This window comes from Cellvibrio sp. BR (assembly GCF_000263355.1).
In the GTDB taxonomy this organism is placed as follows: domain Bacteria; phylum Pseudomonadota; class Gammaproteobacteria; order Pseudomonadales; family Cellvibrionaceae; genus Cellvibrio.
The window spans coordinates 288358-346028 of sequence record NZ_JH668200.1 but is presented as its reverse complement, the minus strand read 5'-3'; the positions used below and the strand labels follow the sequence as shown (position 1 = coordinate 346028).

Annotated in this window: 42 protein-coding genes (1 of these 42 running past the window's edge); 19 read left to right on the top strand and 23 right to left on the bottom strand. The window is 49.4% G+C overall.

Annotated elements, in window-relative coordinates; genetic code table 11:
- Window positions 1-76 precede the first annotated feature (76 nt).
- The 7 genes from O59_RS01420 (at window position 77) to O59_RS01390 (ending at window position 7789) form a co-directional block, all read left to right on the top strand.
- Window positions 77-967: a response regulator gene (locus O59_RS01420; RefSeq protein WP_007638763.1), complete on the top strand. Its 891-nt coding sequence runs from the start codon at window positions 77-79 to the stop codon at window positions 965-967.
- A gap of 100 nt (window positions 968-1067) precedes the next feature.
- Window positions 1068-2342, top strand: a complete 1275-nt coding sequence (locus O59_RS01415) for a hypothetical protein (RefSeq protein WP_151055514.1) — start codon at window positions 1068-1070, stop codon at window positions 2340-2342.
- Window positions 2342-2767, top strand: coding sequence for a hypothetical protein (locus tag O59_RS01410; protein ID WP_040391016.1), 426 nt, complete (start codon window positions 2342-2344; stop codon window positions 2765-2767). Before O59_RS01415 ends, O59_RS01410 begins: the two co-directional genes overlap by 1 nt.
- The gene (locus O59_RS01405) at window positions 2764-4374 is read left to right on the top strand and encodes a diguanylate cyclase domain-containing protein (RefSeq protein ID WP_007638760.1); all 1611 of its coding nucleotides are present in this window, start codon (window positions 2764-2766) and stop codon (window positions 4372-4374) included. Before O59_RS01410 ends, O59_RS01405 begins: the two co-directional genes overlap by 4 nt.
- 239 nt (window positions 4375-4613) lie before the next feature.
- Window positions 4614-5384 carry a triose-phosphate isomerase gene (gene tpiA / locus O59_RS01400; RefSeq protein ID WP_007638758.1) on the top strand — a complete coding sequence of 257 codons (771 nt, stop codon included), beginning with the start codon at window positions 4614-4616 and terminating at the stop codon, window positions 5382-5384.
- 174 nt (window positions 5385-5558) lie between these two features.
- Window positions 5559-6638 carry a class II fructose-bisphosphate aldolase gene (gene fbaA / locus O59_RS01395; RefSeq protein ID WP_198284733.1) on the top strand — a complete coding sequence of 360 codons (1080 nt, stop codon included), beginning with the start codon at window positions 5559-5561 and terminating at the stop codon, window positions 6636-6638.
- Between the two features lie 179 nt (window positions 6639-6817).
- Complete coding sequence (locus O59_RS01390) at window positions 6818-7789, top strand: class 1 fructose-bisphosphatase (protein WP_007638752.1); 972 nt, start codon at window positions 6818-6820, stop codon at window positions 7787-7789.
- On the opposite strand, the gene O59_RS01385 is transcribed toward O59_RS01390, so the two are convergent.
- From O59_RS01385 to O59_RS01375, 3 genes are all read right to left on the bottom strand, one after another.
- On the bottom strand, window positions 7790-10135 hold the full coding sequence (locus O59_RS01385) for a methyl-accepting chemotaxis protein (protein ID WP_007638743.1): 2346 nt from the start codon (window positions 10133-10135) through the stop codon (window positions 7790-7792).
- Between the two features lie 160 nt (window positions 10136-10295).
- A complete protein-coding gene (locus O59_RS01380) occupies window positions 10296-11669 on the bottom strand; it encodes a PAS domain-containing sensor histidine kinase (protein WP_007638737.1) in 1374 nt (457 codons plus the stop codon).
- Complete coding sequence (locus O59_RS01375; protein ID WP_007638735.1) at window positions 11659-13056, bottom strand: sigma-54 dependent transcriptional regulator; 1398 nt, start codon at window positions 13054-13056, stop codon at window positions 11659-11661. Before O59_RS01375 ends, O59_RS01380 begins: the two co-directional genes overlap by 11 nt.
- A 281-nt stretch (window positions 13057-13337) precedes the next feature.
- On the opposite strand from O59_RS01375, the gene O59_RS01370 reads away from it, so the two are divergent.
- The 3 genes from O59_RS01370 to O59_RS01360 are packed head-to-tail and all read left to right on the top strand — an operon-like array spanning window position 13338 to window position 17845.
- The gene (locus tag O59_RS01370; protein WP_040391015.1) at window positions 13338-14594 is read left to right on the top strand and encodes an efflux RND transporter periplasmic adaptor subunit; all 1257 of its coding nucleotides are present in this window, start codon (window positions 13338-13340) and stop codon (window positions 14592-14594) included.
- Between the two features lie 44 nt (window positions 14595-14638).
- On the top strand, window positions 14639-15322 hold the full coding sequence (locus O59_RS01365; RefSeq protein WP_007638732.1) for an ABC transporter ATP-binding protein: 684 nt from the start codon (window positions 14639-14641) through the stop codon (window positions 15320-15322).
- A gap of 24 nt (window positions 15323-15346) precedes the next feature.
- Entirely contained in the window at window positions 15347-17845 is a 2499-nt protein-coding gene (locus O59_RS01360) for an ABC transporter permease (protein ID WP_007638731.1), read from the top strand.
- Window positions 17846-17853: 8 nt separating this feature from the next.
- Here the strand turns inward: O59_RS01360 and O59_RS01355 are convergent, their stop codons facing one another.
- Both O59_RS01355 and O59_RS01350 read right to left on the bottom strand, forming a co-directional pair.
- Window positions 17854-18969: a pectinesterase family protein gene (locus O59_RS01355; RefSeq protein WP_007638730.1), complete on the bottom strand. Its 1116-nt coding sequence runs from the start codon at window positions 18967-18969 to the stop codon at window positions 17854-17856.
- Between the two features lie 87 nt (window positions 18970-19056).
- Window positions 19057-20532 (bottom strand): mannitol dehydrogenase family protein, encoded by a 1476-nt coding sequence (locus tag O59_RS01350; RefSeq protein WP_007638729.1) that lies wholly within the window; start codon window positions 20530-20532, stop codon window positions 19057-19059.
- 326 nt (window positions 20533-20858) lie between these two features.
- Here O59_RS01350 and O59_RS01345 point away from each other — a divergent pair, with 326 nt between their 5' ends.
- A complete protein-coding gene (locus O59_RS01345; RefSeq protein ID WP_151055536.1) occupies window positions 20859-21800 on the top strand; it encodes a sugar kinase in 942 nt (313 codons plus the stop codon).
- 51 nt (window positions 21801-21851) lie between these two features.
- Here the strand turns inward: O59_RS01345 and O59_RS01340 are convergent, their stop codons facing one another.
- The 5 genes from O59_RS01340 to O59_RS01320 form a co-directional block, all read right to left on the bottom strand.
- Window positions 21852-22247 (bottom strand): VOC family protein, encoded by a 396-nt coding sequence (locus O59_RS01340; RefSeq protein ID WP_007638725.1) that lies wholly within the window; start codon window positions 22245-22247, stop codon window positions 21852-21854.
- A 116-nt stretch (window positions 22248-22363) separates the two neighbouring features.
- The gene (locus O59_RS01335) at window positions 22364-23770 is read right to left on the bottom strand and encodes an NAD(P)(+) transhydrogenase (Re/Si-specific) subunit beta (RefSeq protein WP_007638724.1); all 1407 of its coding nucleotides are present in this window, start codon (window positions 23768-23770) and stop codon (window positions 22364-22366) included.
- 2 nt (window positions 23771-23772) lie between these two features.
- Entirely contained in the window at window positions 23773-24072 is a 300-nt protein-coding gene (locus O59_RS01330) for a proton-translocating transhydrogenase family protein (RefSeq protein WP_007638723.1), read from the bottom strand.
- Window positions 24073-24084: 12 nt separating this feature from the next.
- Entirely contained in the window at window positions 24085-25257 is a 1173-nt protein-coding gene (locus O59_RS01325; RefSeq protein ID WP_007638722.1) for a Re/Si-specific NAD(P)(+) transhydrogenase subunit alpha, read from the bottom strand.
- A 190-nt stretch (window positions 25258-25447) separates the two neighbouring features.
- Entirely contained in the window at window positions 25448-26968 is a 1521-nt protein-coding gene (locus O59_RS01320; RefSeq protein WP_007638720.1) for a UxaA family hydrolase, read from the bottom strand.
- A 668-nt stretch (window positions 26969-27636) separates the two neighbouring features.
- Between O59_RS01320 and O59_RS01315 the strand changes: the two genes are divergently transcribed.
- From O59_RS01315 to O59_RS01290, 6 genes are all read left to right on the top strand, one after another.
- Window positions 27637-29154: a glycoside hydrolase family 28 protein gene (locus O59_RS01315; RefSeq protein WP_007638716.1), complete on the top strand. Its 1518-nt coding sequence runs from the start codon at window positions 27637-27639 to the stop codon at window positions 29152-29154.
- Window positions 29155-29432: 278 nt separating this feature from the next.
- Window positions 29433-32153 carry a TonB-dependent receptor gene (locus O59_RS01310; protein WP_007638714.1) on the top strand — a complete coding sequence of 907 codons (2721 nt, stop codon included), beginning with the start codon at window positions 29433-29435 and terminating at the stop codon, window positions 32151-32153.
- Between the two features lie 160 nt (window positions 32154-32313).
- Window positions 32314-34842: a glycoside hydrolase family 88 protein gene (locus O59_RS01305; protein WP_232283019.1), complete on the top strand. Its 2529-nt coding sequence runs from the start codon at window positions 32314-32316 to the stop codon at window positions 34840-34842.
- Between the two features lie 118 nt (window positions 34843-34960).
- A complete protein-coding gene (gene kduI, locus O59_RS01300; protein ID WP_007638710.1) occupies window positions 34961-35800 on the top strand; it encodes a 5-dehydro-4-deoxy-D-glucuronate isomerase in 840 nt (279 codons plus the stop codon).
- A 17-nt stretch (window positions 35801-35817) separates the two neighbouring features.
- Window positions 35818-36612, top strand: coding sequence for a gluconate 5-dehydrogenase (locus O59_RS01295; protein WP_007638709.1), 795 nt, complete (start codon window positions 35818-35820; stop codon window positions 36610-36612).
- Window positions 36613-37059: 447 nt separating this feature from the next.
- Window positions 37060-38166: a Wzz/FepE/Etk N-terminal domain-containing protein gene (locus O59_RS01290; RefSeq protein ID WP_007638707.1), complete on the top strand. Its 1107-nt coding sequence runs from the start codon at window positions 37060-37062 to the stop codon at window positions 38164-38166.
- A 22-nt stretch (window positions 38167-38188) separates the two neighbouring features.
- Here the strand turns inward: O59_RS01290 and O59_RS01285 are convergent, their stop codons facing one another.
- From O59_RS01285 to O59_RS01260, 6 genes are read right to left on the bottom strand one after another with little or no spacing between them, the layout of a single operon-like run.
- On the bottom strand, window positions 38189-39061 hold the full coding sequence (locus O59_RS01285) for a dienelactone hydrolase family protein (RefSeq protein ID WP_007638705.1): 873 nt from the start codon (window positions 39059-39061) through the stop codon (window positions 38189-38191).
- A gap of 27 nt (window positions 39062-39088) precedes the next feature.
- On the bottom strand, window positions 39089-39751 hold the full coding sequence (locus tag O59_RS01280; RefSeq protein ID WP_007638703.1) for a cytochrome b/b6 domain-containing protein: 663 nt from the start codon (window positions 39749-39751) through the stop codon (window positions 39089-39091).
- Window positions 39752-39757: 6 nt separating this feature from the next.
- A complete protein-coding gene (locus tag O59_RS01275) occupies window positions 39758-40249 on the bottom strand; it encodes a cytochrome c (RefSeq protein WP_007638701.1) in 492 nt (163 codons plus the stop codon).
- On the bottom strand, window positions 40246-41595 hold the full coding sequence (locus O59_RS01270; RefSeq protein WP_232283018.1) for an ankyrin repeat domain-containing protein: 1350 nt from the start codon (window positions 41593-41595) through the stop codon (window positions 40246-40248). Before O59_RS01270 ends, O59_RS01275 begins: the two co-directional genes overlap by 4 nt.
- Window positions 41596-41616: 21 nt before the next feature.
- Window positions 41617-42972: a DUF1552 domain-containing protein gene (locus O59_RS01265; RefSeq protein WP_007638697.1), complete on the bottom strand. Its 1356-nt coding sequence runs from the start codon at window positions 42970-42972 to the stop codon at window positions 41617-41619.
- Entirely contained in the window at window positions 42944-45373 is a 2430-nt protein-coding gene (locus tag O59_RS01260; protein WP_007638696.1) for a DUF1592 domain-containing protein, read from the bottom strand. Before O59_RS01260 ends, O59_RS01265 begins: the two co-directional genes overlap by 29 nt.
- A 505-nt stretch (window positions 45374-45878) precedes the next feature.
- Between O59_RS01260 and O59_RS01255 the strand changes: the two genes are divergently transcribed.
- Window positions 45879-48464 (top strand): exo 1,3/1,4-beta-D-glucan glucohydrolase, encoded by a 2586-nt coding sequence (locus O59_RS01255; protein ID WP_007638691.1) that lies wholly within the window; start codon window positions 45879-45881, stop codon window positions 48462-48464.
- An 83-nt stretch (window positions 48465-48547) separates the two neighbouring features.
- Here the strand turns inward: O59_RS01255 and O59_RS01250 are convergent, their stop codons facing one another.
- Window positions 48548-48703, bottom strand: a complete 156-nt coding sequence (locus O59_RS01250; RefSeq protein WP_198284732.1) for a hypothetical protein — start codon at window positions 48701-48703, stop codon at window positions 48548-48550.
- A 203-nt stretch (window positions 48704-48906) separates the two neighbouring features.
- On the opposite strand from O59_RS01250, the gene O59_RS01245 reads away from it, so the two are divergent.
- Entirely contained in the window at window positions 48907-49971 is a 1065-nt protein-coding gene (locus O59_RS01245; RefSeq protein WP_040391014.1) for a hypothetical protein, read from the top strand.
- Between the two features lie 276 nt (window positions 49972-50247).
- On the opposite strand, the gene O59_RS01240 is transcribed toward O59_RS01245, so the two are convergent.
- The 6 genes from O59_RS01240 to O59_RS01215 form a co-directional block, all read right to left on the bottom strand.
- Complete coding sequence (locus tag O59_RS01240) at window positions 50248-50853, bottom strand: TonB-dependent receptor plug domain-containing protein (RefSeq protein ID WP_007638675.1); 606 nt, start codon at window positions 50851-50853, stop codon at window positions 50248-50250.
- Between the two features lie 224 nt (window positions 50854-51077).
- The gene (locus O59_RS01235) at window positions 51078-51776 is read right to left on the bottom strand and encodes a DUF6445 family protein (RefSeq protein ID WP_007638673.1); all 699 of its coding nucleotides are present in this window, start codon (window positions 51774-51776) and stop codon (window positions 51078-51080) included.
- Window positions 51777-51793: 17 nt separating this feature from the next.
- Window positions 51794-53275, bottom strand: coding sequence for a tryptophan halogenase family protein (locus tag O59_RS01230; protein ID WP_007638670.1), 1482 nt, complete (start codon window positions 53273-53275; stop codon window positions 51794-51796).
- 11 nt (window positions 53276-53286) lie between these two features.
- Entirely contained in the window at window positions 53287-54357 is a 1071-nt protein-coding gene (locus O59_RS01225; protein WP_232283017.1) for a cupin-like domain-containing protein, read from the bottom strand.
- The gene (locus tag O59_RS01220; protein WP_040391286.1) at window positions 54323-55078 is read right to left on the bottom strand and encodes a SapC family protein; all 756 of its coding nucleotides are present in this window, start codon (window positions 55076-55078) and stop codon (window positions 54323-54325) included. Before O59_RS01220 ends, O59_RS01225 begins: the two co-directional genes overlap by 35 nt.
- 97 nt (window positions 55079-55175) lie before the next feature.
- Window positions 55176-57671 carry the 3' portion of a TonB-dependent receptor gene (locus O59_RS01215; protein WP_007638664.1) on the bottom strand. It continues 585 nt past the right edge of the window, so the window shows 2496 of its 3081 coding nt (coding positions 586-3081); its start codon lies beyond the right edge, outside the window — the gene reads right to left on this strand; its stop codon occupies window positions 55176-55178.

Sequence of the window (57671 nt, the reverse complement as noted above, 5' to 3'; positions counted from 1 at the left end):
GGCAAAGCGTTATTAAGCCTGCACAGGCGCCAAACTTGGGCTAGGCTCTAGGGATATACAGCCTGGGAGCCGTGCAATGGCAATACGTATTCTGGTGGTGGACGATGCCACTTTCATCCGCGACATGATCAAAAAACAGTTGCGGGACAAGATTCCCGGTGTGGAAGTGTTGGATGCACCCGACGGCAATCGCGCTCTGGCGCAGATGAAAAATCAAAGTGTGGATTTGATTCTCTCGGACTGGGAAATGCCCAATATGACGGGCGCTGAACTGCTTACGGCGGTGCGCGCTATGCCCAATGCCGGCACAGTGCCGTTTATCATGATTTCCAGTCGCGGTGATCGCAATCACATAGTCAAAGCGATTGAATTGGGCGTCTCCGATTACCTCTCCAAACCCTTTTCGGCCGATGAGTTGCTGAAAAAAGTCTTCAAACAGCTCAAATTGGCGGGTAAAACGCCCGTCGCCAGCGCGCGCAGTGCCACCACTCAGGGCATAGCCTTTGCTTCGGTGGATGTACTGACCGGTGGCGCCAAACCCGCTCCCAAGCCCGCGGCGCCAGTAGTTAACCCCTTCGCCAGCCCTTTTACAAATAACAGTGCAGGCGCACTGGGCGCCAAACCGGCGGTGCAGGCGGTTGCGGCGCCGGCCAAAACCGTTAAAGGCAAGGCGCAGCTACGCTTTGCCAATAATCGCACCTTTGGCGTCGTGATCCGTGAAATGTCGCTGCAATTGATGAGTGGTTTAATGCAGCGCAGCGACGACCTGCCCGGCCTGTTTGAACAGGCGGTAGTGGACATAGAAACCGGCGATGGCAGCAGCTTGGCGCGGGTGAACGGTTATGTCCACAGTATTCAGGCCGGTGAAGGCCGGCCGGATACCAATGTGGTGAAAATCGTGGTGCGTTTTGTCGATAACGATGCTGAAAAATTTGAGACCCTGTCCAAATATATCGCCCAGATGTAGCCTGATTATCACCCCGGTCTGCGGCAAATGCGGCCTGGGTGACTATACTCAGACCATTCTTTTGTGCACACGCCAGGCATGGCTTAACAGGTTGTTGTTCATGTTTTGCTTCGTTATTTCTCCTCGTGTTGTTGCGTCCACCCTGCTTTGTACCGCTGCTTTGCTGGTATCCCCCCTGTCACAAGCGATTAACGAGCACCGCTTTTCCGGCTTTGCCACCCTGGGGCTCGTTACCAGTAGCAACGATCAATTGGTGTTCCGTCGCGATGTCTCCCAGGATGACGGTTCCTACGACGGTTCATTGGAATGGCAAACTGATAGCCTTGTCGGTGCCCAATGGCATGGGCGCTGGAGTCATCAGCTAGACGCAACCGTGCAGCTGGTCGCCAAGGAGCGTTTTAACAGTGGCCTGGAGGAGGCGGTGGAGTGGGCTTTTATCGGCTATCGCCCGGTGGATGGCGTCGATCTGCGCGTTGGGCGCATGGGTGCGGATATTTTTACCCTGTCCGATTATCGCCAGGTGGGTTACGCCTACCCCTGGGCCCGCCCGCCCCATGACTTTTATGGCTTGCTATCGATTTTCCACCTCGACGGTATCGACCTTGCCAAGCAGTTTGAATTCAACGGCAACACCCTCCGCCTCAAAGCCTTTTACGGCAACCATGACCAGAAGTTTCCCGTTGGTCTGCGCTCCGAGGGGCACAGCCGTTTGGATTTTGATGCGGGCGGCTTCAGCCTGGCTGCCGAGCGCGCTCACTGGAAGCTGCGTTATACCTACGCCGATATAAAAATCAACAACAACGCCACCCGCTCGCTGGTAAATGCACTCAATAGTGTCAGCCCCTACTGGCCGCAAGCGACCGAGCTGGCAGACATGACGGCTACCTATGAACGCCGTTTTAGCTATCACGCCCTGGGGTTGAACTACGACAACAATGACTGGTTGTTGCAGGGCGAATTCAGCCGTCTGCAAAGCCAGGTGGGGGTGGTGCCCCAGAGTGATCGCGCCTACCTGAGCCTCGGTCGCCGCCTGAACCAGTTTACGGTTTATGCGCTCACTGGCCGCTCCAAACCGCGCCGTGAGTTGATTCATGTAAGCGCCCCGGCCGGTCTGCCCAGCCCGTTGGCGGAACAGGTGGCGCAATTGGCCCAGATTACCCGGGTAAGCCTAAACGGCGTGCGAATTAATCAGTCCAGCGCGGGGGCGGGAGTCCGCTGGGATTTTGCGGCCAAAATGGCACTTAAACTGCAGGTGGAGGAGTTCCGTATCGATGCCGATGGCACCAATCTGTGGCTGCGTACCGACTCGAGCCAAGCCATTCAAACCGACCAGCGCAGTACGGTCACCAGCCTTACTTTGGATATGTTGTTTTGATGAGCAGACTATTGCTGATACTGCTGTTGTGGCTACCCGCCAGTGCCTTCGGTACTGACATTGTGGTGGTGGTCCATGCCAGCAATCCGCTCACCCAGCTGCAGCAAAAGCAGGTGGTAGATCTGTTTATGGGGCGCGCATCATCCTTTCCCAATGGCGCCCCTGCGCGCACTTTTGACTGGAATGCCGGGCTGCCGCTGCGCGAGCTTTTTTATAAATCCCTGACTGGCAAAAGTGAGGCGCAGGTGGATGCCTACTGGGCCACCCTGGTATTTGCCGGACGTATGTCGCCTCCCCAGCAATTTCCCAGTGACCAGGCGATTATCGATGCGGTCGCCAAAGACCCCAGCGCCATAGCCTACGTGCCTGCACAACCGCTACCCAAGGGGGTTAAAGTGGTGATGGAGCTGTCCCCCACACCATGAATATCAGAAGCCTGCACATCAAAGTTTCCCTGAGTGTCGCTACCGCTGCGCTGTTGGTGGTGGCGCTGTCGTCACAATATTTCTATCAGCACAGTTACCAGCAATCCTTCGCCGACAGCGAGCGCTCGGTGCAGCAATTATTGGAGACGGTGCGCGCTACTGCCGCCATCGCCGCCTATGTAGGCAATCGCGAGCTGGCGCAGCAAGTGGTGGATGGCCTCGCCCAGAACGACATAGTTACTGGTGCGCGCATTACGGTAGGCAATGAGGTGATTGGCCAGCAGGGTAAGGCGCCGCCAAACCCGCGTCGTGCGCCGGTCACCCTGGCACTTTACGGCCCCTTTGATGAAGAAGAAATTGTGGGCGAGCTGGCGGTAATGCCCAATAGTTCGCTGATTGAATTGCGCGCGCGCGACTCGGCCATGGCCACCGCCATCGGGCTTGCTGCCCAAGCGGCGGTGGTGGCGCTGCTGGTATTGATTCTGGTGTATTGGATGATGACCCGCCCGCTGGTAAACCTGTCCGGGCGGCTACACCGGATTACCCCCGGCGATGGCGGGCGAATCCCGGTTACCGGCTTGCATCGCGGGGATGAAATCGGCCAGCTCAGTGGCGATATCAACGCGCTTCTGCACACGGTGGAGGCAATGCTGGAGGAGGAGCGCCAGCTGCGCCATCGCGTCGAACTGTTGGAAACCCGGTTTCGCGGTATTTTTGAGGACAGCAGCGCCGGCATTTTCCTCGTGCGCGAGGGTGGTTTGCTGATCACTGCCAACCCCGCTTTTTTCCGCCTCACCGGCCTGAGTGAACAACAACCCGCTGGCAGCGGCCATGAAAACCTCGCTAACAGCGTATTTCTGGATAGCCTCGAAGCGGGTTCGCTGATTCAATTGGCCGCCGTCACCGGGCGCCCCCATTCGGCCGATTTACGCCTGCGCCAGAGCATGGCCGACGGCCGCGAACGCTGGGTGCACTGTATTTTTTCACCGGCAGGTAGCAGGCAACAGACCGCTACTATTGAAGGTGTGATGTACGACGTGACCGAGCGCAAACACGCCGAGCGACGCTCCCGCGAGCTGGCGGAGACCGACACCCTGACCGGGTTGAGCAACCGCCAATCGGTAGAGGACGCCCTGCATACCCTGATTAACCAGCGTGGCCCAGGCGATAATCGTTTTGCGGTGCTGCTGATTGACCTGGATCGCTTCAAGTTTATTAATGACACCTACGGTCACGACGCTGGCGACCGGGTGCTGGTCGCCATCGCCCAGCGGCTGCGCAAGCTGGTGCGCGACTCCGATGTGGTGGCACGTATCGGTGGCGATGAATTTCTGCTGCTGCTCAATCACGCCGGCAACCTGCAAATGGTGCAGCGTATCGCACAGAAAATTCTCGATGCCCAACAAGTGCCCATCGCGGTGCAGCCGGGCGTTCTTGAGGTGGTTGGAATGAGTATCGGCATCGCCCTCTACCCCGAGCATGGCGACAATCCGCTCAGCTTGCGCAAACATGCGGATCAGGCCATGTATCAGGTCAAACGCAGCGGTAAAAACCGCTTTGCGATTTACGATCCCAGCCATGATCACAGCCTTAGTAAGGGCGAATAAATACGACAAAATGTAAACGATTACATTTTTAATTGCCCTCTATTTGAAACGTTTACACACAAAAAATGCAATAAATTAGGATTAAAAAACCAAATAAATGCAGTTTTGAACAAAATATCTCCTTTTGTTGCTTGCTCGATTTCACGCGCCTGTGTAGCATTTTCCCTATCAACTGCGCCCACCCAAACAGGGTGACCGGCTATAGCCCGGACGCTCCTGGTCTTTTTTGAGTCATAACCATGAAACAGCGTAAACCCATAGTGATTGCCAACTGGAAGCTCAATGGCGGCCTTGACCTGATCTGCACTTCCGTGGCCTCGTTTATTGGCAAGCACTTTGCTGCGCAAATTGCTATCTGCCCACCCTATTTGTACATGCGCGATATGCTCACCTTTTTGCAGTACTCGGAATTGCAAATTGGTAGCCAGAATGTGAGCCGTTACGAATCGGGTGCTTATACCGGCGAGACCTCGGCACAAATGCTCAAGCAGGCTGGCTGCTCGCTCTGCCTGATCGGCCACTCGGAGCGCCGCGCCATGTTTGCCGAGAACAACGAAGGCTGCAAAATCAAAGTGAATACCGCGCTCAATCACGGTCTGTTGCCGGTGTTGTGTGTGGGTGAAAACCGCGAAGAGCGCGAAGCCAATATCACTGAGCAGGTGTTGTTTAAACAGTTGAGTGAAGGTTTGGGCGGGTTGGATCTGGCCGGTAAAGATCTGTGCATCGCCTATGAACCCGTATGGGCGATTGGCACCGGCCTCGCCGCGACCCCGGCCATTGCCCAGCATGTGCATCAATACATTCGCGCGGAAGTTGTTCGTCTGTTTGACGAAGACACCGCCAATCGCGTGCGCATTTTGTACGGCGGCAGTGTGACCAAAGCCAACGCCAGTGAACTGCTGCGCCAGCCGGATATCGACGGTTTATTAGTTGGTGGCGCGAGCCTGGATCCAGGTCACTTTGTGGCGATTTGTGAGCAGGCTTCGGAACTGGCGGAAATTAATGACTAAATTTTTTACCGTCATGGCGGTGTGATAAAGATGACAAGGGCGCGGCAAGCAGCGCCCCTATCGTAAAAAATGTGCACATAAATTTATATTCGACATAAAAAAGAAAAACTAAAAAATCCAATCGGCGAACAACTCGGTCATCACAAAAAATCAACCACAGCTCAGGATTTGATGATGAACAGTCTCGCGAACCTCGTTGCCCCCGGTGTTGCTACCGGCGATGCCCTTAATCAATTATTCGCTGCCGCCAAAGCGGGCGGTTTCGCTTACCCGGCCGTCAATATCTGCAATACCAATACGATTAACGCCACCCTGGAAGCGGCGCGCCGGGTAAATTCCCCGGTCATTGTGCAGCTGTCGCAGGGCGGTTCGGCATTTTTCCTGGGCAAAAGTATCAAGCTTGAAGGTCAGGGCAGTTCGATTTTAGGTTCTATCGCCGCCGCCAAATATGTACACGCGGTCGCGGAAGCTTATGGCGTTCCGGTGATTTTGCACACTGATCACGCCGCCAAAAAATTATTGCCCTGGATCGATGGATTATTAGCGGCGAGCGAAACCCATTTTGCGCAGACCGGTAAACCCCTATTCAGTTCGCATATGATCGATCTGTCGGAAGAATCGCTGCAAGAAAATATCGAAATTTCAGCCGAGTATTTGGTGCGCATGAAAAAAATCGATGTCACCCTGGAAATTGAATTGGGCTGCACCGGTGGCGAAGAGGATGGCGTAGACAATACCAATCTGGATAATTCCGCGCTTTACACCCAGCCGGAAGATGTCGCTTACGCTTATGAAAAACTTAGCGCGATTAGCGAAAAATTCACCATCGCTGCTTCTTTTGGCAATGTGCATGGGGTGTATAAACCCGGCAACGTGCAACTCACACCGTCTATTTTGAAAAATTCACAAACCTACGTGAGTGAAAAATTTGGTTTGCCTGCCAACAGTTTGAATTTTGTATTCCACGGCGGTTCGGGTTCCGCCGCAGAAGAAATTGCGGAAGCCATCCGCTACGGTGTGATTAAAATGAATATCGATACCGATACCCAATGGGCTTTCTGGCAGGGCACTATGGATTATTACAAAACCAATGAAGCCTATTTGCAGGGGCAAATTGGCAACCCCGAGGGCGATGACAAACCCAACAAAAAATTCTACGACCCACGGGTATGGTTGCGTCACAGTGAAGAAGTGATGGTAAAGCGTTTGGAACAATCCTTTGCCGATTTAAATTGCATTAATCGCTACATTTAATTTATTCGTCGCGCCTAAAAATTTATTTTTCGTTCTTGAAAAGTTATTTGTCACCCCTGCAGATTCGTTCGTCACTCCTGCGAACGCAGGAGTCCAGTAGTTGTTATGGATACCCGCGTGCGCGGGTATGACAAAAAACGCAGATTGTTTTGGATTTAAACGTTACTACAGGTAAGTGCATGAAAAATTTATTCAGTGTATTGCGCAGTGACGATGTCAGCGACGACCTGATTCAGGTTATCGAAACCATCGTCGATGCGAGTAAAGAAATTGCCTTTCGCGTGCGCCAAGGCGCACTGGCGGGCGTGTTGGGTTCAACGCAGGATGAAAATATCCAAGGCGAAACCCAAAAGCATTTGGATATTATTTCCAATCAATTGCTGAAGGATTTATTACTCGCCTGCCCCTTGGTTGCGGCCATCGCTTCGGAAGAGGAAGACACCGCAGTTGCAGGAAATGATGCCGGTAAATATCTGGTCGCTTTTGATCCGCTCGACGGTTCTTCGAACATTGATATCAACGGTCAGATAGGTACTATTTTCAGTATCTATCGCGCGCTGGATTTAATTCCACACAGCAGTGAACTGCAATTCCAGCAGCAGGGCACACACCAGGTTTGCGCGGGTTACGTGCTCTATGGCCCGTCCACGTTATTGGCTATTACCACCGGTAAAGGCACGCGCTGTTTTACTTTGGATTCAACCCAAGGCAATTTTTTGCTCACTGCCGACCTGATTCAACTCGCTGCGCAGACGCAAGAATTTGCCATCAACATGAGCAACGCGCGTTTCTGGAACGAGGACATGCGCGCTTACATTGATGATTTGGTGCTGGGGGAAATAGGTCCGCGTGGAAAACGTTTTAACATGCGTTGGAATGCGGCGATGGTAGGTGATGTGCATCGCGTACTCACGCGCAGTGGGATTTTTCTCTACCCTTCAGATTCGCGCAATGCCAAACAACCTGCCAAATTACGCTTGTTGTATGAAGCCAATCCCATGGCCATGTTAATTGAAAATGCGGGCGGTAAAGCCTTTAGTGAAAGCCAGCGGATTTTAGACATTCAACCGCAACAATTGCATGAACGCGTGGCAGTGATTCTCGGCTCCGCCGACGAAGTGGATGAATGTTTGAGTTATCTGCTTCGCTAATCAACGACGCTGTTCAAACCGCAATACTTTAGCGGCGCTCATTACGCGATTCGCCAGCGCATTTTGCTGCTCGGCGCTTTCGGCAAGGCGGGTGATGGCGATATCGGTTTCGTTAATGCCGGTGATCAACTGGATCAAGCGGCCGCGCATGGATTGCGCACGCTGACTTTCATCTTGTGCGCTGTTATTAACGCTATGGGTAATTGCGCTTGCTTCGGCAACGGCGGCCTCAATATTTTTGAGCGAGTCCTGGGTCGCGCGGGTTTCTAGTAAACAATTCTGTGCACTTTCCTGTTCGGCATTTAGGCCCGTCGAAATTTGCGTGACTGAGTTACGCAGTTGATCAATCATTTTTTTAATTTCACCCGTCGCGCTTTGGGTATCAAATGACAGGCGGCGCACCTCTTCGGCGACTACCGCAAAGCCGCGCCCATGCTCACCGGCACGCGCCGCTTCAATCGCCGCATTCAAGGCCAATAAATTGGTTTGCTCCGCCACGCTTTGAATAGTGTCCAAGACCGAGCCTATATTGTCCGTTGCGCTGCGCAGCTCAGCCAGGGTTGAGCAGGAGTGAGTAACTTGCTGCGCAAGAATTTGCATTTGTTGGTCAACACTCTGCACTCGCAGGCGCCCTTCACCCGCCACCTGGGCGGCGTGATTCACTTTCTGCGTGACGATATTTAAACGCTCGGTCATCTGCGCAAGGGATTTCACGACTACTTCAGTTTCGGCGCCTACGTGATTCATTTCATGGCGTTGGCGTGCAGTTTCATCGCGACACTGGCGGGTGGTAGTGACATTATCCAGCGCGCCCTGCAAACTTTGTTCACTGGAACTGTTCACCTGCATCATCACCGAATTTAATTCGCTGAATAAATAATTGAGTGATTGTCCGATATCGCCCAGTTCGTCCTTGCGCTGTGCAGGAAAGCTACTGAGCAGATTTTTATCCTGCGCCGATTTTTTAATCGCTGCGGCTAATTGTTTGAGCGGTTCGCCAATGTGTTGCGCAAATAAAAAGGCGACTAACGCGGCAAGCCCGGTCAATACCACAATGGCAATCGCGACACTGCGCCACAAGGTGCTGCGCAGGCTTGCCAGCGGTGCAAATATTTCGTCAGGGTCTTGTTGCGCCACCAGCGCAAATTGTTGGCCGCCAAAACCAAGGGGTTGCCAGCTGCTCAATACGCGCTGTGCCAAATAATCCTCAGTCATTCCGCTGCCGGTTTCACCCGCGAGGGCATTTTTTACCGCCTGGGTATTTGGTGAAAAATAACCACTGATTTGCTGCAGGCGATTCATTTTCTCAAATTGCTCACCGCTGGTAACGGCTTGTAGCTGCGATAGAAAATGTTCCGGTGCTTCCAGCATAGGCCGCAGTTCCGTCAGCAATTGTCCATCCTGATCGGTGATATACACATCGCCACTGCTGCCCAAACCCAATGCCTGCCAGTTGCGTGTTGCGTTAATAATGTGTGTCAGTTGTGTTGCAGGAATTTCGACGACTAAAAAGCCAACGGCTTTATCGGGGCTTTGCACATCATGAAATACCGGCAAACCCATATAAGCCACCTGCTGATTAAACCGTGCGGGGTTCAGATAAAACCGCGAGAGCAAAACCTGATCGGCGCGTGCACTCTGTAACTGTGCACTCAATTGGGCAAGCGGTGACTGACTAAATGGCCCGTCTTTGAGCGAGGTGCCTAACAGTGGGCTTTTGGCGACGGAATAAATAACGGTTTGACTTTGGGCATCAATCAACAGCAAATCGCTAAAACCAAAACGTTGGCTTAAATCGCGAAAGCTGCTGTGGTAACGCCGATGTTGTTGGCCATAAATGGTCGCGTCACTGGCATCGTCCATCAGCGCGAATTGAGTAATTTCCTGCGGATTCTGTTGCAGATAATAATGCTGAATCAGTAACGCCTCTTGCGAGAATTTATCCAGCCACCTACGGCTATCCAGTGGGTCACCTTGCGTTTGTTGGCGATGATATGGTTGATAGCTATTGTTGTACCACTGCATTAATTCGCTGCGTAATTCCTCCGTCGCCCGGCTGGGAACCTCATAGCGATAGGATGCAAAGGGGCGTACAAAGCCGTACACCGCTTCTTGAGTCATGCGCCCATGTGAGAGCGATAAAAGCAATTCCTGATAATTGGAAAACTGCGCAGTAACGGCATGTGCGCGCCCGGCGGCGAGTGCTTGAAATTGTTGTTCAAGATTGTGCGATAAAGCGCGGTTGGATTCCTTTAACGCCAGCCAACCGGTAGTACCAGCGGCCAGTAATACCGCAACACCGGTGAGTAACATGGCGCCGAGCATCAAACGGGAGGAGATTTTCATAAGCATACGCAGATTGGTTAATACCCGACGCAATCTAGGCAGTGTTTATGACAATTTGATTACAGACTGAAGACAGTGGTCAAGGCGCTTGATTTTTACACCATCGCTATGATTTTTGATTATAAAAAATCCAAAAAAATAATTTTTTAGGTTAAGTAAGTCAAAACATCAAGCGCAAAACACTTCCGCCATTCTCACCCTGCAAAGCACAAACTGATCCGCGATGTGCTTGCATAATTTGCTTCACCAAAAATAAACCTACGCCAGTACCTTCGCGTTTTGATGTGTAAAAGGGCACAAAAATTTGCTCCAATTTGTCCGCCGGGATTCCTGCTCCATTATCAATCACATCAATTAATATATTGCCACCATGACCAATATAAGCCTTTAAGACAATGTGACCATGGGGTTTTTCTGCGAGGGCATCAACCGCATTTTTTACCAGATTAATTAATGCCTGCTCCACATGCGCGGGGTCAGCATGTAGCCTGAGATGTTCAGGAATGGTTGTGCATTCTAATGTGATCGCCCGTTCGCCTGCCTGTACCTGAAACAAGCGGCACACATCCATTAGTAAATCCTGCACCACTATATCCACGCACTTTAGTTGCGGTGGATTGGCAATACGTCGATAAGCCTGCACAAATTGCATTAAATGTTCAGCGCGGCGCGCCACCGTATGGATCGCCTGTTGTGCATCCTGCAAAGCCTCATCGGCACTCCCATGGTTATCTAATTGCGTCAACAATAATTCATTTGCCGTTTTGCTCAGCGATGCCACCGGCGTCATTGAATTCATAATTTCGTGGGTAAATACCTGCACCAAATTTTGCCAAGCGAGAATTTCCTGTCTATCCAGTTCACGTTGGATAGGCTGAATACTAATTACCTTTTTGGTTCCGCCAGGTAATTGAATCTCTGCCGCCGACAATGCCACTGCTATAGACACCTGATCACTCAACAAATGGGAGCTGCGCTGTTCGCCTGCCGTTATTTGCTGTATGTCCAACGCCAGTTGCGCGCCGTAATCCTGTAATTGATCCACTGCTGATAAATAGCTGCGTTTAAACAATTGCTGTGCCGCCGAATTAACCAGTTCGATTTTTCCGTCTTCACCGTCAACCACCACCAACGCAACTGGTACCTTTTCCAGCAGCAAACTGTAATAGCGCACCAGCTCTTCATTTTTTTGCCGCAGCTGTTGCAACTGCGTTTGCAGTTCTTCCCAGAGTACTTTCAGGTGTTGGCTCTGCTTAAAGCGGGTATTGATTCGACGTGCACCATCTTCATAACGCACTGCATCAAAAAAACTTTCCATTTCGCGCTGGGTGGATTGCATATAACAAAAAAGCAAATAAATCTGTATCGACAATAAGATCGCTATGCCAATCAAACTGAATAATAAAAATGGTTCAGCGTGATAAACACCAGCCAATAACAACATGGTGCAGAGAATCAACACTAACCGCAGCAGAATATTGGTGCGAAAATCCGTTAATCCTGAATTGATTGACAATACAGCGTTAGAGATCATGTTTTTCCATCCTGCGATAGAGCGCCATACGCGTTAAGCCCAATTCCCGCGCCGCTTGTGAAATATTCCCGGCATGTTTTTTTAGTGCCTGCTCAACTGCATTGCGCTCCAATATTTCCAAGTTCAAACTGTTGGTTTGTGTTGAATCAGTTGAAGGATTTTCAGTCGTAGGTGCGAGCGCAAAATCTTCTGCTTGCAAGATATCTTTATCACTCAATACCAACGCCCGCTCAATGGCATGATTTAGCGCGCGCACATTGCCCGGCCATGAATATTCCTGCAGTGCGGCCAGTGCTTTGTGGCTCAGCAGCGGTTTTTTGCGCTGGTATTTTTGTGCGTAAACACTGAGGAAATGATCGGCCAACAACGGAATATCGTCTTTGCGTTCGCGCAGTGGCGGTAGGGTAAGTTCTACGGTATTCAGGCGATACAATAAATCCTGACGAAATTGCCGCTCATCCCTTAGGTGCGCATAGCTAGCATTAGTCGCGGCAATAACACGCACATTGAGGGCAACCGGCTTTTCATCACCTACCGGCGTTACCTGACGCTGCTCCAGCACACGCAATAATTTTACTTGCAGATGCAGTGCAAGGTTGGCGATTTCATCGAGGAATAAAGTTCCGCCATTGGCGGCGACCAATTTACCCATGCGATTTTCATTGGCACCGGTAAACGCCCCTTTTTTATAGCCAAACAATTCCGCTTCAAACAAATTTTCGGGAATAGCGCCCATATCAATGGCCATAAAAATATTGCCGGCGCGTTTGGAGCGCGCATGAATCTCACGCGCTAGCAACTCTTTCCCGGAACCATTTTCACCCAAAATTAATACATTGGCTTCGGTTGGTGCACAGAGGTTAAGTTTGCGCAGTAGTTCACGCATGCTGGCTGTCTCGCCGATAAAACACGCTGGCTTTTGTCGCTGTGACAAATGCTCTAACGAGCTGCGCAACGCAACATTTTCACTCTGCAATAGGTGAGTGTTAGTGCGTGCCTGCGCCAAGGCCAAAGCGCTGTGAAGGGTGGCGATTAATTTTTCATTGCTCCAGGGTTTGATCACAAAATCCGTGGCGCCCGCCTTAATTGCATTGACCGCCAATTCAACACCGGCATAAGCCGTCATCACCACCACTACAATCTGCGGGTAGTGGGTTTGCAAATACGCAAGCCATTCAAAACCGTCGCGGCCAGAGTTATCGCCGAGGGTAAAATTCATATCCAGCAACACCACATCTACGGGGTGATGCGCTAAAAACTCCGGCAGCTCGGCCACATTATTTAAGCAGCTCAAGGTTTTTATCTGGCGTTTGAGTAACAGGCGCGCCGACAACAAAATATCCTCGTCGTCGTCAAGCACTAATAGGTGTCCAGCAGTTGCAGTCATGAAAAATGTCCCTGGCATTATTGTTTTCTAGTGAGCGTAACCGCAGTTTATGTCGTCCGATTACGAACAACAAGCGTTCGTAATCGAACACATCAAGTCTGCCTCACATTAATAAAATTCGCCTAACTTATTGAAATATATAGATTTTATGATATGGCGCGGCTGTTGCTAAATAAGTATCTGAGCAGGCGTATAAATACCGCCGAAAGCGGGCGATAAGCCTTTGATAGTCCAATATTTTTTATTCAAGCAGCGATAACCGAGCGGACAGAAAACTCCTAATGACAATGGATATACCCAGACAACTAAATTTTTGGCAAAAATGGCGTAGAACAATCAGCGCAGTCATATTATTTGTAACGCTTGCCGCGCTCTGGGTGATGGCAGCGCCAAGCAGTGAGCGCACACTGCGCGTGAATAAAAATGATTTGGTTATTGCGTCGGTGCAGCAGGGAATTTTTGAAGATGTCATTCCGCTGCGCGGCGAGGTAATGCCCTTGCGCACGCTTTATCTGGATGCGATTGAAGGCGGACGGGTAGAAAAAATCCATGTGGAAGATGGAGCAACGATTGCAGCGGGAGCGGCGATTGTGGATATCTCCAACACCCGCTTGCAATTGGAATCCATCACCCGAGAAGCTCAGGTGAGCGAACAGATTAATTTATTGCAAACCCAGGAATTAAATCTGGCGCGCAACGACCTTGAACATAAACGCAACTTGAATGAATTGGATCATCAAATAACAACCGAGAGCCAACGCTTGGAGCGCATGCGCCCGCTCATCAAACACCAATTAATTTCCGCAGCAGAATTGAAAGAAGCAGAAGATAATCTGGTCTATTTAAAAAAACGTCAACAATTAATCCGCGAGGCACGCGAAGTTGATCTGGCATTACAAGCGGCGCAAATGAAACAGCTGCGCGATTCAGTCACGTCGCTCAATAACAACTTAACCTTTGCGCGCACCAATTTAGCGAGCCTGAATGTGACGGCACCGATTGCGGGCCGACTGACGGCATTTAATCTGGAACCGGGGCAATCGTTGATGCCCGGTGAACGTTTTGGCCAAATTGATGACCCGGATCACTTCAAACTAATGGCTCAGGTGGATGAGTTTTACATGAACCGCACGCGGGTAGATCAAACCGCACTGGCAAAAATAAATCAGCAAGAATTTCCACTGCGCATTAAAAAAATTTATCCGCAGGTTATTGACGGCCAGTTTCGTGTGGATTTGGTATTTACCGGCGAGCAGCCCGCGAATATCAGCCGCGGCCAAACTTTGCAGTTGCGCTTGCAGATGGGAGCCAATGAACCGGCGCAATTAATTCCCAACAATTCGTTTTTTCAAGACACGGGTGGTCATTGGATTTTTGTTGTATCGGCCGATGGCAAGCGCGCGTATCGGCGCGATATAAAACTGGGGCGGCGCAATAGCCAGTTTATCGAAGTACTGGCCGGCTTGGATCCAAACGAGCAAGTCATTGTTAGCCCCTATACCACCTATAACGATATTGATTCCCTGAAGATTCAGTAATCAACCGACATAAAACCCGACATATAAATAGCAAGGAGAGGGACATGATACGCCTTAACAATATTGACAAAATATTTCGCACCGAAGCGATAGAAACCAAAGCGCTGGGTAATATTAGCCTGGAGATTAAACAAGGCGAATTTGTTGCCATTATGGGGCCATCGGGCTGTGGAAAATCGACCCTGCTTAATATTCTGGGTATGTTGGACAACCCGGATCAGGGTGATTATTTTTTTAATGGCGACAATATCGCCCGTCATTCCGAGTCGAAATTAAGTGAATTACGGAAACACAATATAGGTTTTATTTTCCAGAGCTTTAATCTAATTGATGAACTCAGCGTATTTGAGAATATCGAGTTGGCATTGCTCTATCACAAAATTCCGGCTGCCGAGCGCCGCGCACGTGTGCAAGCGGTTATCGAAAAAATGGAAATTGCCCACCGCGCGCAACACATGCCCAGCCAACTCTCCGGTGGTCAGCAGCAGCGTGTTGCTGTCGCCCGCGCATTGGTTGCCAACCCCAAACTCATTCTTGCCGATGAACCCACGGGAAATCTGGATTCGGTACACGGCCAGGAAGTGATGCGCTTGCTGAAGACGTTAAATCAGGAAGGCGCGACCGTGGTGATAGTCACCCACTCCAATGAGCACGCCAGTTACGCCCAGCGCCGTATTAATTTATTTGACGGAAAAATTGTTGCGCAAACCCAATTGGCTGCTGCTTGATAACCTTAATAATAGGGATGCGTTATGTTTAAACATTATTTGATTATTGCGCTGCGTAATTTGGTGAAGAATAAAATAAACAGTGCGATAAAAATTATTGGGCTGGGTTTGGGTTTGGCAGCAGTGCTGACGGTGATTATTGTCAACTACAGTGAACTCACCTGGGATTCATTTTGGCAGGATGCAGATCAGATTTATCTAGTGCGCAGTGAATCCCGAATTGGCAATCGGCAAGAAGTATGGGATTCAATTAGCGAAATTCATTATCCACAATTGCGCGCTAGCCTGAATGACCAGCTTTGGATGACAAAAATAGAAAGCAGCGGCACTGAAGTTAGTTTGGTTAATGCCAATGAACCCTTATCGCTACCAAAACCAATGCCCATCACGCAAGTTGATCCTGATTTTCTCGCTATTTTTCAACCAGAGATATTGGCCGGAGACCTGAGTACTTTTGCTGAGCGTCCTGACGTTGCGTTTATTAGCCAAACTCTTGCCAAGCAGATCTTTGGTAAAGAAAGCCCAATAGGAAAAATCCTGGAATTTCGGTTGCCGCCAACAATAGCGCAACAACAATCAGGCGAACAACCTGCGCTGCAACAGGTGCGCATTATTGCGGTGGTAGATATAAATAATTCCCGCAGCCATATTAAGCCATCCATCTTTTTTCCCCGCTTGCATAATCCGCCAATTCCGTCTGAGCAGGGAGCTTTTATGCGTGAGACCTATGTGAAGGCGAGAAAAAGCCTCGAAGCGAGCCATATAGAAACCCTGCTGAATAAGGCCGGTGAAGCCAGTTTATCCACCGATAAAGAAGAAAATAAATATAGCCGCGTTGACTATTCCCTGATGCCAATTACCGAACGTCATATGAACGACAGCGCGAGTGAGGGAAATCGCACGCGGGTAGTTATTCTATCGCTGTTGGGATTAGTCATTTTAATTGTTGCTATAGGAAATTTTATTAGCCTCGGGTTAGCGGGGTATGTGGCGCGGCAAAAAGAAGTTGCCCTGAGGCGTATGCAGGGCGCCGGTATTGTGCAATTAGTAGCGCAGTACTGGCTGGAAAATTTAGTGTATGTCACTGCCGCTTTTTTGTTGGCACTCATTTTATGCGAATTGTTTTTACCTCACTTAGCGGGATTGCTGCAGTTCCCCTTGGTGGATGGCATTTTTGTAAGCCCTGTATTAGCGCTCATCTGTGCCGCCATAGTACTACTGGTATCGTTTTTAATTGCCTGTTATCCCGCCATTTATTTTTCCCGAATGAATCCAGCCATTATTCTGCGCGCGAATCGTTCAACCGAAACCCCGGTATCCATTATTACGCGCAAAGTGTTGTTACTGGTGCAATTTATAGCGCTAGTGTCATTGGTAATTGTGCTTGCTGCTATTCACCGTCAACTCACGCTAATCAATGAATACCAGCCGGGCTACAAAACACAGGGAATTGTGATGTTTATTGCCCAGAGCAACAGCGGTCTCGGCAAAATTCAGCGCGAAACGTTGAAACAAGAATTAACTAAAATGCCCGGTTTTATTGCGGCAGCATCACCTATGGGGGATATTCCTGGTCGCAGTGAACACACCATGGATATCAGTTCCATGGTGAATGACGAGTCGCATGAGCATAGGGCTATTTATGATTGGGTAGCTGACGCCGATTATTTTGATGCTTATGGCATTGCGTTAATCGCGGGAACAAAAGAAAGCATTGTTACAAGTTTGAATAAACCATTTTCAAGGGATCAGAGCGGCCCTTCATTCGACACAATCTTATGCCGCTCGACAGTGACTGCACTGGGGTTTGCATCGCCACAAGAGGCGCTGGGCCAAACCATTCAACTCTTCAAACAACCGAGAATGCCCCATGCACCTTCGTCCAAAATAATTGGTGTGGTTGAGAATCTTCATATAGGAGATCACAGAAAAGCACCCATGGATTGTATGTATATGACACTGAATACTATCGGTTTGGGTGGTATGGCGTTTGCTGTGAGTTTTGACCATGAGCCGAGCGTGCAGGAAATCGAAAATATTAAAACCCTTTGGAGTAATGCCGCTGGCACACCACCGCATCACTGGTTGTTTTCCAACTCCCTTGCTGACCGCTATCGCAATGAACAGCGGCTGCAAATATTTATGTCGGGTTTTGCGTTGGTTGCTTTAATCATTGGGCTGTTGGGCATTTATGGCATCACGGCACTCAATACGCAAAAACGCGCGCGCGAAATTGCGCTGCGTAAATTACACGGAGCCAAACAGTGGCAAATTATTCGTTTGTTAAACCGCGATTTTTCCCTGATTGCCATACTTGCTAATGTTATTGCCTGGCCGATGGCAATTTATGCGGTAAGCACCTGGTTGGAGAGTTTCTATCAACATTTTTCATTGCTGTTGTGGCTGCCAATATTCTGCGCTAGCGCACTGGTCATTTCATTACTAGTGGTGTGGTTTACTGTCACACTTCACTCGCTGAGCATTGGCCATTTGCGTCCTGCTGAGGTGCTACGCGATGAATAAAATAGTCGTTAGGGTTGCCAATCCCCCAGTATTTTTTCGAGCGTATATTCTTTGGCTTCTGCATTACTGAGTTGACGGCGTTTGCTATTAATTACTGCACCGGGGCCGCTGCTATTAAATTCAAAAAAGCGGGAGTCCTCGGGTAGAAAATGTATTTTGCTGCCGTCTTTGGCGGTGCCACTCATTGAATACCAGCCATCAGTGGTGATGTGCGCATCCATCCAGCTATTAATAAATACGGCTTTTCCAATCGCGTTGGGATCGGCGTAGCGGCCGTCGGCAAACTGGGTGGTGGGGTGCCAGGGGCGCCCCAGGGGCACGGAATTATCCGCGACTGAATCAGCGCGAGTGAGTTTGCAGTTGATAAATGTCAGCCCGTAAAAATTATTAATACTGGTAGATGGCGCGGTGACATAACCGTGCGGGGTGCTGGCGCTACCACGGGGCAGGGTTTTAATTTCAGAGTCGGTAAACACTGCGTTGCCCCTGCCAAAAATGTAATCCACATTGCCGGCAATCAGGCTTTTATCAAACCAGCTGCGGCCGCTGTTGACATACAGGGTGTCCTGATAGCCAAGTAGATTTACCTCGCGTGCAATAAATTGGTCACTGCCTATATCCAGGAATAAGGCAACTGCCTGCGTATTACCCACGCGTTCGGTCGCGCCAGGCTCCAGTGCATCGTTGCGCAAAAAATCGAACGAATTTTCCACCGTTAGTTGCTGCAGTAGTACACCGGTGGTGCGCACAGTGAGTGTGGCTGAGCCGGAGGTGCCCCAGATTTGACCCTTGGTGGCACCCGCAAAGGTGGCTTGTTGGCCAGCGTAGGCATCGTAATACAAGCGGGTGTTATTTTTGCTGGCGCCAATTAAGTGGATATTGGGTTTGGCGATAATAATTTTTTCGTAATACTCACCGGCGTGAATAAAAATACGATAAGGCTTGGTTGCATTATTAGGTGCGGCTTCAAGGGCGGCGGCGATGCTAGTGAAATGGTTTTCTGTCGTAGAATTGGTACGGCTGACAACAGCATCGTACGGCGATAAGGGCTGATTGGCGCAGCCGGCAATCAGCAGCACTAAAAAAATAAGCGCAGGAATAATAGCGGGGCGATAAAAAATCATAGCGCGATACCACGGTAGGGGCGCAATTTATTGCGCCCTGTTTAATTTGGATCGGTTTATTGGGCGCAATAAATTGCGCCCCTACAATCAGGCAAAGGTTTCTTGAATGGAGGCCAACACACCTTTGGCGTAAAAACGTTCCAGCCATTGCGTAGTAGTCGTTACAAAACGTGCTTCGTTAATTAAATCGCGACCAAATACTTTTTCGATACTGACAACGGCGTGCACCATGCCGGCAGGGTTGCCTTGGTTGGCATCGCAAGCAGCGCGCAATTCTTTGGCCAGTGGGTCAGACACTTCAATCGCGTTGCCTTTTTCATCCACACCCGATACATAGCGAATCCAGGCGGCGACACCCAAACACAAAATATCGATGTGCCCATTGCCCTGCAATTGTTCGCGCAGAGTTTCCAATAAACGCTGCGGCAATTTTTGTGAGCCATCCATCGCAATTTGCCAGGTGCGATGTTTAAGTGCTTTGTTAGAGAAACGCTCGCGCAGTTGTTGTTTGTAAGCTTCAATGTCAAAACCCGCCGGAGCAGTGACGGTTTCACCCGCTTCGCGCGCCATGTAAGTTTTTACCAAATTGACAAACGCCGGTTGTTCCATCACTTCGCTGATGTAATCAAAGCCGGAGAGATAACCGGTGTAGGCCATGGTGGAGTGAGCACCGTTTAATAAACGCAGTTTGATTTTTTCAAACACGCGCACATCTTCCACCAGCAAAACGCCTACTTTCTCCCACTCAGGGCGACCATCGGCAAATTTATCTTCCACTACCCATTGTGAAAAGGGTTCGCACACCACCATACCCTCGTCGCGCAGGCCGAGGCGCGCTTCTATCTCGCGGCGATCTTCATCGGTAGTAGCGGGTACAATGCGATCAATCATAGTGCAGGGGAAGGTGGCGTTGGTTTTTATCCACTGGGCAAAAGCGGGAGCAATTTTTTCTGCAAATTGACACACGACTTTTTCCAATACTTCGCCATTGTTGGGCAGGTTGTCGCAGCTTAATAACGTGAATGCTTTTTGGTTGTTGTCAAAACGCTGTTTGAGTGCGGAGACTAAAAAGCCGATCGCGGAGACGGGTTTATCCAGGTGCGCCAAATCGTGAATAATATCCGGGTGATTCAGGTTTAAATTGCCGGTGGCTGGGTCGTGGCAGTAACCTTTTTCAGTAATGGTGAGCGATACAATTTTAATATTGTCCGCGGCCATTTGCGCCACTAGTGCGGCGGGGTTTTCCGGGCCCACCAAGGTGTCCAGCACGGCGCCAATCAATTGTAATTTTTCACCTTCGCCGGAACGTTCTACCAGCGTATACAAACAATCCTGCGGCACCAGTTGATCGCGCACACTGGCGGAACGCAAGCTGCTGCCAATGATCCCCCAATCACCACCAAACTTATTTAACACCGCTTCAGTATAAAATGCCTGATGGGCGCGATGAAAAGCACCTATTCCCAAATGCACTATGCCGGCGTTGAGTTGGGTGCGGTCGTAGCTTGGTAGCACAACATCTTTAGGGAGTTCAGCGATTGCATGTTTGTTTAAACGATTCATTATAAAAATCCAACAGAGTTAAATACCAAAAATACATTCAAATAAATGACTAACAAGAATAAAAATAGGAATAATATTCGTTGTGGCTGCGTGTTATTTTTTACACGCAAGCGAAAAATTTAAATCAATTAACCATAGCCCTTACACCACTTCAGTTGGCTAAAGTATATCGGCTCACGCGCGACAAAATTCTATTTTTAGCAAGCCAAGAGTGTTATATTTTGTTTTTATTTTGCGCCCACAAAAAAAATTCTGTTTGCAGCAAAATACAATTCGTTTTTAAGCCTTACCTATTTAGTCATCTACTATCAACCGGAACTATTCAAATGGCACACATAGCAGCGATTGGCGAAGTCATGGTGGAGCTGGCTCCATTTCCGACAGCTGACAGCAACGGCCGCGAAATCATGGCCTTATCGTTTGCGGGCGATACCTATAACACCTCGGTGTACATGGCGCGCCTGGGGTTAAAAACTGATTACGTCACGCAGTTAGGTGAAGACCCCTACAGCACACAAATTATGCAGCGCATGGCCAACGAAAATATTGGCACCGGCATGATTAAACAACTGCCCGGTCGTTCACCTGGTTTGTACATTATTCGCAATACCCCCGATGGCGAGCGCGAATTCTTTTACTGGCGCAAAGAGGCTCCGGCACGTGAATTATTTGCTTCGCAAGAAGCGGCAGATCAACTCTGCCAAAAACTGGTGCACTGCAACTGTGTTTACCTGAGTGGTATTACACTGGCGATTATCGGCGAAAAATCCCGTGAATTTTTGTACAACAGTCTGCATAAGCTGCGTCAGCAGGATGTGATTGTTGCGTTCGACAGTAACTATCGCCCGCGTTTGTGGCGCGATAAAAGCGAAGCACAGCAAGCCATGTTAGCGATCATGGAATACACCGATATCGCACTGTTGACGCTGGATGACGAACAACTGCTGTGGGGGGATGATTCGGTTGAAGGCTGCAAACAGCGCTACGCTGCTTACGCACTCAGCGAGTTGGTATTAAAGCGCGGCGCCGATGATGCAATTATCATTACACCCAACGAAGAGCTACGTGTTCCTGTTCCACCGGTGCAGGGCGTGATTGATACCACGGGTGCAGGGGATACCTTTAATGCCGGTTATTTAGCGGGCCGGTTGATGGGCAAATCACTGACTGATTCCGCCAAGCAGGGTATTCGCTGCGCGGGCATTATTATTCGCCATCGCGGTGCAATTATTGATAAGGCTATTTTTGATAAAGAACTTGGCGCATAGGCCTTGTTAGCATTGCGCGGGATTCTCCCGCGCAATGCACTAAAAATTTTTTTACTGCTGGCAGCGCAACATTTTATTGCCGCGCTTGCACAATTGAATTGCCAAGCCCCAAGGATCGCGCATCATCACCAGGTGCGAGCCATCTTTAATGTGGACTTCTTCCGCAAAACTCGCGCCTACCGCTTCCAATGCCGCACGTTTTTCTACCGGGTTTTCGCACACAAATGCCAAATGCACGAGCAGTGGATTCATATTGGCGTAGTCGGGTACTTGATCGGGCGGGTTGTTGTAAATCTCCAACATGACATCGCCGCTTTCATCGCCTAAAAAATGGGTGTTAGCACCGCCATCCTGTTTGCGCACAATGGTTAAACCCATGTGCTGTACATACCACGCCGCCATAGCGATTGGGTCTTTTACGTTTAAGGCAAAATGTTCAATTTTCATAAGCGATTCGTTTAACAACCTGCTTGCCAAGGTGCGTACTGTGAACAGCCCACACTGAAAAAAAGGAGTAGAAAAAAGAGTGCCCAGGGGCACTCAACAAGGGACTACTCATGAGGTTATACAATATTCTTAACGATTGTCTCCACCATTTTTTTGGCATCGCCAAATAACATCATGGTGTTGTCGCGGTGGAACAATTCGTTTTCTACACCGGAGTAACCCGATGCCATGGAGCGTTTCACAAATAATACGGTGCGCGCTTTTTCCACTTCCAATATCGGCATACCAAAAATCGGGCTTTGTGGATTGGTTTTTGCGGCCGGGTTGGTGACATCGTTAGCGCCAATTACAAAAGCGACATCGGCGGTTTGGAATTCATTATTGATATCGTCCAACTCAAATACTTCGTCGTAAGGCACGTTAGCTTCAGCGAGCAATACGTTCATATGTCCCGGCATGCGGCCAGCCACAGGGTGAATGGCGTAGCTGATTTTTACCCCGGCTTTTTTCAACTCTTCACACATTTCACGCAGCGCATGTTGCGCCTGTGCTACCGCCATGCCGTAACCGGGCACAATAATGACCGAGCCAGCGTTTTTCATAATAAACGCCGCGTCTTCCGCGCTGCCACGTTTTACCGGGCGCTCTTCACCACCATCGCCACCGGCAGCCGCAGTGGTGTCCGCCCCAAAACCGCCAAGAATCACGTTAAAAAACGAGCGATTCATGCCTTTGCACATGATATAGGAGAGGATGGCACCTGACGAGCCGACTAGTGCACCAGTTACAATCAGTGCATCGTTGTGCAGGGTAAAACCAATACCGGCAGCGGCCCAACCCGAATAAGAATTGAGCATCGAAACCACTACCGGCATATCAGCGCCGCCAATAGGAATTATCAGCAATACCCCAATCACAAACGCCAATGCGGTCATGCCCCAGAATACCCAAGGCGATTGATCGACACAGAAATAACCGATCAAAGCGAGTATCGCCGCGCCGAGAATGGCATTAATAAAATGTTGGCCGCGAAAGACAATCGGCTTGCCCGATACCAAACCTTGCAGCTTGGTAAATGCAATCACCGAACCGGAAAAAGTAATTGCACCAATTACCACTCCCAGCCCCATTTCAATTTTGCTGGCGATAAAAATCTCACCGGTTGCGTTCACAATGCCAAAGGCTTCGGGGTTGCTAAATGCGGCACCCGCCACCAATACGGCGGCCATGCCCACCAGGCTGTGAAAGGCGGCGACCAATTGTGGCATGGCAGTCATGGCGATATTGCGCGCAATAAAAATCCCAATCACGGCGCCTATGGCGAGCGCAATTACAATCCAATCGTAGGAGGTTACTGTCGGGCTTAAAACCGTGGTGACTACGGCGATCAGCATGCCCAACATGCCAAAGAAATTGCCCTTGCGCGAGGTTTCCGGTGATGACAAACCGCGCAGCGCCATAATGAATAAAACGGCGGCAACCAAATAGGCGAGCGACGTTAAACTTTCATTCACATTGCCCATGATTATTTCTCCCCTACTTTATTTTTCTTTTTATACATGGCAAGCATGCGATGGGTAACAGTAAAACCACCAAAAATATTAATGGCGGCGAGCACCATGGCGCAAAAGCCAAGCACCTTGGATAGGCTCATGCCTTCCGGGCCGACAGCAATTAATGCGCCCACAATAATCACACTGGAAATAGCGTTAGTTACCGCCATCAGTGGTGTATGCAGCGCGGGCGTTACGCTCCACACCACGTAGTAACCCACAAAAATGGCCAAAACAAAAATAGAAAGTTGCGAAACAAAATTGGCTTCCATGATGATCTCCCGTTAAGCAGCGCTAGCTGGTTTGAAGTTGGGGTGAACAATTTCGTTATCGCGTGTGAGCACGGTCGCCGCGATAATTTCGTCCTGCCAATTCACATTGAACTGTTTGTCAGCATCGATCATGGGTGTTACAAAATTCAAAATATTTTTGGCGTACAGCGCGCTGGCATCGGCGGATAAACGGCTGGGAATATTAAATAAGCCGATAATGGTCACGCCGTTTACCTCAATCACTTCACCGGGTTTGGTCAGTGTGCAATTGCCGCCTTGCTCTGCTGCCAGGTCGACAATCACCGAGCCGGGGCGCATGGAGTGCACCATCTCATCGTTAATCAAGGTGGGGGCTTTGCGGCCGGGAATTAACGCGGTGCAAATGGCGATATCTTGTTTCTTTAAGGTTTCAGCAACGAGTTCGGCCTGGCGACGTTTGTAGTCGTCGCTCATTTCTTTGGCGTAACCACCGGCGGTTTCAGCATTTTTCACTTCATCGCTGTCCACCATCACAAATTTTCCGCCCAGGCTTTCCACCTGCTCTTTGGAGGCGGCGCGCACGTCGGTGGCCGACACGATCGCACCCAAGCGTTTGGCGGTGGCGATAGCTTGCAAGCCAGCCACACCGGCGCCGAGCACCATGACGCGCGCAGGAGCTATAGTTCCTGCGGCGGTCATCATCATTGGCATGGCGCGGTCGTAGACATTAATAGCTTCCAATACCGCGCGATAACCGGCGAGGTTGGATTGTGAACTCAGCACATCCATGGATTGCGCGCGGGTAATACGCGGCACAAATTCGAGTGTGAGTGCGGTGATGCCAGCATCGGCATATTGCTGAATGGCAGCGGGATCGGAATAGGGGGAGAGCATGGCGATTAATAACGCGCCGCGTTTGATTAGCGCGAGCTCATTGATTGCACCCTCACCTGCTAGCTTTTCTTCCCCAAGCAAAGGGCGCTGCACTTTTAATACTATGTCTGCACTGCCAAGCAATTCAGCGAGGTTATCGCTAATGGTTGCACCTGCCTCTATATAAGACTCATTGCTGATGCGACTATTAATGCCGGCATCTTTTTCAACACTGACGCTAAAACCCAGAGCGATAAATTTTTTAACGGTATCAGGTGTGGCGGCAACACGTCGCTCATGCGCACGTCGCTCTTTGGTGATGGCTATTTTCATGGTTGTCGTCTCGTTGGTGATGGCAAATGTTTGGCAGTGCCGCACCCGACGCCGAGGCGCCGTGCGAGCCTGTCTGTTATTAAAGCCTGAGAAGGCGCCGTCATTTGCTTTCTAATGGTCTAGCGGCCGGATGTTTCCGGTTATTGTTTTTTTGTTTTTGCTCCCCTTCTTTGAAACGGGGAGAGGGGATTTAAACCACAGCGCCAATTTTCCACGGGATAAATTCGTTATCGCCGTAGCCGAGCAATTCACTTTTGGTTTTTTTGCCCGAGGCAACCGCTAAAATTTCTTCAAAAATTTCCTGACCGGATTGCTCCAGGGTGAGTTCGCCATCCACCACCTTGCCGCAGTTCAAATCCATGTCTTCATTCATGTGTTCATAGATTTTGCTGTTGGTTGCAAGTTTGATGCTGGGTGCGGGTTTGCAACCAAAAGCCGAACCGCGCCCGGTGGTGAAACACAAAATTTGTGCGCCCGAGGCAACCTGGCCGGTGGCCGACACCGGGTCGTAACCCGGGCTGTCCATAAACACAAAACCTTTGGTAGTAATGTCTTCGCCGTAGAGGAATACATCGGTCAAATTGGTGGAGCCACTTTTGGCTTGGGCGCCGAGGGATTTTTCAATAATGGTTGTCAGCCCACCCGCTTTATTGCCGGGTGATGGATTGTTGTTTAATTCAAAATCGTTGCGTGCGGTGTAGTCTTTCCACCACTCAATGCGATCCAATAATTTTTGCGCGATGGCGGGCGATTGCGCGCGACGCGTCAATAAATGTTCGGCGCCAAAAATTTCCGGGGTCTCGGACAAAATCACTGTGCCGCCGTGGCGCACCAGAATATCGCCGGCAATGCCCAGCGCCGGGTTGGCTGTTACGCCGGAGAGTGCGTCGGAGCCGCCGCACTGCAAGCCAATCACCAATTCGCTGGCCGGTACGGTTTCGCGCTGGCATTCATTCACCAGCGGCAACATGGCGCGCAGGGTTTCTATGCCCTTTTCAATCGCCAGGCGAGTGCCGCCGACATCCTGAATGGTAAATGCGGTAAAGGTTTTGGAGTCGGCCAGGCCGCACTCTTCCATCACGCGTTGAATCTGCATGGTTTCGCAGCCCAAGCCAACCATCATCACCCCGCCAAAATTGGGGTGGCGCGCGTAGCCATTAAACGTGCGACGCAGGGTTTCGTAGCCTTCACCGTCCGAGCGCATACCGCAGCCGCTGTCGTGGGTCATGGCGACTACGCCATCGATATTGGGGAAATTATTGAGCTCACCGGAGAAGGTGAAATGTTGGGCGATGGCTTTGGCCACGGTCGCCGAGCAGTTGACGGTGGTGAGTATGCCCACGTAATTGCGGGTGCCGACTTTGCCGTTAATGCGTTTGTAACCCTCAAAGGTAGCGCGTTGATCGACAGGCACAAATTCGGTGGTTTTGGCTTCTTTGCTGAAGCCGTAATCTTTTTCCCAGTCACCCATGGCGCAGTTGTGCACATGCACATGCTCGCCTGCCGCTATGTCCTGGCTGGCAAACCCAATGGTCTGGCCGTATTTAAGAATGGGTTCGCCCTTGCTGATAGCGCGGATGGCTACCTTATGCATGGCGGGGATGTCGCTGCGCAGGGTGACATCCTTTTCTACAAACAACACACCAGCGGGCAGCGCTACCTTGCAGATTCCGACGTTATCACTGTCATGCAACACAATAATGCTATTCACGCTGATTTCTCTCTTGATGATTGAGCGGTATAAGAAGTGTAGTTCGCTTGTAAAACTTCGGCGGCTTGCACCCGGCAAAACCATCCCTTTCCTATAAAAGGCTGATTCGTGCCCGATGAAAAATCTGGCCCGAAAAAAAAGGCGCCTTGCGGCGCCTCAAAATCGGCAATGGTATTCGGTCAATACCGGGATCTAATCTACCCCTCAAAAAATGCATCGGCAACAGCCCCAAAACCCTGAAAACCCCCTATGTAACCGTTCTCATTGTGGCTGCAGGGAGCTTTTAGCCTGTTACACAAAATGGGGCCAAATTATAAGTGATGAATATTTTAAATTATTTGTTAAATTAGGATGAGTATTCTTTTCTGAATTCAGATTATTTTTTAAATTATTTTTATCGATTGTTATGTGTATACGTTTACAAATCAATTGCTGATTAAATGTAAACGTATACATTACGTAATGTGGGAAAAAAATACTCAAATTATGCTTTTTGGGGAATTTTTAAGGGGTGCGGGTTGCTTTTATTCAACCTGACATACAGAATGTTTTTCACTCGATATGAGGATGTGTATCTTCTTTGTCCTTGGCGGCTAACAACACCGAACAGAAGAGCGCGTTCCATCGCCAGCTTATAAATAGATGCCCTGCAGCGCAGGCTTATATAGATGCTGGTGACGACCTATAAAAAGCTACAGCAGTGGCAGACAACACGAGAGCAACCACCAGTGACTGACTATTGCCTTCAACAGCCTACTCGTCGCACCTTTCTTGGCTTGACCCTTGCGGGCCTCGCCGGGTCGGCAACATTAACCAGCCTATCGGCTTGCAGTCGCCAAACTGCGCCTGCCGCTTTCTCCATCGATGCCTGGCGCAAGGCCGAAGCCATTCGCGCGCAGGTTGTTGCCCCGGTATTTCCCGAGCGCAGCTTTGATGTGCGCGACTTTGGCGCCAAAGCCGATGGCAAACACAACAATACCCAGGCCTTTGCAGCCGCTATCAAAGCCTGCCATGACGCTGGCGGCGGCAAGGTTGTCGTTGCCGGGGGCGATTACCTGAGCGGCCCGATTCACCTGTTATCCAACATTAACCTGCATGTGGCTGAAGGCGCGCGCATTCTGTTTATCACTGACCCCAGCGCCTATTTACCCGCGGTATTTACCCGCTGGGAAGGCATGGAGTTAATGGGGTATTCGCCGCTCATTTACGCCTATGGCCAAACCAATATTGCGATTACCGGCAAGGGTGTGCTGGATGGCCAAGCTAACCGCACTACCTGGTGGCCCTGGAAAGGTGGCGCTTGGAAAGGCGGTACCGACTGGAGCATGCCCGGAGTTCCCACCCAGGATGCTGCACGCGATAAGTTGATGCAGGACATGGAAAACGGCGTGCCCGTTGCCGAGCGCATGTATGCCGATGGTGCTTATTTGCGCCCGCCTTTTATCCAACCCTACGCCTGTAAAAATGTATTGATTGAAGGTGTAACCATCACCAATGCGCCCTTCTGGTTACTCAACCCGGTGCTCTGTGAAAACGTCACAGTGGATGGCGTGAATTGCATTAGTCACGGCCCCAACTCGGACGGCTGCGACCCGGAATCCTGCAAAAATGTCGTGATCAAAAACTGCTTGTTTGATACCGGTGATGATTGCATCGCCATTAAATCCGGCCGCAATGCCGATGGCCGTCGCTTGAACACGCCCACCGAAAATATTGTGATCAGCCACTGCAAAATGCGTGAAGGTCACGGCGGTGTGGTGATTGGCAGTGAAATTTCTGGCGGTGTGCGCAATGTATTTGTCGAACACTGTGAAATGAGCAGCCCGAATCTGGATCGCGGCATTCGCATCAAAACCAATTCCGTGCGCGGCGGCGTAATCGAAAACTTTTTTATCCGCGACATCACCATCGGTGAAGTCACTACCGCAATTGTTATCGACTTCGATTATGAAGAAGGTGATGCCGGTAAATTCACACCCACCGTGCGCAATATCGACATCCGCAATTTGCACTGCGAGAACGCCAAACATGTGTTCCAGGTGCGTGGTTACAAACGCTCGCCCATTCAAAATTTGCATCTCACTAACTGCCATTTCAAACAGGTGGGTGATATTGGCATTTTGGAGCAGCTGGAAAACTTCTCTGCGGTGAACGTCACTATTAAAGGTGCAGAATTTAAGGTGTGATCAGTAATTGGTGGCGAATAGATATTTTTTAAATAACCCGAAACTGCACATAACAATTTAATTGGTCTTTTTAAGTATTAATAATTTTGAAAGACCAGCTATCTGCCAAGCTTGAATTGGCAGATAGCAAAACGGTTCCAAATATAAGCAGATGTCGCGCTTGTAGGCGTAAAGTTCTGTGATGTTTGTGAAAACTGCCAACACTGCAATTAGCAATCGATGTTGGCAATGCTCGCTAGCTCAATGTATTTAATCACAATAAAAGATGGGGAATAGCTATGAGAAAATTTACACTCAATCCAATCGTGTTAGCCATGGCGGCCAGTATGGTCATGCCTGTCACGGCGTTTGCACAAGGTGACGACACTCTGGAAGAAGTTGTGGTAACCGGCAGCTTCCGTGACAGTTTGAAGAATGCACTGAATCTGAAACGCAATAGTACAGGTTCAACCGACAGCATTGTTGCTGAAGATATCGGTGACTTTCCTGATAACAACCTCGCTGATGCGATGCAGCGTATTCCTGGTGTAAATATTGATCGTGTTGGTGGCGAAGGCAAACAAATCAGTGTGCGTGGTTTAAGTGCCGATTTTAGCCGTGTGCGTATCAACGGCATGGAAACTATCGCGGCTGGCTACGGTAATAAAGGCCGCGCGTTTGACTTCAACATCTTTGCCTCAGAGCTGTTTAGCCGGATTGATGTGAAAAAAACCCAATCTGCTGAGATGGAAGAAGGTTCCCTTGGTGCAACTGTAGATCTGTTTACTGCGCGCCCACTTGACTCAGATGGCAATACTTATTCTGTTGGTTATACACAGGGTTTTAATGATCGCTCCGAGTCTAGCGACCCGCGCATTACCGCGTTGGCAAATTTGGTGAATGATGAAGGTACCCTCGGCGCATCTATTTCCGTGGCTTACTCTGAACGTACTGTGCTGCAAGAAGGTCACAACTCTGGCCGTTGGGAGGCGCTCGGCTCGCCAACTTCGGGTACTAACCGTTGGGCAAATGCTGCTACATTGCCTGCAGAAGTGAATGGTGCAAATATTCCTCGTTTCCCACGCCAATTGGATCGTGAGATTGGCATTGAGCGTTTGGGGGTTACTGGTGCACTCCAGTGGCAAATTGCTGATAGCACCAATGTGATTCTGGATGTTATGCATGCCGACTTGGGCTACACCCAAAACGACCTGACCTTAACACCAATTTCACTGGCGCGTACCGGTGCAACTGGTCGTCGCGAAACTACCGTAACTGACTATGCGTATGACGCATCCACCAACTCACTGCAATATGCAGCATTGAGCGGTGTAGATGTTCGTTCCGAAAATGCCTTCGTGGACGCCGACACTACTTTCGATCAATACTCCCTGGCAGTAGAACACGACTTCACTGAAAACGTTCGCATCAAAGCATTGTTGGGATCTTCCAAATCCGAGCAGGATTTGAAAGAAGAATCTACAGTTATTTTTGAGCGCTTTAATGCTGATTTTACTTATGATTATCGCAATAGCGCGATGAATCCTGAAATGAGTTATGGTTTCGATTTAGAAAATCCAAGCAACTGGCAAATTTCTGAATTGCGTGATCGCCCGGGTACCACTGAAAATACCTATGATGTTGCGCAGGTAGATTTTGCGTGGGATTTGAATGAAACCTTCACGGTGAAAGCGGGTGCTTCACTGAAGGAATTTAGTTTTGACAATGATAAAGCTCAACGTGACCGAGCAATATTAAATCAAACTTCACCACAAGGCACAGCAGTGAGTGTGCCGGCCGGTTGCGGTCTAACTCTGGCTGATATGAATGTAACCAGCGATCTTGGTTCCCTTTATACACCGTCAAATGGCGCTAATACTTTCTTCCTTCCGAATATTAATGCTGTGGCTGGCAAAACTGGTTTGTTTGATGACAGTACATGTTTCCCTCTAGTGAATATGGCTGGTGAAGATCGTTCAGTTGAAGAGGAAGACACCGGCTACTACGTACAATTTGACTTCAATACCGAGCTGGCTGGCCTGCCATTCCGTGGCGATGTTGGTGTGCGTGAAGTGGAGACTAAGCAAAGCTCAACCGGTCTGGTGAGTGGTACTCAAGTCACTGTAGAGCGTGAATATACTGATACATTGCCTTCTGTTAACTTGGCATTAGAGCCAATAACGGATGTGGTTTTGCGCGCATCTTGGGCAGAAGTAATGACTCGCCCTGGTTTGGGTAGTTTGACTCCCGGCGGTAGCGTTGATGTATTCAACCGCGTTTACACTGCAGGCAACCCAAATCTTGATCCATTCCGTGCCAAGGCAACCGATATCTCCGCTGAATGGTATTTTGCTGAGGAATCGCTCTTGTCGCTTGCATGGTTCAAGAAAGATATCGAGTCTTTCCCATCAACTATTCGTATTGACGTGCCTTGGGCGAGTTTAGGTTTGCCAGACAGTCTGTTGGCTACCGGCCCATCAACTCCAGCTGATATTTTTAACTATCGCACGACGGGTAACGGTGAAGGTGGTGAATTGGAAGGTTGGGAGCTGCAATACCAACAGCCATTTAACTTTGGTCCTGACTGGTTACGTAATTTTGGTATTAAAACCAACATCACTACCATTGAATCACGTGTAAATACCGGTACTGCTGCTGCACCAGTTTGGTCACGCTTAAATGGTCAGTCTGACGAGTCCTATAACGGTACCTTGTGGTATGAAAATGATTCAGGTTTCTCTGGTCGTATTTCTTACACTTTCCGTAGCGATTACCAGTCAACTGCCGTTACAGTGGTTAAAGATGCCGCTGGTCAAGCAGTCGGTTCAGATAATACTGATGAAGTTGGTGTAGTGGATGCATCCTTTGCTTATCAGTTGAACGACAATGTGAAGTTTACGTTTGATGCATTGAATCTGACTGATGAGCCAGAGACTCTGCTGCTGAGTGACTATGATTTAGTTGATACTACTCTCAAATCAGGTCGTCAATTCTACTTGGGTGTTCAGTACAGCTTTTAATTAAATTGTATGTATTGATCATCAAACAGGGATGCCAGGCAACTGGCATCCCTATTTAGTTATCGGCGGTAGGATTTTTTACTGCCGATAATCAAATAAAACGATTGAATTCGTGATGATAAAACATCACGACTTAATGACGCGACAAGAGGTGAACCACGTGAGTTTATTGTTAAACAGCTACCCGTTCCGCAAAGCCCTTTTAAGCAAAGCAATGTTGGGCGGACTTATGTTGGCAGCAATCAGCGGTTGCTCTCCAGAAGCAGCCAATGAACAACAAACCAGTGCTGCAGCACCTGTGCAAGACAAGGCAGCGCAATATCAAGTAGCGACTGCAGAAATTAGTAACGCCAATGATTTTGCCTTGGCGCAAGAGCCAATTTATTTTTCATTTTATGATTTGGGTATCGATGCCAGCGACGCCGCAAAACTGGCGGTGCTGATGGGCGATCAACCCCAAGTCTCACAAACCGTCGATACCGATGGTGATGGCGCGCTGGACAGCTTGTTATTAGCGGCCGATTTTGCGCCCGCCGAGCGCAAAAATTTTATTATTTCCACCGATCCTGCCATTGCCAAACCCGCGCTGAAAAAACAAACCCAGGCGGAAATTTCCATCAAAGAAGGTGGTGAGTGGAATGGTAAAGTTTACGAAGGCGGCACCTTTAAAAATGTGGATAGCGTAAATCCACCGCCACAATATACCGACCACTCCTATTGGATTCGCTACGAAGGTCCCGGCATAGAATCGGACAAAGTGGCTTATAGGGTGTATCTGGATTGGCGCAACGGGTTTGATATTTTTGGTAAAAAAGTTAACGACGTGGTGTTGCAAAAGGTCGGCCTGGATGGCTACGACTCCTACCATGAAAATGCCGACTGGGGTGTGGATGTATTAAAAGTTGGCAAGTCACTCGGCATGGGTGGTTTTGGTTTTTGGAACGGAAAAAATGTGGAGCTGGTATCACAAACCGACAGCCGCTCCGCCACCATCACTAATAATGGCGATATTTATTCCGGTTTTAAAATTAATTACAACGGCTGGCAAGTTAACAATCAAAAACTTGATATGACCGCGCATTTTGCGATGACTGCTGGCAGCCGTTTGGTGAAAGTCAACCTCAGTAAAACCGAGCGTTTGCCGAATATGGCAATAGGTTTGGTGAAACACCCGGGCACTAGCTTATTGCAAGGTAATGAGCATGTCAGCGGTTACGCCTGGACTTACGTTGCCAGTTGGGGCAAACAAAGTTTAAGCGGTGCCGATGATCATTTGGGCATGGCAATTATTTTCCGTCGCGATGATCGCGCGGAACAAACACAAGACGAAACCTCTTATGTCTCCGTGATGAAAGATAAAGGTGGCCAATTGGAATATTACTTCCTCGCCGCTTGGGAGCATGAGCTGGACGGCGTAAAAACCGAAGCCGATTTTAAAGCCTATCTGGATCGCGAAGTATTGCGTTTAACCAAAGAACCGCGTGTGCGTTTTGAATCTGCACTTAGCGCCGAGGCCAAAAAAGTCCCGTTGACTGCGGAGACTGCTTTGAAATGGACTAAAGCCTTGGCCGACTCCGAACTGGAACGTAAAACCCTGAATTATCACTATCAAGGTTGGGATGAAAATCGTCGTCGCCCCGCCAAATTTGAATACGATATTGCGGGCTTGCAAATTATGGCGCTGCAAGCGCTGAATGAAGTTAGCCCCGATACACGCTATGCCGAGGCTGCCGAAAAAGTCACCGGCAGTTTTGTAGCAGACGATGGCAAGATCCACACCTTCGAGCCGGATTTATTCAGCATCGACTTAACCAAACCAGGCGATGTGTTAATTCTGTTAGAACAGCGCACCGGCGCGGAAAAATATCGCAAAGCGGTAGATTTTTTGCGTGAAAATTTAAAGCGTCACCCGCGCACCAGTGGTGGCGCTTTTTGGCATCGTGTTACCTACCCTAATCAATTATGGTTGGATGGCGTATACATGGGCATGCCCTTCCTCGCACAATATGCGGCGACCTATGAAACCGGCGAACAACAACACGAAAGTTTTAAAGAAGCGGTGCATGAATTTGTGATTGCCCGCGAGCAGCTGCGCAACCCGGAAACCGGTTTGTATTACCATGCGTGGGACGAATCCAAACAAGCGGATTGGGCCAATAAAGAAACGGGTCAAGCTTCTCAATACTGGCTGCGCGGTTTGGGCTGGTACGCCATGGCGCTGGTGGATGTGCTGGATTATTTGCCGGAATCAGAAACAGAATTGCGTAAAACCCTGATTGATATTACGCAAGAATTGGCTGCTGACCTGTTACGCTATCAGGATGCAGAGACCGGCACCTGGTGGCAAATTCTGGATAAACCCGGTGCCATCGCCAACTATCGCGAATCCAGCGGCAGTGCGATGTTCACTTATTTTTACGCTAAAGCTCTTAACAAAGGTTATTTGCCCGAGTCCTATCGCGCGGCGACAATGAAAGCCTATGAAGGTTTGATCAATGAATTTGTAACCCTGCACAAAGATGGCAAGATCAGCATGACCGATCAATGTCTGGTAGCAGGTTTAGGTTTTGGTCGCGACGGCAGTTACGATTACTATATGACCGAGCGTATTTTTGCCAACGATGCCAAGGGCAATGGCCCATTTATTTTTGCCGGCGTCGAAATCTATAAATTACTTAAAAAACAATAATTATCCGCGTTTGCCTGCATGTTATTAATGCAGGTAAACGCATTGCTTCTATAGAGTGGATTACCATCAACCTGTGTTGCGCCCAAGGCGCAGCAGCTGAGAGACAGAAGGTTTTATTATGAAAGTATTAGAGGAACGTTTTGCAGTCCACCTGGATGACTACAAACATTACGACACTGAAAAGCTGCGTAAACATTTTTTAGTGGAGAATATTTTTACCGCCGACCAAGTGGAATTTACCTACACCCACTACGAGCGTTTGATGGTGGGCGGTGTTATGCCGGTGACTAAACCGGTGGTGCTGGAAACCTACGATCAGCTCAAAATGGATTTCTTTTTGGCGCGCCGTGAGTTGGGTGCCATTAATATCGGTGGCAGCGGTAAAGTGTCGGTAGACGGCGAAGTCTATGAAATTGGTACCAAAGAAGCGCTGTACATTGGTCGCGGTGCAAAAGACGTTATTTTTAGTAGCGATGACGCAAATAATCCTGCCAAGTTTTATTTGAATTCAACTCCCGCACACCAAACTTATCCTACTAAAAAAGTGAATAAGGAAAATAGCAAGGTTTTGCATATGGGCGCCGGTGATACTTGTAACGAGCGCGACATTTATCAGCTGATGATTAATACCGTACTCGATACCTGCCAATTGCAAATGGGTATGACCGAATTAAAACCCGGCAGCATTTGGAACACTATGCCAATGCACACACACAGCCGTCGGATGGAAGCCTATTTTTATTTCAACATTCCGGATACTCACGCGGTATGCCATTTTATGGGCCCAGCGGAAGAGACCCGTCACATTTGGGTTGGCAATGAACAAGCGGTAGTATCACCACCTTGGTCAATGCACTCTGGTGTGGGCACCGCAAATTACACCTTTATTTGGGGCATGGCCGGTGAAAATATGGATTACACCGATATGGATTTCCATAAGCCCAGTGAATTGAAATAATTTTTTGAGAGAAAAACATGAATCATCCATTATTTGATTTAACCGGCAAAATCGCGGTAGTCACTGGTGCAACCCACGGTTTGGGTATGGCCATGGCGAGCGGCTTGGCAAGCGCCGGCGCCACCTTGATTATTAACGGTAATTCCTCGCAGGAAAAAATCGACAACGCAGTTAACGAATATCGCGCTAAAGGTTTTAACGCTTTTGGTTACAAATTTAATGTCACTAATGAAGACGAAGTGATTGCTGCTGTTGATCAAATCGAAGCTGACCACGGCCCGATTGATATTTTGATTAACAACGCCGGTATCATCAAACGTACACCGCTGTTGGAAATGACACTGGAAGATTTTGAAGAAGTCATCAAAATCGATTTGACCGGTGTATTTACTATGACCCGCCCTGTTGCGCGCAAAATGGTTGAGCGTCGCCAAGGTAAAATTATTAACATCTGTTCGATGATGAGTGAACTCGGCCGCAATTCGGTAGGCGCCTACGCCGCTGCCAAAGGCGGATTAAAAATGCTCACCAAAAATATGGCCACCGAATGGGCGAAATATAACGTGCAGGTAAATGGCATCGGCCCCGGTTATTTTGCTACCAGCCAAACCGAACCGATTCGCGTTGATGGTAATCCGTTTAACGACTTTATTATCAGCCGCACACCCGCGGGCAAATGGGGTGACCCGGATGACCTGCAAGGCGCGACCATTTTCCTCGCTTCCAAAGCGAGCGATTTTGTCACCGGTCAAATCGTTTATGTAGACGGCGGTATCCTCGCTACTATTGGCAAGCCGAGTAACGAAGCTTAACTCTTTTAACAAAACCAGAATGAATTACCCCTTTCATTCTGGTTTCTCCCGCAACAGCCGCCCCACAAGGGTGGCTGTTTTTTTAATATCCCCTTACGATTGCTCAAGTAAATAATGCAAATTTAAGCGCCAATTCTCGCTTTGTATTCACCATTTGTATTGTCCTCTCATTTGTAATCAAAAAAATTTTCGTAAGCACGTGTAGTTAAAATTCAATTACAATGTATTACTTTACAAGTTTTTACAGTAATCGAATTGTAATAAAGTTACCATCAGCCACTTGCTCAAGTGGTAAACTCACAAGGAATTTTGTGCATGCCTTTTAAAGCTTTGTTCAATTTCTTATCCAAAAATGGATAGAAAACCATCAGAAATACAAATTTTATTCCTGCTTACTGGTTACACCATCTTTCGGTTGCTAGGCCGATGTCGATATGAGTTATTGTTATGAATACCCATCAAAACACGTTTCAAAATCATTCCTATGAGAGAGAGGAAGAAATAGATTTACTTGAATTGTGCGCTACTGTTTGGCGCAAAAAATGGCTGATTCTTGCGCTAGTGGTTGTATCCGCAATTGCAACTGGACTTTGGTTAAAATGGCTGCCATCCACTTATAGGCTGGAGGTTTTATTTGACAGTACGTCCCCTTATGATATCCAGGCATTGCAACCAGCAATACTTTCTGGTGGCTCGCAGTATGCAGTTGCTCCGTTAAAAACTGAGGATTTTTATCAGGAGGTATTAATACAAGCGAGCTCACTCAACACTCAAAAATTATTTTGGGAGCGCTGGTCGCAGCAACCGCTATCAGAGGATCCAAGTATTGAATCCACCGCAAATGATAGAGCATTTAAAAAGTTTTTCATTTCTTTGGCGCTAACACCTCCGAATCCTAAAAGCCCAAATGTTACTCTCAGTCAAATAACTCTCGAGACACCAGCGCCTGGGCGTGACATTGAAACACTGACTGCCTATGTAGATTTTTTAAACAGACATGTGGTGGAAAAATTTGTAGCCCAACTTGAAAAAGCCTATGCATCCAACCTTCAACAATTAGATTTTGATTATCAAGCCCTTCAAAAGCGTGAGCTACAGAAGCTGGAGGATAATTTGCTCCAATTACAAGAGTCACTAAAACTCGCTCAATCACTGAATATTATTGACACACCCTATGAACAACTAACAGGTGTTGAATTAAAGGTTGTTGATGATCGTCAATACTTGCTTGGTACGCGAGTATTGTCAGAGGAAATAAAATCACTGGAGGCACGCCGTAAAGAGCAACTTAGCGCATTTTCACCAGAATTGCGGAATATGGAAAGTTGGAGAAATATTTTGGAGAATGATCTCAAAAAAATACGCACGCTAAAAGACGACGTTCAAGCATTTCGTTTGGCTGGACCAGTTGTTTCCTCATTAGACCCTGTTAAGCCAAAAAAATTATTAATTCTTTTAGGTGCGATATTTTCATCTGCATTTATTGGAGTTTTTATTGCGCTTGTTTCTCATGCAATAAAAAATTATCAGGCACGGCCAGAAAATAGATTTTAACTTTACTTTATTTAAAACGACGTTAAACCAGTGCCGCTTCAAACAATGCCAACAACCGGCTCCAGGCGCGTTCGGCCTGCTCCTGGTGGTAAACGCGGGAATCGGGCGGGCACCAGCCGTGTAACGCACCGGCGTAGACTTCCACTTCGGCTTTTACTTTTGCATCGGCGAAACTTTTGCGTAACACATTTTTTGCTTCGACATCGCGCTGGTCGTCGTTTTCGGCGATGGCAACCAGAAATTGGGCTTTGGTTTTTGGGATTAATAAATGCGGGCTGTCGGGCGAGTCACTGACTAAACCGCCACCATGAAAACTGGCTGCGGCGCCGATGCGCTGCGGCATTGTTGCGGCGGTGCGAAAGGCGATAGCGCCGCTCATGCAATAACCCATAGTGCCGATTTTTTTGCTGCTATCCACAGCGGCTTGTTGATCGAGAAAACCGACAAAGGCTTTTGCATCTATCACATGGGTTGCAGGGCTGAGCGCTTTGGCGAGGGCGGTTACGGCGGTGCGCGTGGCTTCATCGGCATAGGAGGCACCTTCGCCAACCACCGGGGCTTTTTGGCTGCGATAAAATGGATTCACCACCAACACCGCATACCCGGCTTGGGCGAGGCGTTTGCCCATTAATTCAAACGCGGGGCGCAGGCCGAGAATATCCGGCCAGAGAATTACAGCAGGGTGTTTACCGCTGGCCGGGTGCACAAAATAACAATCAGCGCTGCCGTCCGGCGTGGTTACATTAACAGTGGCTTCGGTCACGCTCATAGCGTTGGCGCTAATGGGGAAATACATCGCCAAACTGGCGCCCACCATACCAGCTACAAATTGGCGACGGTTGAGCTGGCCTTGCGCGTAGCGTTCGCTGTCTTCTTGCGTCAGATCATCACACATGATTAGCCTCCTGTTGCAGTCGTGAAATTACATAATCAACCAAACCAGTGTAGCGGCAAAAACGATTCCGATAATTAAATGCATTCTGCTCGCCGCTTGAATGGGTTCAGCGATGTGTGCTTTGCCGTGTACCATAGCGGCAGTTAAATTTTGGCGGCGCCATAACAAATAATAAATTACCGCAAGCAAATGCAACGCGATAAACCCCAGCAAGATATTAAAGGTAATTTCATGCCAATCTGCTATTAAACGGCTAGTTTTGAAACTGAGGTAATCGGCAAAAGGGCCACCATCAAAACCGTCGACATCGATAGAAAATAAACCCAAACCAATTTGGAGCAACAATAAAAATAGTAATGCGAGCGCGCTGTAACCACCGAGTGGATTGTGCCCCGCTGACGGGGGCACATCGCGCTGTGTTAATTTTTTAAAATATTGAAATGTCGCTGCCGGTGTTTGCAAAAAATGGCTGACGCGTGCGCTGCTGCTGCCAAAAAATCCCCAGTAAACGCGAAATAACACCACGCCGAGCAGCGCGTAGGCGCAGTAGCTGTGATACACAATTTCGTGATTTTCCGCCGTCCACCAACAGGCGGCGACCAACAATACAATCGACCAGTGACAAATGCGCACTGGCCAATCCCACAAGGTTTTTTTGCTCAGTGTTAATTCAACTGCAGGCATGGTCATAGGCAATTAATCCACACGGAAACTGTCGTGACAGGACGAGCAGTTATCGCGCAGGGTGCCTAATTTTTTTTGCAGCGCAGATTTATCACCACTGCTTGCGAGTGACACCAAGGCTTTGGATTCCACCATTAATTCGTTACTAAGCGCATCAAACTTTTCTTTGTTTTCCCAAATATAAGCGCGTGCGTCGGTTTCCAAACCGGATTCCGGGCCGCTGCCCGCCGGAAACCATGTGGGTAATTTTTCGGCGAGCACCGACAATTCAGTGGCGGCACTGGTGATAGCGGCGCTATCGGGTTTGCCACTTTTTAATTCATCGCGCAGGGTTTTCATGGCGGCGCCCATGTCTTTAAATCCTTCCTGCCGCGCGTCGATCACCTCTTGCTGGGCGTATGCGGGTAGCTGTAAAAAAAGCAATGCGCTTAATGCGGCGGTTTTTACTTTCAATGGTGTTATGCAGGAAGTTGTTAATAATTTTTTGCAGATTGTAAGCATCATAGTTTTACCTGTGGCGATAACTGAAAAGCGGTGGCGAATTCGGGTTTTGCTCGGAAATCTTCAAGTTGGGCGATAGCCAGTGGCGTCTTGCCGCTGCTGTCCGCCAGATCAATCGGTGCGCCCTTTTGTGCGAGCACTAGCAACATTGCGCTGATTTGTTCCACCGTCATCGGCATATAAAAACTGTAACCCAGCAGTAAATGCAATGCGGTTTCGCCGCGCTTGTTGGTGGCTTTTACGTCGGGCGCCAAGGACAGTGCCAAGGATAATGCGCTGGCGTTACTGCGCACGGCGGCCAGTACCAGACTGGTGCCGTCCTGCGCGCGGAAGTTGACATCAGCACCGGCGGCAACCAATGCGCGCATGATCGCTGTGTCGCCCAGTTCCGCCGCCAATAGCAGCGGGGTTTGCGGGTAGGTTACGTAGGGACGGCTGGTGAAGTTCACTTCATAGCGCCACACCACCGCCGAGGTACCGGTGAGTGCATTGGGATTGGCGCCCTTGGCGAGCAGCGCGTTTACTAACGGCAATTGGCGATGACGCACCGCCGCATGTAGCAGTTGGTTGCCGTTGCGATCAATCGCATTGAGGTCCACACCGCGCTGCACAAGCTGTTCTGCCACCACAAATTGCTGTTGGTAGATGGCCATTTGCACCAGGGTGGTTCCGTCGGGCGCGACGTAATTGGCATTGGCGCCCGCTTCCAGCAAGGCCAGTGCGGTGTCTGGTGTCTTGCTGGTCAGTGCAAAAAACAGTGGGGTAAAACCTTTGGCGGTGGTGCGGTTGATCTCTGCACCCTGGTTGAGCAACAGTTGTACGCTTGCCAATTGCCCCTTGGCCGCCGCCCACATCAGTGGGGTTTGGCCGCTGTCATCGGCGGCATCCACTGGCGCGCCCAGCTCCAGCAAGCGCTTTACCATGGCGACGCTGGAATTACCGGCGCAGAGTGCCAGCGGCGAAATACCGGTGCTGGTGGTGCGTTTAACATCGGCGCCAGAGTCTAACAAGGCGGCGACAATTGCCGGGTCGCCACGTTGGCAGGCAACTACCAGTGGGCTGAAACTTTGCGGCTGGGCATCACCCAGATCAGCCTTGGCGTCCTTGGCCAAGAGCAGCGCAACCAGCGCCGGGTTTTGCGTCTCCACCGCCCATGCCAGTGGCAATGAACCATCGGCACGCGGTTTATTTAGCTTGGCACCCTGTTTAAGCGCTTGCGTTACCTTGGCCGTGTCGCCCGCGTGGATGGCGCGCATCAAGGCGTCATCGGCCGAGTCGGCCTGTGCACTCATTGACACAGTGGTCGAGCAGAGCGCGGCCGCTAAGGCCAGCAGAGGGATTAACTTCACATAAACTCCTGATTCGTATTGCTAGGCATAGAGCGCTTGCAGCGGCCCGGTGCTGTCGCCAAAACTTTCTGCGGGCACACCCATTTCGTGCATGAGCGACAACATCAGGTTGCTCATGGGCGTGTCTTTGGGTTGTTGTATGTGCCGCCCGCCGCGCAGGCCGCCGCCGGCGACGAGTGCGGGCAAATCCATATTGTCGTGCACATTGGGTTCACCCAGACTCGCGCCGCCAAAGACGATGGTGCTGTCGAGCAGGGTTTGCGCGCCGTCGGCGGTATTGCCCAAACGGTCGAGCAGATAGCCAAACTGCGCCATGTGGTACTGGTTAATTTTGACCAGCTTGGCGATTTTGGCTTCATCGCCACCGTGATGGCTAAGGCTGTGATGGGAATCGGGTACACCGATTTCGGCGTAGGAGCGGTTGCTCAGTTCGCGCCCCAGCATAAAGGTGCTCATGCGTGTCATATCGCTTTGCAGTGCCAGCACTTGCAGGTCGATCATGATGCGTACGTGTTCTTCAAAGTTCTGCGGGATGCCCGCAGGCAAGGTTAGTTGGCTGGTATCCACCTCATTGGTTTGGCGGCTGGCTTTTTGGATGCGCTGCTCCACGGTGCGGATGGAGTCCAAATACTCCTCCAACTTGCGGCGATCATTCATGCCCAAGCGCGGCGACAGGCGCGCGGCATCCTCCAAGACAAAATCGAGAATACTGGCTTTGGTGGCGAGCTGGGCTTGGCGACTTTTCTCGTCTAACGCGCGGGTATCGCCAAACAGTCGCTCAAACACATCGCCCGGTTTTACCGTGACCGGCATAGGCGCGGTGGGGCTGCGCCAGGACAAGGTATTGGTGTAGGTGCAGCTGTAACCCACATCGCAACTGCCGAGCAGGCTGGGCGGTTCGATGCCCAATTCCAGCGAGGCGAGCTGTGTGTGTTGACCAATGTGGTTGGCGATGACCTGATCCATGGAGATGCCGCAGTAAATGTCGGCGCCCTCGGTGCGTTTGGGGTGCGCGCCGGTGAGGTAGGCGCCGCAACTGCGACCGTGGCTGCCGGGGCCATCGCCCAGCGCATTGGCGTTGTAGTGCGCCAAGCCAGTGATCACCGCAAACTTATCGCGATGGCGTGCAATGGGCTCCAGAATCGGTGTTATCGCATAGTTGTTGCCCGCCAGTGCCGGGGTAAATTCGGGCATACGCAAGCCGTTGGGCATGTAAAACACGCTCAGTTTTTTTGGGCGATTTTCCAACACCGTGTTGGCCAGCGCCGAGGGAATCAGCGATTCCATCACCGGCAAACTGATGGCGGCGCCCAAACCGCGCAGCAAACTGCGGCGCGATAACAAGGCGTTAGTGAACTGCGGCGGTCGTTTTTTCATGGGCTGGCACCATTCGGTAGTTGAAGGGTTCGCTGGTTAAGATCCCCAGAATAATCTCGTGCATGGGGTAATTGTTGGCGCGGGCGGCGCGAATAATCTGGCGCACCTTGGGCTGGTCGTTGGCTTCCAAACCCCGGCCCAACGCGTAAATCATCAAGCGTTCGGTAAAGGCACCTGCAAATTGCTCACGGCTGTCCATCAACACATCCTGCAGGCCGTACAGGCCCTCAAAGGCGCGGCCATCGGGCATGGCGGTGGTGACATCAATCGGGCGACCGGCGTCCAGTTCACGCAGGCGGCCAATCGCATCGTATTTCTCCAGCGACAGGCCAATCGGGTCCATGCGCACATGGCAGGAGTGGCACGCCGGGTCTTTGCTGTGCTGCGCCAACTGTTCGCGCGCATTAAGTGCCTTGCCGCTGGTGGATTCCGCTTTCAGTGCAGGCACATCCGGCGGCGCGGGCGGCGGTGGCGCGGCGAGTAAATTGGCCAGTACCCACTGCCCGCGGCGCACTACCGAGGTGTGGTTGGCGTAGGAGGTCACGGTGAGAATACTGGCCTGCCCCAAGAGCCCGCCGCGCATGGAATCCGGCGCCAATTGCACCCGGCGCAGCTCCGGGCCTTTTACCCCGGCGATGCCGTAATGTGCTGCCAACCGCTCGTTGAGGAAGGTGTAATCGCTTTTGAGGAAGTCGAGAATGCTGGCGTTGTTGCGCACAATCGAACTGAAAAAGAGTTCGCTCTCGCGCTTCATGGCAGCGCGCAAGGGCACATCAAAATCGGGGAATTCCTTCACGTCGGGGCGATGGAATTCCAGGTTGCGCAAGTACAACCACTGCCCGGCAAAGTTCTGCTCCAGCGCCAGTGCGCGGTCATCCGTCAACATGCGCGTCACCTGCTGTTGTAGCACTTTTGGCTCGCGTAACTTGCCTTTTTCGGCGAGGCTCAATAACTCCTCATCGGGCAGGCTGCTCCATAAAAACAGCGCGAGGCGCGCCGCGTATTCCATATCGCTAATGCGATGCACAGTGCCGGGCGCGGCGTCCTGCGGGTCGCTTTCATGGAGGAACAAAAAACTGGGCGAAACCAGCATCGCCTGAATCGCCGCCGCTATGCCCTGTTCAAAACCGCTATTGCTCTGGGCTTGGCGATAAACCTTCATCAAGCGTTCAATATCATTGGCCTCCAACGGGCGACGATAAGCCTGACGCGCCAGCTTGCCGAGGATCTTCTGCGCGCAATAGTTTTCGGTAAAAGGCCAAATGCCGGGCGTGCAGCTGAAGATTTTGGCGCGGCTAGGCGTGGCACCGGGGCCAGTAACCGCGTAGGGGCCAGCGACATTGATCTCCAATACGTCGCGCGGGAAATTGTGCTGGGCGTAGCGCGGCGACATGTAATAGGACGGCACCTGAGTGCTACCCACACGCGCGCCATCCACCACAAAATCCAACGTCAGGTTGGTGGGCGGCGCACTTGGCAGCGGCACTTCCTCGGTGGTATTGCGCAGGATTTGCACCCGCTCATCCAGCGCCAGATCTTTGCGGAAAGTCAGGCCAATATGGTGCGCGCCCGCCGTCAGTGGCACGCGTAGGCTCACACGATTGTCCTCCAGCCGGTCCACCTCGTTGTTGGTGTTGGCATTGAGATAACCGCTAATTTCGTACTCGCCGTCGTGTGGCGCGTAATACGCAAATACCCCTCCGCCGCGTGAATCCAGCGGCAAATAGTGGCTCATGCGCTCGTCGTAAGAGGGCACGCCCTGATTGAGAATCGAACCGTCTTTGGGTAATTGATAAGTGGTGGTATAGGGCTGATCCGATCCCAGCCCGACGGCCAAACGGCTTACTTTGCCCGCCACCGCGAGGTAGCGATCCATCAGCACCGGCGAGACCGAAAGCACATCGGCGATATTGTCAAAACCATAACCCGAGTCATCGGCGGGCAGGGCTTCGCTCAGGTCCTGATTGATGTGCAGCAAATCGCGCACCGCGTTGCTGTATTCATTGCGATTCAAGCGGCGCAAGGTCGCGCGCCCGGGGTTGGGGTTGGCAGCGGCATAGCCATCGAGCGAGCCCTGCAGCCAATCGATAAAACCGTGCAATTCTTCATGGCCGGGTTTGGGGCGGCTCGCGGGCGGCATTTCACCGCGCTGGGTCACGCGCAACACGCTCTCCCAATCGGCCAGATTCACACCCTTACTCACATCGTCCAGCGCCACATCGGAGAGCGTCCAGTTGCCCGCCATGCGTTCATCGTTATGACAGCGGGCGCAATGTTTTTCCAGAAAGGCTTCGGCATCGTCGCTGCTGTGTGGGGCATTGGCGAGCGCAACACTGCTGCCGCAAGCACTTAACAGCAGGGTGACGCCGAGGCGCAACAAAGAGGGTGGAATGGGCATCATAGGCATGTAACTACTGGTGTTGGATTGGGCGACAAAGGTATCGCCAGAGAAATAGCAAAACCCAGTCCAATTTCATGACCAATTAGTCAGTATTTTGTTAATTTATGTTTTTATCCTTATTATTCAATTGGTTGTAGAGGTTTATTTATTAGCCTGTTGCGCAGGTGGCGATGACAAGAGCTTGGTGACGAGTGCACGGCAGGCGGGCAGTGGTGCAGGGGTTGAACCAAATCTGGGCACCACAGGCCGCCGTGTGATCCCTAATTTACCCGGATCAGGCGTTTAGGACAGTGTTTGAGCAAACCATCATAAAAAGTAAAGTTGATTCGCTAAAAACCGGCAAAATGCTACCTTTATAATGCGTGCGCCTTCAGCGCAACCACCGCTGGCACGCGTAAACACTGGTTTTCGCATGGATGAATATTATTTTAATTAACAGCGACATCCCCCTGGCGCGAACAATCCGTTATCTCTTTTCTGGTTCGTTGAATAGGTCATACCCACTATGAACAATAACTTCGCTCTTCGTGCACTCTTGCCCGGTGCGCTGTTGCTCTCGCTGCTCGCGGGTTGCGACGCCAAAAAAACGGAAGCTCCCCCTGCCCCTACCGAAGCGCCTGCTACAACGGCCGCCAAGGTTGAATGGCCGGCGATTGCCAGCGCTGTCAAAAAAGACCCGGCGGTAGAGGCGCGTATCGATGATTTGCTGGCGCGCATGACCCTGGAAGAAAAAATCGGCCAGCTGGTGCAGCCTGAAATCAAATTCCTCACCCCGGAGGATGTAAAACAGTATCACGTGGGTTCAGTGCTCAACGGCGGTGGTAGCACCCCCGGCAGCAACAAATACGCGCCTCTGGAGGACTGGGTCAAACTGGCCGATAGCTATTACAACGCCTCGGTAGATACATCCAATGGTCGCATTGGCATTCCGATCATGTGGGGCACCGACGCCGTGCACGGATTGGGTAACGTGATTGGCGCGACGCTGTTCCCGCACAACATCGCACTGGGTGCGACCAATAACCCCGAATTATTGAAAGAGATCGGCCGTGTGACCGCCGTGGAAATCGCGGTGACCGGTCTGGACTGGGACTTCTCACCCACCGTTGCCGTTGCGCGCGACGATCGCTGGGGCCGCACCTATGAAAGCTGGTCCGAAGACCCGCAAATCGTGGGCGCCTTTGCCGGCAAAATGGTGGAGGGTTTGCAAGGTGAAGGCGATACCGAAAACTTCCTCACCAATAACCACGTAATCGCCACTGCCAAGCACTTTATTGGCGACGGCGGCACCCTGAACGGGGTGGATCGCGGGCCAACCCAAGGCGATGAAAAAGAACTGCGCGATATTCACGGTGCCGGTTATTTCAGTGCGCTGGAGTCCGGTGTGCAGGCGGTAATGGCCTCCTTCACCAGCTGGGACGGCACCCGTATGCACGGCCATAAATACCTGCTGACTGACGTGCTCAAAGGCCAAATGGGCTTTGATGGCTTGGTGGTCGGCGATTGGAGCGGTCACAGCTTTATCCCCGGTTGTACGGCGGTGGATTGCCCTGAATCGCTGATGGCCGGTCTGGATATTTACATGGTGCCTGAGCCTAACTGGAAAGACTTGTACAACAATTTGGTGGCGCAGGCCAAATCCGGCGAGATTACCGCCGAGCGTTTGGACGATGCGGTACGCCGTATCCTGCGGGTGAAAATCCGCGCCGGCCTGTTTGAAAAAGGCGCGCCCTCTACTCGCCCACTGGCTGGCAAAAAAGAATTGTTAGGCGCACCTGAGCACCGTGCAGTCGCCCGTCAGGCAGTACGCGAATCGCTGGTGATGCTGAAAAACAAAAACAAACTGCTGCCCTTGGCGCGCAACCAGAAAGTATTGGTCGCGGGCGATGGCGCGGACAACATCGGTAAACAAAGTGGCGGTTGGTCAGTCACCTGGCAGGGTACGGGTAACGTCAATTCCGACTTCCCCGGTGGCACCTCCATCTACGCCGGTATCAATGAAGTTGTCAGCGCCGCTGGCGGCACTGCCACCCTGAGTGTGGACGGTTCCTTTAGCGAGAAGCCCGATGTGGCGATTGTGGTATTTGGTGAAGACCCCTACGCCGAAATGCAGGGCGATGTGGGCATGCTCGCCTACAAACCACGCAACCCCGCCGATTGGGAGCTGCTGAAAAAACTCCGCAGCGAAGGTATCCCGGTGGTATCGCTGTTTATCACCGGTCGCCCACTCTGGGTAAACCGTGAACTGAATGCTTCGGACGCGTTTGTTGCTATCTGGCAGCCAGGTACTGAAGGCGCCGGTGTGGCCGATGTGATCTTTAAAAATGCCGAAGGTGAAATCAACCACGATATGAAAGGTCGCCTCAGCTTCTCCTGGCCAAAACACCCGGATCAAACCCCGCTTAACAAAAGCGATGCCAATTACGACCCCTTGTTTGCCTATGGCTTCGGCATGAGTTACGCCGATGAAAACACCCTGGGCGACAACTTGCCGGAAGACGGCCCCAAAGCCGCCGAAGCCATGGATGTGATGGAGTTATTTAACCGTCGCCCGATGGACCCATGGCAGTTGGAAATTATTGGCTTCCAGAATGATCAGATGCCAATGAACAGCAACACCGTGAAAGCCTCATCGCTGATGATTCAAGCGGTGGATCGTGAAGTACAGGAAGATGCGCGCCGTGTAGTCTGGAACGGTGCCGGTCAGGGTCAGGTGGCGCTGTCGGTGGGCAACCGTCAGGACTTTATCAATTACTACAACAGCGATTCTGCGCTGGTATTTGATATCAAAGTAGACGCCGCACCGAGCGCCACCAGCTTCCTGCGTTTGGGCTGTGGCTCCTACTGTGCGTCTGACATCGACCTGACTGAAAAACTCAAAGGTTTTGCCGGTCAGGGTTGGCAGACAGTGACAGTACCCTTTAGCTGTTACCCCAATGCCGGCGCGAACTTTGGTATCGCCCAGCCGCCAGAAGAGTATTGGACCCAAGTCCTCGCCCCCTTCTCGCTGGTTACCGCTGGCACTTTGGATATTACCTTCGCCAAAGTCAGCGTGGTAAAAGGCGCCGGTAAAGACGTCACCTGCCCCTGATAACTGCTGATTCCTAGCCAATAAAAAACCCCCGCATGGCAACATGCGGGGGTTTTTGTTTTGCGGGGTTTTAACGGAGAGGCTTAGAAGCTTGCTCTCACGCCCAGTGCGTAGCGGCCTACACCTTCGCCGACGTAGAACATGTGGTTCTGTTCGCGGCCGTGGATGCGGGCGCCTTCTTCGGTGACGTTGATGCCTTCGAGGAAGATGCTGACGTTGTCGCTCAGGTCGTAGCTCATGGAGATATCGATTTGTGAGTAGTCTTTTTCGGAAGAGAAAACGTTATTTTCAATAATGTCAAAACGTCCATCTTGCATACTAGAATATAAGAGTGTCTTGTGGGAATATTATTGCGCTCGAATATAAATATATTTGAGTTAGATTTTTTCCAAAATTTGATTTTTCTTCAATAAACTAATTAAATTTTAAATGGAGTTTAATAATGAAAAAGTGTTTTTTACTTTGTTTATTTTTCTTATGTAACTTTTCATATGCTCAAACAAGCGACGAAATTTTAGCCAGTATTTTTGCAAAGGCCCCACCAACTTTCTGTAATGGAGGTAAGGCAATGCAAGGTGTAACGATAGGCACCACTTGTAGTGCATATGGAGATCAATGTCGTTTTGATTTTTCTTCATTCATGGATTCTCTAAGTTTCTTAACTGCTGATGTGGGCCGATATCAACTCATAAATGAGAAAATTACAATTAAAGGTGATGGTAGATGGGGAGTTGATAGAGGTGAGAGAGTGCATTTCTTCGATTCTATCGGAGGTTATCGAGGAAGCGATAAAGCGAATACCGAAGGTAACGCATACAAAAGCTATATCCTCACAAGCAATTATCCTATTAACGATCCCATACAAGCATGGGTAATGCGATGGAGTGTTAGAGGTATACCATCACCGTCAATAAACTATCAGCAGTTAATGATAAATCAGCAGTATTACGAGCAGTATGGCCCTTATGAGAAAATTTACCCTCCCAAGGCTGGTGATTCTACTAATTATGGCTCTTTCAGTGGTGAGTATTACTGCTCTAAGAAAGAATTTTTCCTTCAGCGAAGACCTTATATTGGTCCAAATGGTTTTTCAGCACCATTTAATTTTTCTGGATTTTTATATGCGAGATTTCCTTATGGAATCCCTCTGTATTATGAGCTTGATTGGAACTCTAAGGCGATAAAAGAAAACCGAGCAGCGAAAATTACTCTTTATGCCTCGACTAGTAGTCACGGAAAGAGAACAGTATCTACTATTAATGTAACACAACAAAAAGGAACTGTTGCCTTATCACCAAGTGGCTATATTCTTAATGATGGCTGGATTACTTTTTCAGCAGAAATTAACGATGGTGTGTTCTCAAGTGGGGAAATTCAACTTGGTAAGTTTTTATATATAGAACCAATGCCGCAGCAATGTGGAATTGATTGTCCTGAATCATTAGGGTGGTATCGAGGCCAATGTCAAATTACAAAAGCTTCTTGCTACTACAAGGATTGGGATTAAACTTGGTTAAAATTGATTTTTTTTGTTTTCGACGCTACGCACGAATATAAATCGAAGCCCTTATTGAATATTTAGTTCATGCGATGCAAGTGAGTGTAGATTGATCGATAGATTAGGCTGCATAAGAAATCCCCGCCGGAAAAACCGGCGGGGATTTTTTTGATTTGTGCGTTAAGAGGTAGGAATTTAATTTTTATTTAAACACTAGATGCTGCGCAATATTTCTGTAAAAATTCCAGATGAGAAGGTATTTTTTCAATAGTTTTAAAAAAATTTTCACGCCACTGAAAAATTGTCATTGAACTTGGTGCTAATCAGGCCAGAAATGGCGGGAGTAATGTCGTCCAGATTGGTTTCATTCAAGCCTTTTACCGAACCGGCAAACTTGGTGCCCAAGTCCAGCAGTTTGGCGGTTTTTACATTAATAGTGGCACCGATGCCGCCTGATTGCGTCGCGGCGGTTGAGGTTTTGTACACCTCTACGCCACTCACCATTTCCGCCGCCACCGTGTCAAAGTTAAAACCACGGCTGGCGTTGGGGTTAGGCATTTGGCGGCCATTAAACAGCACGGTATTGAACTGTGGGCCAAGGCCGCGCACCGTCACTTGACGGCCTTCACCGCCGCTGCGGTCAATTGATACACCGGTAATACGCTGCAGCGATTCAGCAAGGTTGGTATCGGGGAACTTACCGATATCTTCAGAGCTAATCGCATCCACCGCGTCGTTGGAATCGCGCTTGGTATCCAGCGCACCTTTTAAACCCGCTTTGTAGCCGGTGACCACAATTTCTTCCAACGCCTGATCTTGCGCCTGCGCGCTGGCCGCTATGGCAAGGGTCAGCAAGCTGACTGAAAAGAGTGGATTGGTGTATTTATTCATAGAGTTCCCCGTGTTGTTTTATTGTGAGTACCAGGCGCCGACATAAAACGAGGCTCTATTTATGAGCATTCTGTTTGTTTGGTGCACTTGTATATATGTTTCGGTTGTGGATGTTATTGCTTGTATACAAGTTGGTCAGTAGCAGCAGAAAAGGAAAGTAAGGACGGGATTTTGAAGCGCGTATGAATCCGGTGAAAAATTTCATAGCAAACTAAAAATCAAGACTATCGCTTGGAATATATGAATGAATTTAACGTTAGTCGGCCGTTGAGGGGGTCTGTGCTGAAATTGAAATCTGGCGCTATATTGCCAGAGTGTAAGATATTGGAGGGATAAATAATCATGCGGTTGAACATGGCATCTACGCTTGCTATTTGTTCAAAATAATTATTTGAACCATTCATGTAAGCTTTTTTTTCAAATTCCAGCGCACCTTCATTCACTACTGAATGTTTGTAGTGATCGATAGTTTCGCTGGTAATTTTTTCATAACCGGTTTTTCTATGCCGATATAGTGATGTGCCGCCTTTTTCTTTTCCGCAGAGATAATGGACGCAGGCAAGATCACCACTCAAATAGGAATCAATGTGAGGAAGGCATTGGGGTGGATCTAACTTATCAGGCGGCGTCATCACCATAGAGTAAAGCGATTTACACCCGGCGATTTTATCGGGTGTTAAATCAAATATATTCTCCAGTAGCTCCGCTAGGTAATGATTAATCGCGTAGAGGTAGTCACGCGGGGCTGCCATTCGTAGCCCCGGATAAAAATTATCTACTCTGTTGAAGCTTGTGTTTTTTATACAAAAATCTATCAGTGATTCAGCATCGCTGAGAAAATTATCAATGACCAATAGCGGCGTTTTTTCTTGACCAACAAGATAAAACTTATAATCAAGAGCTGGATGCAACTTATATTTCATTTGTCTTAGACCACCCATTAGGCCCGACGGCAGAACTCTTCAATAAATTCCTGATGCGACGGCAAAACAGCAAGTTGATTATTTATGTCATTAGCAAGCCCACCCAAAAAGGCGCGCAATTGTACCTCTGGCATTAAATCTACTATCGGATGATAACCGTCAGGCAGTATGCCTTGACCAAGCATAACCTGAGTCCAGGAATCCAAACGAAATAACTCTCCCTCGACTTGATTAGACCTTCCATTTTCTTTGAATAACTGTATTCGATGTCGCAAGTCTTCAGGCACGCTCATCTCTTTACAGTAACGCCAGAAGGGACTGTCATCCCGTTCAGTCGCTTTGTAGTGCAAAATAATAAAATCCCTGATGCGCGCAAACTCACTCTCAGCTTGAGCATTGTATTCATCCACCGTAGATTGGTTGATTTTTCCATGGGGGAAAAGCTGCAAAATACGAGTCACTGCCGTCATAATCATGTGAATGCTCGTAGATTCCAACGGCTCAAGAAAGCCTGAAGAAAGCCCCACTGCAATACAATTTTTATTCCAGGCTTTTTTGCGTCGCCCGGTTTTAAACTTAATCACCTTTGGCTCAGTGAGAACTTTGCCATCCACCGCGTTTAATAACATCTGCGTGGCTTCGTCATCAGACAAATAGGGGCTGGAATACACAATACCATTGCCAACGCGATGCTGTAGCGGAATTTTCCAGCGCCAGCCAGCATGATGAGCAATAGAGCGAGTATAGGGTAGAGCTGGCGATGTTGATTCTGTCTGCACAGCGATGGCCCTGTCACAGGGCAACCACTGCCGCCATTCTTCGTAGCCAGTTTGCAGTGTTTGCTCAATTAACAGGCCGCGCATACCTGTACAGTCAATAAATAAATCGCCTTCAATTTCCTGCTGCGATTCCAAAACAATAGTACTAATAAAACCAGTCTCAGAGTTAACCCGTACTTCCGCTATTTTTCCTTCAATGCGCTTTACGCCACGCACCTCTGCGCGCTCACGCAAAAATCGAGCGTATCTACCAGCATCCAGGTGAAACGCATAGTTCATCTTGATTTGATCAGTGATTGCAAAGCGCTCTTCCAGAGCCGCTTTAAACTCCAGACAATAATCGCCAAAAGGCTGTGCAATACCCAAACGTTGGCCTCTAAGCCAGAAATGTATGAAATCGGTAACTATTGTTTGCTTGCCAGTCACCCCAAAAGAATGGAAATATTTCTCGCCAATTTGTTTCCAGTTTTCAAATTGGATTCCTAGCTTGAATGTAGCGTTGGTTGCAGCAACAAATTCTTTTTCATTAATACCAATTAATCGATGGAATGTCCTCATCGGTGGAATAGTGGCTTCGCCGACACCAATAGTGCCAATATCTTCAGACTCAATGAGTGTGATATCCAATATCTCACCCATTTGATGGGCAAGCGCAGAAGCAGTTATCCAGCCTGCTGTACCTCCTCCGGCAATAACGACTTTCATCATCTTTTCTGACATTTCTGTTCTCACTAGCGATTCAATTTATTAATAAGTAAAGCTCTAAGCTTTCTCGATTCCAAACGTTCAAGAGGTTTTAAAAAGCCATGCGCTTCAGCGGGAATATAACTATTAGCTGTCTCAGCGCCATTGAAGATGTAATGATTAAAAAGCTGCTGCCATCCATGCCGCTCATGTGCAGACTTATCTCTAATACCTAGCATCGCCGCATAAAGAGCATTCATGCCAGACATCAAAAAACTAGGTGCGTCGTCCCACCAGTAATTTACCAAAATATTATATGGCGCCAAGCTTTCTACATGATGCCACCACATGCTGGGAAGGTATAACGCATCGCCAGGTTCGAGCTCAGCAACCAGCGCATTTTGCAGCGCAGTTTTAAATCGAGGGAATTTTTCAAAATCTGGATTTTTGAAATCGACCAAACTAATCACTTGACCACCGGGGGTAGGCTCTAACGGGCCAGGGTATAGATTGGTAACTTGATCCGGAGGGAAGATAGTGAAACGCCGCTTACCTGCAACACAACAGGCGATGTTGTCCAGGGCATCAAAGTGGCAGGTCGCTGTAGTGGCTGCTCCAATCCAGATGCTGACGCGTTCTTTCATTGCGTCAGGGTGCATGGTGCGCGGTATGGTTAGATTATTATCCTGCAAGAGATTTGGAAAATGGGTGTCGATGATATTTGAAGCTATATAGTAGGCAGGCTCATCGACCTTGCCAGCGCAATCCAGAATCGCTTCCAAGGTATCATCGATGCGCCCTTTAAAGCTTTCATAATCCAGATCAGTACAATTGCTGTTGTAAAACATTCTGCCGTTATTCTCAGGTGGTATTTTACAAACGATGCTGGTATTTCCATTGTAAAACTGCTTTAAATAATCAACAGAATATCGATCAGAAATTTTCCCTGCTTTGACTAAGGGCCAATCACCGACCAACTGTTTAAGAATTACTGGCTCCGCTTTGGCAACAATATCCTTGGGAATGGTGGATGATGTTAAGCCTTGCAATACTCTTACTGATCTATGACTAGTCAATTTTTCCTCAACCACGCAAAAGTTTGGTGTTTTTCCATTCAATCAACTTCTTGAAATTAGACATGGAAGCTATCATAAAATAAGCCGCCTGAAGGAAGCCTTTTCGATTCAATTCTTCAAGTGCTACGCCGTTCAAGCTAGCAAGCTTTTCCAGATTAATGGTTTCGTAACTACTAATTTTTAGTTTATCTTGATTATTAAATTCAATATCTAAAACAACAGGCTCAAGCAATTCATACTTGGTAAAAGATTCGAACATTCGCTTCGTTAAAGGAATGCCATCGTTAATAACTTCTAATACCCTTGAGACGTGATTTAAGTAGGGGCTATTCCCCCCGCGCTCTAAAAATAGTTTTTCTCCTGCCCCTCTCATCACTTTAGGGTGATTCATATCTACCTGTACCAATGGGCTAGGGGTTTCTACACCTTCAACCATCTCACGTTTTAAGCCAATAGAAAATGGGCCTCGCGCCATAACCGCTGGCACATAATTGGCATTCCAGCCTACATTTTTTTGATTGCTTGGGTCGGAATCCACCAGGAACAAATTTTCATTTTTCTCAAAGCCAAAAAAAACTGTCGCTTGGTACTCTCCACTTTCGGTGTTTCTACGACACAAGATTGGATATTCTTTTTGCACATCAGAAAATTCCGTGATGTACGTTAATGTACCTGTTATGCCATCACCCAGATCAGCTGAAAACTCAGGATTAACCCCTAAATTTTCATGTTCGATATTATTTAATACTTCCATTTTCCGCATATTGATCACCATCAATCTCTTTTTACTATTTAGTTGAGTAAAACAAAAAAGAGCCGCCTAAGCGACTCTTTTTTTTGAGATAACCTCTAAATAAAACTTAGAAGTTGTAGCGCGCACCGAGTTGGTAACGAGCACCCAAATCGTCATAACCCCACATCATATTTTTGTTACGAGCGTGTTCACGACGATCTTCACCAGTGAGATTGATACCCTCGAGTGATACCGACAGATTGTCATTGATGTGATAAGTCACGTTAGCGTCAATTTGTGAGTATGCCTCGATATAACCTGGGTTGTTTGCACCAACACCAGTTCTGTTGAGGAAAGTGTCACGCCAGTTATAGGCAACACGAGCCTCAATGTCATGGTTGTCATAGATGAATACAACGTTTGCGGTATCACTCAAACCAAGCAATGCAAACTGGGTAGACAGATCCAAATTATCGAATTTCACATCACCACGTACGATGGTGTAGTTCGCTTGTAAGCCAAAGCCGGTATCACCAAAGAAATGCTGCGCACCAAACTCGGCACCATAAATCTTGGCTTCACGATTGTTTACAGGCGCGTTGTAATCGAAAACCATCAACGGATCATCAGCATTTGGAGTGATAAACCCATAACCCGCTTGATCGTTGAAATCGTCTCTGAGAGCAGCATTAAAGGCATTAGCACCCTGTGGGTATGCACTTGGGTTGCCTAGAATCTGCATCATTGCATAGATTGAAGCATCGTCAGTCGATTCGTTTATGCTCAACAATGCATTTCTTGCAGCGACAGCTCTGGGGCCTGAGGTTTGATCGAGAATACCAAAGGTACGTTCAGTAATCTCAGTGCCAGTGAAGTTTGCAACACGCTTCTCGAAGAAACCGGCAGAAACGTAACTGGCAGTGTCAAAGTACCACTCAACTGACAAATCGAAGTTAGTGGATTCGAGCGGTTTCAACTGTGGGTTTTGACCGTCTGCTTGAACAGTCGTCCCTTGATTGAGTGTTGAACCGTTAGGGTTGCGATAATTAACAACAGAACCCAGCTGACCCAGACCAGCACGCGCAATGGTCTTGCCAAATGAGAGTCGGGTAACAACATCATCGGTCAGATTCAATGACAAATCCAGGCTCGGCAACAACGCATCATAGCTATTCTTGGCAATAGTCGCGGCGCCAGCTGGCTTGCTCACTGAGTTAAAGTCATTGTCTGATTGCCAAACGAAATAATCGACCGGAGGCGTATCTGATGAGGACGTCTGCTTGGTGGTTTCGTAGCGCAAACCGGCCAATACATTCAGCTCTCTACCAGCTAACTCACCGGTAGTACCAAGCTGGAAGTAAACAGCATCAGTGTCTTCCTCAACCAGGTTGTTGCTTTTGCTGTTGCGGACGATGCCGTAGGGGTTCTGAGTGTCTTCTATACCAATATAAGCTGGACCGGCACCGAGAGGTCTCTCGGGGGTTATCTCAGTGGTGGGATACAATCCTACTAAAACTTCCGCCAGCTCACGTGCATCGGCGCGGAAACCAATAGCTGGTGAATTACCGGTATTTACGTCATCGAATTCACCCGCCACATCGAAAGGTGTAAACAGACCTTCAGGGAACTCGCCGGGAGAAGATGCACCCCAGCCACCGAGGATTTGAGCGTTAGTTCCGTTGTAGCTGATGGTGTTCGAGCTAAGTTCGCTTCTCTCAATACCAAAGTCAAAACGGCTGCCGTCCTCGAACTCCCACTGAGCATCTACTTTAGCCTGTGTAACATCAGATAACTGCTCTACCGAGAAAACGCGCATTACTGAGGAACTGATATCGCGATCAGTCAACGTTCCGCTTGCGCCGAACTCATTGGTGAATGTTGGTACTTTTTTGCCGCTAAAATCCCATGTTGCAGCGGTTTTAACTGGAGCACCCAAACCGACATCCAATTCACCCGAATGACCTGGGCCAGTTGGCAAGCTCTCCGTTGAGGAGTCATGCGCATCTAATTTAAGGGTGAGTTGATCGTTAACTTCCCAAGCCAAGTTCAGACCAAATGATTCCAGGGTATCTTCTTGTGCACGATACTGCTGAGACAAGCCAACATCTCTACCGCTTGAATAGCGCTCGGAAATAAAGCGCGGAGTTTTGATGGTTGAGTCATCAAATTCCACAGTAACCAAGTTACTTGAACCATTCTGCACCCAAGTGGTTACTTCACCGCGTTGCTCGGTCTGGTCATTCTGTGCAAAAGTGTAATCAACAGTAGCTGTGACATTTTCCACAGGGCGATATTGGAAAGTCAGCTGGGCATTGGTGCGCTCGCGCTGACGATCTGAGAAGGTATAGCGAATGTCGTTAGGACGCGAATATAGCTGACCAAATTCAGGCTCATTAACGAAGAGTTCGTTGTCTGCCTGCGCGTTGTAAAGAGTGTTGCTCGCACCGCCTTGCCACTCGGCTACACTCCAGTCATTTACAGTAGCACCGGTATAGCCTGAATCGCGCTCTTGATAGCTGGCGGACAAAGACACGCCAAACACACCATCGTCGTCTACCCAACCAACCAAACCTGACAGCTCAGGGGTAACGTCATCGCCAGTGCGGTTTGTGGTATCCATTAC

Coding starts and splice junctions, on each gene's coding strand:
- O59_RS01420 (WP_007638763.1), top strand. CDS start 77: ATGGCAATACGTATTCTGGTGGTGGACGATGCCACTTTCATCCGCGAC.
- O59_RS01415 (WP_151055514.1), top strand. CDS start 1,068: ATGTTTTGCTTCGTTATTTCTCCTCGTGTTGTTGCGTCCACCCTGCTT.
- O59_RS01410 (WP_040391016.1), top strand. CDS start 2,342: ATGAGCAGACTATTGCTGATACTGCTGTTGTGGCTACCCGCCAGTGCC.
- O59_RS01405 (WP_007638760.1), top strand. CDS start 2,764: ATGAATATCAGAAGCCTGCACATCAAAGTTTCCCTGAGTGTCGCTACC.
- tpiA (WP_007638758.1), top strand. CDS start 4,614: ATGAAACAGCGTAAACCCATAGTGATTGCCAACTGGAAGCTCAATGGC.
- fbaA (WP_198284733.1), top strand. CDS start 5,559: ATGAACAGTCTCGCGAACCTCGTTGCCCCCGGTGTTGCTACCGGCGAT.
- O59_RS01390 (WP_007638752.1), top strand. CDS start 6,818: ATGAAAAATTTATTCAGTGTATTGCGCAGTGACGATGTCAGCGACGAC.
- O59_RS01385 (WP_007638743.1), bottom strand. CDS start 10,135: ATGAAAATCTCCTCCCGTTTGATGCTCGGCGCCATGTTACTCACCGGT.
- O59_RS01380 (WP_007638737.1), bottom strand. CDS start 11,669: ATGATCTCTAACGCTGTATTGTCAATCAATTCAGGATTAACGGATTTT.
- O59_RS01375 (WP_007638735.1), bottom strand. CDS start 13,056: ATGACTGCAACTGCTGGACACCTATTAGTGCTTGACGACGACGAGGAT.
- O59_RS01370 (WP_040391015.1), top strand. CDS start 13,338: ATGACAATGGATATACCCAGACAACTAAATTTTTGGCAAAAATGGCGT.
- O59_RS01365 (WP_007638732.1), top strand. CDS start 14,639: ATGATACGCCTTAACAATATTGACAAAATATTTCGCACCGAAGCGATA.
- O59_RS01360 (WP_007638731.1), top strand. CDS start 15,347: ATGTTTAAACATTATTTGATTATTGCGCTGCGTAATTTGGTGAAGAAT.
- O59_RS01355 (WP_007638730.1), bottom strand. CDS start 18,969: ATGATTTTTTATCGCCCCGCTATTATTCCTGCGCTTATTTTTTTAGTG.
- O59_RS01350 (WP_007638729.1), bottom strand. CDS start 20,532: ATGAATCGTTTAAACAAACATGCAATCGCTGAACTCCCTAAAGATGTT.
- O59_RS01345 (WP_151055536.1), top strand. CDS start 20,859: ATGGCACACATAGCAGCGATTGGCGAAGTCATGGTGGAGCTGGCTCCA.
- O59_RS01340 (WP_007638725.1), bottom strand. CDS start 22,247: ATGAAAATTGAACATTTTGCCTTAAACGTAAAAGACCCAATCGCTATG.
- O59_RS01335 (WP_007638724.1), bottom strand. CDS start 23,770: ATGGGCAATGTGAATGAAAGTTTAACGTCGCTCGCCTATTTGGTTGCC.
- O59_RS01330 (WP_007638723.1), bottom strand. CDS start 24,072: ATGGAAGCCAATTTTGTTTCGCAACTTTCTATTTTTGTTTTGGCCATT.
- O59_RS01325 (WP_007638722.1), bottom strand. CDS start 25,257: ATGAAAATAGCCATCACCAAAGAGCGACGTGCGCATGAGCGACGTGTT.
- O59_RS01315 (WP_007638716.1), top strand. CDS start 27,637: ATGCTGGTGACGACCTATAAAAAGCTACAGCAGTGGCAGACAACACGA.
- O59_RS01310 (WP_007638714.1), top strand. CDS start 29,433: ATGAGAAAATTTACACTCAATCCAATCGTGTTAGCCATGGCGGCCAGT.
- kduI (WP_007638710.1), top strand. CDS start 34,961: ATGAAAGTATTAGAGGAACGTTTTGCAGTCCACCTGGATGACTACAAA.
- O59_RS01295 (WP_007638709.1), top strand. CDS start 35,818: ATGAATCATCCATTATTTGATTTAACCGGCAAAATCGCGGTAGTCACT.
- O59_RS01290 (WP_007638707.1), top strand. CDS start 37,060: ATGAATACCCATCAAAACACGTTTCAAAATCATTCCTATGAGAGAGAG.
- O59_RS01285 (WP_007638705.1), bottom strand. CDS start 39,061: ATGTGTGATGATCTGACGCAAGAAGACAGCGAACGCTACGCGCAAGGC.
- O59_RS01280 (WP_007638703.1), bottom strand. CDS start 39,751: ATGACCATGCCTGCAGTTGAATTAACACTGAGCAAAAAAACCTTGTGG.
- O59_RS01275 (WP_007638701.1), bottom strand. CDS start 40,249: ATGATGCTTACAATCTGCAAAAAATTATTAACAACTTCCTGCATAACA.
- O59_RS01265 (WP_007638697.1), bottom strand. CDS start 42,972: ATGAAAAAACGACCGCCGCAGTTCACTAACGCCTTGTTATCGCGCCGC.
- O59_RS01260 (WP_007638696.1), bottom strand. CDS start 45,373: ATGATGCCCATTCCACCCTCTTTGTTGCGCCTCGGCGTCACCCTGCTG.
- O59_RS01255 (WP_007638691.1), top strand. CDS start 45,879: ATGAACAATAACTTCGCTCTTCGTGCACTCTTGCCCGGTGCGCTGTTG.
- O59_RS01250 (WP_198284732.1), bottom strand. CDS start 48,703: ATGAGCTACGACCTGAGCGACAACGTCAGCATCTTCCTCGAAGGCATC.
- O59_RS01245 (WP_040391014.1), top strand. CDS start 48,907: ATGAAAAAGTGTTTTTTACTTTGTTTATTTTTCTTATGTAACTTTTCA.
- O59_RS01240 (WP_007638675.1), bottom strand. CDS start 50,853: ATGAATAAATACACCAATCCACTCTTTTCAGTCAGCTTGCTGACCCTT.
- O59_RS01235 (WP_007638673.1), bottom strand. CDS start 51,776: ATGAAATATAAGTTGCATCCAGCTCTTGATTATAAGTTTTATCTTGTT.
- O59_RS01230 (WP_007638670.1), bottom strand. CDS start 53,275: ATGTCAGAAAAGATGATGAAAGTCGTTATTGCCGGAGGAGGTACAGCA.
- O59_RS01220 (WP_040391286.1), bottom strand. CDS start 55,078: ATGCGGAAAATGGAAGTATTAAATAATATCGAACATGAAAATTTAGGG.